Source organism: Winogradskyella sediminis, from assembly GCF_003387355.1.
Classification (GTDB): domain Bacteria; phylum Bacteroidota; class Bacteroidia; order Flavobacteriales; family Flavobacteriaceae; genus Winogradskyella; species Winogradskyella sediminis.
In genome coordinates this window covers 993,657-1,051,327 of the sequence record NZ_QUNH01000002.1, presented here as the reverse complement: position 1 = coordinate 1,051,327, position 57,671 = coordinate 993,657, and the positions used below count along the sequence as shown (strand labels likewise).

Genomic DNA, 57,671 nt, shown 5'->3' with positions numbered 1-57,671 from the left:
ATTATCCGCTTTAATCTTTTGCTTTACAGTTTCAACAGTTGGCTTTGTATCCCAAAATTTACGGTCTAAAAAGATGTTTTTTTGAGCAAACCCTTGAACAAAAATCAGTAAGGTAATTGCAACCAAATAATGCTTTAAATTTTTCATATTACTTCTTTACAAATGATTCTATAGTCTTATTTATTTCTTTTGTTTTAACCATGTCGTCAGCAAATAAATGCTTATATAATGGTTTATTCTCTACTTTAGTTTCTAATACAAGATCTTTATTTCTGCCATATACGTCATCCCATTTTGCTCTAACTGTAGCCCATTTATCTTCATTTTCTTTCCACCAGTCTCTTGCTGCTTGACATCTACTGTCATCTACTTTTACATAAGTATTATACCCTTTTTCATTGGCCAAAATTACATCTTCCTTTCCTTTTTCTCTAATTACTTTGGCATTATCCTGGTCGTGTAGCCAACCGTATTTAGTAATTTCGTGACGGTTGCCTCTTAACGTAATGTTATAGTCACTTCGCTTTGTATACTCTCTTCTTGGTAATGGAGCGGTAGTGGTGTTTTCCCAATAGTGTTTTCCATCAACATGTACCCAAGATGCAGAGCCTTCGTAACGTGGACTGTCATCTACTTGAAATACTTTTTGTGTCCACTGCCCTTTCACTTCGTCTTTAGATTTTTTCTCAAAAAGCCATTCGTTGTCCCCATTGTAGGTATATAAGTCCGTATTTTCAAACAACCAATCTTGTCTCCAGTGTTTTACAATATGTGGACTATCTGGTCTTCCGACTTGTAATAAGTGCTGAATTGAAATTTTATCATCCTCATCCTCTATCAATTGTGCCCACTCTAAGCCTTTATCAACTTTAGTTTTAGATGGTCTGTATAATGAATCTTCACTAAATGAAAAGGTCTCAGTGAAGTTAAATGTAACTTCATAACAGCCACACATAGCTTTTATGGCTTTTTGGTCTAATTCTTTTTTGTTTTGTGAATGACCTGAAAATACAAAGGCTAATATTGCCAATGATAAGACTACGAATTGTTTCATGTGTTTGGTTTAAAATTATTTTAAAATTCTTTATTCTTATTTAGATTGATTTAAAATAAGATTTTATATTTGCAGCAAATTTAATCAAGAATGAGTCTAAATAAAAATAAAATCTCAATTTATTTTTATCTTTTTTTAAGCTGCTTTATATACGCTCAAGAAAAAGAAAGTGATAGTACTAAAACTGAACATTTAAAAGAAGTTATAGTCGTTGGAGAAAGCAATGTAACTTCAGTCAGTAAGAAGTTATTTACAGTTAGTACTATTAAAAGATCAGACATTGATAATGTAGCTGGCTCTAATCTAGCAGACATTCTATTTAATAATTTAAATATTACGGTTAACCCAGATGCCTCTTCAGGAAGATCTACAGTGAGTTTATTTGGACTCGATGGTCAGTATGTAAAAATCTTAGTAGATGGTATTCCTATGGTTAGTGATAATGGCCTTGGCAATAATATAGATATTTCTCAAATCAACGTTGACGATATAGAACGTGTTGAAATTGTTGAAGGTTCTATGGGAGTTTTGTACGGAGATAATGCCGTCGCTGGTGTTATAAATGTAATTACCAAACGTGGATTAAAAGACAATGGCTGGCAATTACAAATGGCATTACAAGAAGAAACTGTTGGTAATGAATTTGAATTTTTTGATAAGGGAAGGCATATTCAAAATTTTAGAGCTACAAACCAAGTAAATGAAAAACTATCCTATACTTTTGGTGTCACTCATAACGATTTTGCAGGCTATTATAATGGTTATAAAGGTCAGGATTATGTAAAAATTGAAGATAATATTGTTGTAAATGATAGCCTTCGTGGCACAGAATGGAATCCTAAAGAACAAATAACTGCTTCGGCTAATGTCGATTTAGATTTAGGGAAACACAATGTGTTTTATAAACTACAATACTTTAATGAAGATTTAGACATCTATAATCACACTGTAAATGGAAGATATCAAAATGGGCAACTCAATCCAACCGCTTTAGATGAGAATTACAAAACTGATCGATGGGTGAATAATATCAATGTTTCAGGCCCACTGAAAGGAAATACCAAGTATAATTTTTCACTTTCTTATCAAAATCAAAAACGATATTACAAGGAACTCATTTACAACATATTTGAACAACGTGCACAATCTGTAGAAACCGATGCTTTAAGTCAATCTAGTGAAGTTTGGTATTCTAAAGCTTTTGTAAGTCACATAGTCCCTCAATCTGATGTTTTCGATGTACAATTAGGATATGAATTTACCAATCAAACAGGATTTGATGCTAACGCTTCTGGTGCATATTCTAATGAGGTGGTAGAAAATACCATTACCAACTATGAAGTATTTGGAATCACAGAATTTAAACCCACTGAGAACTTATCGCTAAACCCAGGAGCACGATTTACACACAGCTCGCAATTCAATAATCATCTTATTTGGTCCTTATCGGCAAATTATAATTTTTCTGAAAAACTAAGATTAAAAACTGTCGTAGGTTCGGCTTATAGAGCACCTAATTTTGAAGAGTTATTCTTCTATTTTGTAGATGCAAATCACAATGTACAAGGTAATCCTGATCTTCAACCTGAAGATGGTGTTTCTGTTTTTGTAAATTTAAAAGACCATTTTAAAATAGCCAACGAAGGGTATTTAAACACCAATTTTAATTTTTTCCACATTTATTTAAAAGATGCCATTAGCAGTATTACAACGGAAGATGAAGACGGAAGAACCTTATTCACACAAGATAATATAGATTATAGCTCGCGATTAGGATTTACCTTAGATAATAGTTTTACCTATAAAAACTGGACTATTGGTTTAGGTGGTACTTATCTAGGTATTAAAAATGAATTACAAACCTCTGAATCTCATAATGACGATTATTTATGGAGTTTAAATCTACAATCGTCCTTAGCATACGGTTTGCCTAAATGGAACACAACAATTTCTGCTCAATTAAAACACACCGGAGAAACCGAAGGCTTATTTAATAATGAAGATGGTGAAACATTTGTAGGGGTCACAGAATCTTTTACTTGGCTAAATGCTTCAATCCGAACGAAACTGACATCTCAACTCGAAGCCACCCTTGGAGCAAGAAATATTTTTGATGTTGTAAATATAAATTCCTCAACTTCTTCTGGAAGTCATACCGGAGCAACATCGACATCACGACTTATCGGTAACGGCCGATCTTATTTTTTAAAACTATTATATAACTTAAATTTTTAACATTAAATATTATGACTAACAAACTTTTAACATTAGTATTATTTATAGGAGTTGCTTTTTTCACAAGCTGTAGCAGTGACGATGATGGTTCCTCAACACCTGTTACTCCTCCGTCTTCTGGTGGTATTATAGACCCTGAAGTTGGAGGCTTTAATCAAGCAAACCGTGTGTATGTAGATTTAAGTACAGGGACACAAATTGCTTCGCGTCGCGACTCATGGGAAATTGCGGTTTACAATGGGGCTCAAAATAGAGTTTATCTTAACAGCGCTTTATTAGTTTCAGCTGTAGAATTAGAGGGTATCACAGATATCACTGCAGTTACGGAGTCTACAACATTAACATCTCCTATGACATTAGATGCATTAGACCAAACGTTTTCTCCAACAACCGTAACGGTTTCTACGGTTGCTGAATTAATACAAGGACTACCAGTTGGTTATTATCAATACGGAGACTTAGATGCTGGTATTTCTTTTACAGATAGTAAAGAAGGAGAACTAACAGGCACAGCCTTCAATGCTATTTCTACAACAGCAACCGATAATAATGTTTACATCGTCAACTTAGGAAACGAAATACCTACAACCAATAATGGTACCTTAAACACCACAGGAGATTCAAGAGGTTATATGAAAGTTAGAGTATTAACAAACGGTAGCAGTTATACCATTCAATACGCTACTTTAGATAATACTACCGATTACAATGAAATTACAGTCATTAAAGACAGTAGTTATAACCTAACTGCTGTAAGCTTAACCGATGGACAAGTGGTGAGTGCAGAACCAGAAGCAGAAAATTGGGATATCGATTTCGGAGGTGTATTTTCGTATTACGGTTTACAAGGAACAATTGCAGCAGGATTAACCTACTCTGATTACACGTTACACAACACTTTAAGTGGTGTAGGCTTATATGAAATTACTGTTGAAGATGATGCTACGCCAAGCTATACCAATTTTACTATTTCTGATGTTAACGAGACGAGTTTTGTATATAACGACCGTGCCGTGATTGGAAGTGGTTGGAGAAGTGTAGATTATATGACTGGTGAAACTTCTGTAAGAGAAGATCGTTATTACATCGTAAAAGATGGTGACAACAACTATTACAAGTTACGATTTACTGCCGTTGAAAGTGAAACAGGAGAAAGAGGTTATCCTCAATTTCAATATGAAATATTAGAATAATAACGTATTAATGATAGACTGAAAATATTTTAGTCGCTTCATTATAGGCACTTTCAAAGCTCATGGCACTTAAGTCGTGAGCTTTTTTTTGTGTAAAATAAGAAAACATTTTTTCAGTTGGCATATTACCTGTAAGATCATCTTTAGCCATTGGGCAACCTCCAAAACCTTGAATAGCTCCATCAAAACGACGACAACCAGCGTTGTATGCTGCTTCTACTTTTTCAAACCAAGTAGTTGGTGTGGTATGCAGATGTGCTCCAAATTCAATATTAGAATAATTAGGAATTAAATTTGAAAATAAATAGTTGATATTTTCTGGGTCAGAGCTTCCAATAGTATCACTCAGCGACAAAATCTTTACACCCATATTAGCCAAACGTTCTGTCCACTCTCCTACAATGTCAACACTCCAAGGGTCTCCGTAAGGATTACCAAAACCCATAGAAATATAAACCACAACTTGTTTTTGATTCTGGTCTGCTATTTCTAATATTTCAGAAAGGGTATTTACGGATTGCGCTATGGTTTTATGCGTATTTCGCATTTGAAAATTTTCAGATATTGAAAACGGAAACCCTAAATAATTAATCTCTTTATGAACTGATGCGTCCCGCGCTCCTCTTGTATTCGCAATTATGGCGAGCAATTTACTTGGGGTTTTACTCAAATCTAATTGTGCTAAAACTTCAGCGGTATCCACCATTTGCGGTATGGCTTTTGGAGACACAAAACTACCGAAATCAATCGTATCAAATCCGACTCTAAGTAAAGATTGAATGTATTGTACTTTCTTCTCCGTTGGAATAAAATCCTTAATGCCTTGCATGGCATCTCTAGGGCATTCTATGATTTTTACAGCGTTGTTCATTGCCTCAAATATACGGCTTAGATTTCACTAATTAAAGGCAAATATTTGAATTGAACAGCATGGCTCCAAACCCACCAAACCATAGGCCATAACCTACAATTCCACCTATTAAGCCAGATAAAATAAAAGTAAACCGATATTGAACTGGTAGTATTTTAAATATCACAAAAGCAGAAATCAGTACACCTATTATCATCGCTACGCTTGGTATTAACCATTCATTATAACCTAAGTATCTAGAAATTTTAAACTCATCTGCCATAAATTCAGATTCAGAAAAACATACAAAGTCGTACAAAGCATGTACATAATTAAAGACTTCGCGTAACCCAAATAAGGCCATCATTACAGCCAACCCATCCACAAACTGAAAAGGAATACACCAAACTTTACGCCTTAGATATAATATGAGTAAACCTATACCACTAGTTAACAAAGTTTGTATGGGGCCACCAAGGGTTATATAAAAATTATCCGTTTCACTTATTATTGGATAGTTTTCATTTAACACCATACTCAGGGATTCAACTTTTAATGTAATTTCTTCTGGCCAATCCTCATAATTATTGTAATCGTACGTCTCTACTATAGTATTAAGTTCATGCACTATAGGATCTTCTAAATACCCTTTAGGATACCAACTCATACTTCCAAAATCTAGAGTGGTATCATAGCCTAAATATTTGGCCACAGTAATATGACCTAATTCATGAGAGAGTGTTCCAATAACTGTAAAAAGGATAAAAGCAGAACATACAACAATTGAAAACTTTGGTAAAACCCTGAATCTTAAGCGCATGATGCTAAGTTAAAATAAATATTGCAATTCCGATAAAAACAATGATTTGTAACCATTTTAAAAACAATCCTGAATGGCGATGTTTTAAGGTGTAGTTTTTAATAAAACCAGCGAGCAAAGCAATACTTGAAAAAATAACAAAAGAAACCAACATAAATAAACCGCCTAAAATATAAAACTGCCAAACTGTACTCATGGTATCACTAAATAAAAATCCAGGAAAAAAAGCTAGAAAAAAAATAGTGACTTTAGGATTAAGGACATTCATAAAAAAGCCTTGTACAAAAAGTTGTTTTAAGCTTTTCTTAGGTACGTTTTCAGAATCAAAACTGAGTTTATCATCAGCTTTATAAACTTTATAAGCAAGATATATGAGGTAAAGTGCTCCTAAAAATTTTATACCAAAAAAGACATTTTCGTTGGCCGCAATTAAAGCCGACACACCAAAAGCTAACAATGTAGTATGTACAATACAACCTGTAATTAAACCACATACGGTTGCCATGCCATAGGATTTTCCATGACTGATACTTTGCACCAAAACATATATATTATCTGGTCCTGGCGCAAATGCCAAAGCCGAAGTAGCAACGGCAAATGATATAAGAATATCTACGTTCAAAATTGTGAGTTTGCGGTAAAACTGTAACTGTTATCTTACTTTAATAAAGCCTTATTAATCTGCTTTATTAAACTTGGGCCTTCATATATAAATCCAGTGTATACCTGTACCAAATCTGCTCCGGCTTCAATTTTTTCTAAAGCATCTGCTGCAGAATGAATCCCACCAACTCCAATAATAGGAAACGCCTTATGGCTATTATCAGCTAGATATTTAATAACCTTAGTTGATTTTTCTTTAATCGGTTGTCCGCTTAAGCCTCCATTTCCAATGGCTTTTAAACGCGCATCACTCGTTTTTAAACCTGATCTATCAACAGAGGTATTACTTGCAATAACTCCATCGAGACTGGTTTCTGCAATTAATTCTATAATTTCATCCAATTGCACATGGTTTAAATCTGGCGCAATTTTAAGCAGAATAGGTTTCTGTTTACGAAATGTTTTATTAGCTTTTTGAACTGCTGAAATTAATTCTAACAAATAGTCCTTATCATTTAATTTGGCATGACTCCCTACATTAGGACAACTTACATTCAACACAAAATAATCTACATAAGGGTGAAGCGCATTAAAGCAAGCTAGGTAATCTTTGGTATAATCTTCAGGCAGCGTTTGGGTGTTTTTTCCGATATTTCCTCCGATAATAAGTTGACCTTTATTCTTTTTTAATTGCGTAATGGCAGCTTCAAGTCCTTCATTATTAAATCCCATACGATTAATAATGCCTTTATCATCCTTTAACCTAAACAAGCGTTTTTTAGGATTTCCGGCTTGGGCTTTTGGTGTTACAGTGCCGATTTCAATAAACCCAAAGCCAAAATTTGCTAATTCATTATACAACACTGCATTTTTATCAAAACCTGCTGCTAATCCTACTGGGTTTTTAAATTTAAGTCCAAACAACTCGCGCTCTAACCTTTTATCTTCAACAACATACAACGCTTTAAACACCGGTTTCATTCCTGGAAATTTCGATAAGTTTCGTATTAAAGAAAACGTGAAGTAATGTATTTTCTCTGGATCAAAAGAGAATAAAACGGGTCTAATTATGGATTTATACATAGGAATAACTTAGCACTGCAAAAATAAGCATCTCTGGCGTAAAATAGAAGTTTTATTTTTATCATAAACTGTCCGATATCATAAATAATACTCTCTAATTTTGTTAACTTTGAAACACGAACCAAAATTAAAATATCATGAAAAAAATTATAGTCCCTGTCGATTTTTCTAAACATTCAGAATATGCCTTAGAAACGGCGGCTAAACTAGCAAAACAGCATAACTCAGAGTTAATTGTAATGCATATGTTAGAAATGTCTGAATCTATTTTTTCTGCTTCAAGTAGTGAAAGAGGTGAAGAAAATGCATTTATGTTAATGGTTGCCAACAAAAAATTTGAAACTTTTTTAGACCAACCGTATCTCGATGGTCTTACAGTCACTCCAATGGTAAAATACCATAAAGTTCTTAAAGAAGTTGCTGAAGTTGCTATTGATGTTAATGCCGACCTTATTGTTATGGGTTCTAGAGGACATAGTGACCACGATGGCATTTTTACCGGTTCTAACACCGAAAAAGTGGTACGTTACAGTAGTACTCCTGTGTTAGTTGTAAAATCTAAACTAGACACTATTGATTTTAATCACATCGTATTAGCTACAGATTTTTCAGAAAAAAGCGTACCTGCAGTAGAAAATGCCGTAAGCTTATTAAGTAAATTAGGTAAAAAAACAACGTTATTACACATCAATTCGCCTAATTTAAGCTTCTTAAGTACTGATGAAATTGACGAAAAGATTTCAAACTTTTTAGAGCATTCAAAACTCAACGAATCTGATCTTTCAATTGCGCGTATCTGTGATCATAATATTGAAGATGGAGTAGCTAGTTTTTCAAATAGAGAACAAGCAGATGCAATTGCCATGATTACTCACGGAAGAAAAGGGCTTAGTCACTTCTTTGGAGGTAGTATTTCTGAGGATGTGGTTAACCACACTAAACTTCCTGTGATTACTTTTAAACTATAATTTTTTAAACCTAACAACTTTATGCAACATATTATTGAGCGTTTTATTAGTTACATTACTATAGATACAGAATCGGATCCTAATTCTGAATCCACACCGAGTACAGAAAAACAATGGGATTTGGCTCGTAAATTAGTTGAAGAACTCAAAGCCATTGGGCTAAGTGATGTTACAATAGATGAGAACGCTTATATCATGGCCACCTTACCTAGTAATGTATCGCACGATGTGCCTGTTATAGGATTTGTATCTCATTTTGATACCTCTCCAGATTTTACAGGTGCAAATGTAAAACCACAAATCATCGAAGATTACGATGGTAAAGATATTGTTCTTAATGCCGAACAAAATATTGTTTTATCACCAGATTATTTCGAAGATTTACTAATGTACAAGGGTCAAACCCTAATAACTACAGATGGCACTACCCTTTTGGGAGCCGATGACAAAGCTGGTATTACAGAAATTGTAACAGCAATGGAATACCTTATTAATCATCCTGAAATTAAACATGGTGACATCAGAATTGGGTTTACTCCAGATGAAGAAATTGGTAGAGGTGCGCATAAATTTGATGTTGAAAAGTTTGGTGCAGATTGGGCTTACACCATGGATGGTAGCCAAGTTGGAGAACTAGAATACGAAAACTTTAATGCAGCAGGAGCTAAAGTTAAAGTACAAGGTAAAATAGTGCATCCTGGTTACGCCAAAGGAAAAATGATCAACTCTATGTATTATGCTTCTGAGTTTATTAATCTTTTACCACGATTAGAAACACCTGAGTGTACTGAAGGTTATGAAGGATTCTTCCATTTGCATAATATAACAGGAGATGTTGAAGAAACCACATTAGAGTATATTATTAGAGACCACGACAGAGATAAGTTTGAAGCGCGAAAAGCTTTATTAGAGAAGATTGTTTTCGATTTAAATACCAAGTATGAAAGCGAAGTATTTAAGATTGAAATAAAAGATCAATACTTTAACATGAAGGAAAAAGTAGAGCCTGTAATGCACATTGTTGATATTGCAGAAGAAGCGATGAAAGCTGTTGGTGTTACTCCACTTATTAAAGCCATACGTGGTGGAACCGATGGATCTCAACTTTCTTATATGGGTTTACCTTGTCCTAATATTTTTGCTGGTGGACATAATTTCCATGGTCGTTATGAGTATGTACCTGTAGAAAGTATGCAAAAGGCTGTAGAAGTTATTTGTAAAATAGCAGAATTAACCGCTAAAGAAAAATAGCATTAGACTAGTACACAATTCTTAATAGGCAGTAAACAACACACTATAGTTTACTGCTTATTTTTTTTTGACTAAATTTAAAACTCAAAGTTTTAGTAATATTAAAAGTAGACCAACCATGACCACAACGCCAAAACACGATGAACGCATTGCAACGATGACATTTGCTTCTGTTTATCCGCATTATGTTACTAAAGTGGAAAAGAAAGGCCGAACAAAAGCTGAATTACATCAGGTAATAAGATGGCTAACCGGTTTTGATGATGTACGACTTCAAGAGTTAATAATTGAAAACGTTACCTTTAAAACTTTTTTTGAACAAGCAACATTAAACCCAAATGCTCATCTTATAAAAGGTGTTATTTGTGGCTATCGCATTGAAGACATTGAGACACCATTAACTAAAGAAGTAAGATATCTAGATAAATTAGTAGACGAACTAGCTAAAGGCCGAAAGATGGAAAAGATCTTACGAAGTACATCATAACGACCAAATATACAAAATGCTATTAATCTAATATTTATGAAAAAAGTAACCTCAGTCGAAGCCTATATAGAAGCCCATTCGCATTTCTCAGACGCACTTACAGTGTTGCGCAATATCATTAACACAACAGCGTTAGAGGAAACCCTAAAATGGAGCATGCCTACCTACTGTTTAAATGGTAAAAATGTATTGGGAATTGGAGCCTTCAAAAATCATTTTTGTATTTGGTTCCATCAAGGTGTCTTTCTAAAAGATACAAAACAATTACTACACAATGCCCAAGAAGAAAAAACCAAAGCGATGCGCCAGATGCGTTTTAAAACCAAAGACGACATTATTAAAACGGATGTGTTAGCCTATGTAAAAGAAGCCATAGAAAATCAACGTTTAGGTAAAGAAATAAAACCAAAACGCAATATAAAACCCGTTATATTACCTGTTGAATTAAAAGAAGTATTAAATCAAAATGTAGATCTAAAGACAGCTTTCGAAACGCTTTCCCTATCAAAACAGCGTGAATATAGCGAACACATTGCAAGTGCTAAACGTGAAACGACTAAACAAACCCGTTTAGAAAAAATAATACCTCTAATATTAAAAGGCGTAGGCTTGCATGATAAGTACAGGTCGTGTTAGTTATTTATTGTTGTTAAAATTTAATATATAAAAAAAGACTGTTCTTATTGAACAGTCTTTTTTTTTAATCTTATGATGCTAACCGCTTATTTTACAACAGCTGGTGCATTTAATTTATTACTCATTTCCATTGAAATTGCAGAACGGTCAAATTTAATTTTACCAGCTAATGTTTCAATCACACAACTGTTATCCTTGTCATTTAATTCTACAATCTTTCCGTGCATGCCACTTTTAGTAACTACACGAGTGCCTCGTTTTAATTCGCTGGCAAACTTTTTTTCTTGTTTAGAGCGCTTCATTTGTGGTGCAATCATAAAGAAATACATCACTGCAAAAATCGCTATAAACGGTAAAAATGATCCTAATGCGTCCATTCAGTAAATATCAGTAATAATTAATTATTAATCGTGGTTATGTCCTTCGTGACCTGGTTGCGTAGAATACTTTCTTGGCGCAGCAGCACTATTGTCTGTAGCTAAAGGGTTAACTGTTGCAGTACCTGCTTTCTTAGCTGGTGCGTTTGGATCTTTTTCGATAAAAGCTGTAATTTTTATTGGAATTTGTCCTTTTTCAGTGTTTGTTACCATAGTTAAAGACTTTGTGGTCTTACCATTTCCTTTACCGTTAAACTTAACAGTAAACTGACCTGTTTCACCTGGCTTTACTTCTTTTGTATAGTTGGTAGGCACTGTACATCCACAAGTACTTTTAATATCACTTACTACCAACATAGAATTTCCTGTGTTCGAATATTTAAATACAGTTTCTACAGGTGTTCCGTTAGAGATAGTACCAAAATCGTGTTCTGTTTTATCTAAAGATATCACTGCAAAATCACCAGCATTAGCATCTCTATCTGCTGCTTCCGCAATATTTTCTGATTTAATTTTACTCGCAGCATCGTCTTTACATGATGTAAAAGCTACTAAGCATAATGCACTAAGTCCTAGAATTACTTTTTTCATTATTTTAATTTTTTGTTAATTATCGATTCGCGAAGTTAATAATTATTTCTACGAATTAAAATTTTTACCTGTTTCTTAACAATTTTTTGTCAGAAGTCACTTTCAAAACAAAAAGTCACATATTACATGAGACCTCTACCGGTTTTTAAATGAATATTTTCCGATTGGTATTCCTTCACAATCTTATCTAATATACCATTGATAAAGATGCTACTTTTTGGTGTAGAATATTCCTTTGCTATTTCAAGGTATTCGTTAATGGTAACCTTATGAGGTATTGATGGAAACTTCTGAAATTCGCATAGTGCCATTTTTAATAATACTCCATCTAAGCTAGCTAAACGCTCTGCATCCCAATTGGTTGTTTTTTTGCTTATTTCTTCGGCAAATCTTGAGCTATTTAAAAAGGTCTTCTTAAACAACTCTATAGCAAACGCTTTATCCTCTTCATCTTTATATAAATTTGGTAATAAAGCGGTTTCTGGTGATGTAAGTTTTAACTTTCGTAATACTTTTAACATAGCAGTATTAACCACAGGGAGATCGTCTACCCATGTTAATTTCTTATCTTCAAAAAAGTCATATAACTTTTCATTTGGTGCTATAATTTCAGTAAAAACATCAATTATAAAGCTTTTATCTTTTTTAAAGCTGGTTTCAGATGCTTCTATATAGTTTTTATGAATGTCACTTTTTAAAATAGCTTTAAAAAGAATATCAACATATTCGAAATCTAAATCCCAAAAATTCAACTTTCTATTGGCAATTGCTTCTTGCAACATCGTATTACTACTAATAAGATGTAAAAGTTGATTCTCTTGAAACTTTAAATTTAGATTCTTGTCTGCTTCAGATTTGATCAGCTTATTTTGAATCTTATGGTTGTAATCCTTACTCTTTTTATGCAGTTCTGTTAGTAAAGCTAAAAGCGATAAGTATAAATCATACATGCTATCTAAACTGTGTAACAAAAACTTTTGTTCTTTTATTAAATCATCACTTTCTGTACCTTTAAAAGCATACATAGATTGCATAACTTTAATTCTGATGTGTCTTCGGTTTAGCATGTGTAAGAACTGACTTTTAGTATTTGATTATTAAAAAGGGTGAATCCTTAAAGATTCACCCTGCAAAAATACTATTATTTAATTTTTATAACAGAAAATAATTGAGACTATTTTAAGTTTTCTCGTTTACGTGTTTCAATACGTTCTCTAGCAATATTGAGAGCCGCATTATGAGTGGTAAGATTATTTACTTTAGCATTGTCTAAAATTTCTAATGTAGTATTGTAAATGTTCTCTGTTTTACGCATTATTTCTTGTCTGTCGTAATTTTCTAACTCTGCATAAACATTAATAATTCCGCCTGCATTAATTAAAAAATCTGGTGCATAAACGATACCACGCTCTTGCAAAATATTACCGTGTTTAGCTTCTTCTGCTAATTGATTATTAGCAGCACCTGCAATTATAGACGCCTTTAATTTATAAATGGTGTCATCGTTAATGGTAGCACCTAAAGCACATGGTGCATAGATATCCATATCTTCACTATAAATATCATTACCTCCATAAATTGTAGCACCATACTTAGCTCTAATTTCTTCTAAGCGATCTTGACTAATATCTGCGATTGTTACATTAGCTCCTTCGTTTACTAAATGTTCTACAAGTGCTTCACCAACATTACCAATACCTTGTACAAAGACGTTTTTATCTTCTAAAATATCTGATCCGTACTTAAATTTAGCTGCGGCCTTCATTCCCATAAAAACACCATAAGCGGTAATAGGAGAAGGATTTCCGGCACCACCTTTGCTTTCTGATATTCCTGTAACATAAGGTGTCACTTCTCTTACTGTATCCATGTCAGCTGTTGCCATACCAACATCTTCTGCAGTGATATAACGACCACTTAGAGAGTGTACAAACTCACCAAAACGTCGCATTAATTCTGGAGTCTTTTGAGTTTTAGCATCACCAATTATAACCGCTTTACCTCCACCAAGATTTAATCCGGTAATCGCAGATTTAAATGTCATACCACGAGATAAACGCAATACATCATTTAACGCTTCCCACTCGTTAGCGTAATTCCACATTCTGGTACCACCCAAAGCTGGTCCTAAAACTGTGTTATGAATACCAATTATAGCTTTTAAACCAGTATCTTTGTCGTTGCAAAAAACAATTTGCTCATGATCATCAAAAGAATGTTGTCCGAAAACCGGATCTATTTTTTTCAATTCTTTTGAAGATATAATTTCTGAAGTCATGTTATTTTATTTTAGGGCGTTTAAAGACATTCTAAAAACAGCATGCAAAAGTAAATTATAATTAAAGGATTAGCAAAATATTAACTATTAAATACGATTATCATAATACTTTTGACCTACTAAACGCAGCATGAAGGCACTAAAACATCTCAACAAATATTTCTACAAATACAGGTATCGTATTGTTATAGGTATCTTTATCACCATAATTTCTAAAATTTTCGCACTCTTTACTCCTCGTTTGGTGGGTGCATCTATTAATGTGGTTTCCGACCGATTAGAGGGTAACATTTCTGAAGACATCTTTAGGAGCGATTTAACCTTAAACATTCTTTACCTTATAGGAGCGGCCGTTGTCGCTGGTATTTTTACGTTTTTAATGCGTCAGACTATTATTAACGTATCGCGTTATATAGAATTCGACCTTAAAAATGAAATCTATCACCATTACCAAGTATTGTCACTAAAATTTTATAAATCGAATCGCACAGGTGATTTAATGAACCGTATAAGTGAAGATGTGGGTAAAGTTAGAATGTATGTTGGTCCTGCCATTATGTATACCATAAATACAATTACGTTATTTGCAGTAGCTATTATATATATGGTAGACAGATCGCCTTCCTTAACCTTATATACTTTACTGCCATTACCTTTTCTTTCGGTAGCGATTTATAAACTAAGTCGTTTAATTAATAAACGAAGCACCATAGTACAACAATCGCTTTCCACACTATCTACCTATTCTCAAGAAACGTTTAGTGGAATTTCAGTCATTAAATCATATGGTATAGAACCAAGAACCAATGTTGAATTTGAAAATCTTTCAGCAGAAAATCGTCAAAAACAAATAGATCTTACTAAAGTACAGGCCTTGTTTTTTCCGATGATGATTTTATTAATTGGCGTCAGTAATCTTATTGTAATCTACGTTGGAGGTATGCAATATATGAATGGTGAAATTGAAAACATCGGAACCATCGCTGAGTTTATTATCTATGTCAATATGTTAACTTGGCCTGTGGCAACCGTAGGATGGGTAACATCGTTAATTCAGCAAGCGGAAGCTTCGCAAGAACGTATCAACGAATTTTTAAATACCGAACCAGACATAAAAAATACAGCAACAGAGCTTACTCCAATTAAAGGTGATATTGAATTTAAAAATGTGTCTTTTGTATATCCCGACACTAATATTGAAGCACTAAAAGACGTTAGTTTTAAACTAAAATCTGGAGAAACGCTGGTGATTCTCGGAAAAACAGGTTCTGGTAAATCTACTATTTTAGATCTTATTGGCCGTTTATATGATATTGATAAAGGTTCTATCTTAATTGATGACACCGTTATTTCCGAATTAAATTTATTTAGCCTCAGAAAAAGTATTGGCTATGTACCGCAAGATGCGTTTTTGTTTTCCGATAGCATTAAGAATAATATAAAATTTGGCAAAGAAGAAGCAACAGATGATGACGTTATAGAAGCGGCTAAAAATGCTAAAGTTCATAAAAATATTATTGGGTTTAGTAAAGGTTACGACACTATTTTAGGAGAGCGTGGTATTACCCTATCTGGTGGTCAAAAACAACGTGTATCTATTGCCAGAGCTATTATTAAAAAGCCCGATATTTTATTATTCGATGATTGTTTATCTGCCGTAGATACAGAAACAGAAGAAAAAATACTCAAAAATCTAGTAAAGCTAACTAAAGATAAAACCACAATTATTGTAAGTCATCGTGTGTCTTCTGCAAAAAATGCAGATCATATTATTGTTTTAGATGATGGAAAAGTAATTGAGTCCGGAAATCATGAAAGCCTTATAAATACAGACAGCTACTACAAGGAATTATATAAGAAACAACTCTCCGAAAAAGAAATGTAAGTATTTGTTGTTTAGATAATTTTTTTTTTAGATTTTTGGATTGAAATTTTAAAAAATAGATTGAGATATGAGCGATTATGAAATGATGGATAAAGAAGAAATATATTCTAAAGTATTGCGTGCAGGAAGAAGAACCTATTTCTTTGATGTTAGAGCGACTAAAGCTGGTGATTATTACTTAACGATTACAGAAAGTAAAAAATTCACTAATGATGATGGTTCTTTCCATTATAAAAAACATAAAATTTATCTTTATAAAGAAGACTTTAAAGAGTTTAAAGAGATTTTAGCCGAAATGACCGATTATATTATCAACGAAAAAGGTCAAGAAGTCATTAGCGAACGTCACCAAAAAGACTACAAGCGCGAAGATGATTTTGTGACTCAAGAAGCTAAAACACCACAAGACACTAAAAACATCGATAGCTTTACAGACATTAGTTTCGATGATATTTAAAAACAACATTTGTTAAATTATAAAGAACCTTGACCATAATCGTCAAGGTTTTTTTATTTTTAAACCTAACCAACGCTATAATCTATGTTTCGCTTCTTACTATTCTTAATAGTTTTTGTTACGCCATTTCAATCACAGTCACAAACAGATTTATCTTACTATATCTCTCAAAATGTCAACCTCAATCCCAATATACCTACTCCAGAAAGTGTTATTGGCCATCAGGTCGGCGAATGGCATATTACCCACGATAAGTTGGTAGAATATATGAAGGCTTTGGCAAAGTCTTCCGACAGAATTACTTTAAAAGACAGAGGCCAAACGTTTGAAAATAGACCTTTACTTCTACTCACCATAACATCACCTGAGAATCATAAAAATATAGAAGCGATACAAACCGCTCATATCGAAGCCACAGACGCTAAATCTGCCAATGCAGCACACAGACCCATTGTTGTTTACCAAGGGTTTTCTATTCATGGTAACGAACCAAGTGGAACCAATGCAGCATTGTTAGTGGCTTACTATTTGGCTGCGGCTGAAGGCAAAGCCATTAACGATCTATTAGAACATACGGTTATATTATTTGATCCTGCTTTAAATCCCGATGGTTTACAACGCTTCGCCTATTGGGCAAATACCAATAAAAACATCAATCTTAATCCAGATCCCAACGATAGAGAATACAGCGAAATTTGGCCAGGTGGACGTACCAATCACTATTGGTTTGATATGAACAGAGATTGGTTACCCGTACAGTTACCAGAATCAAGAGCACGTATAGAAACCTTTCATAATTGGATGCCCAATATTTTAACCGACCATCATGAAATGGGTACAAATGCCAGTTTCTTTTTTCAACCGGGTGTCCCTTCTCGTACCCATCCATTAACACCGCAATTAAATCAAGAATTAACTAAAAACATCGCAACATATCACGCTAAAGCTTTTGATAAAATCGGTTCATTATACTATTCAGAAGAAAGTTTTGATGATTTCTACTATGGTAAAGGTTCTACATTCCCAGACATTAATGGTGGCATTGGTATACTGTTCGAACAAGCGAGTTCACGAGGTCACATACAAGAAAGCGACAATGGATTATTAACATTTCCTTTCACCATAAAAAATCAATATACGGCAGCTTTATCTACACTAGAGGCTGCACATAGTATGCGCCAAGAGATTTTAGAATACCAACACCAATTTTATAAAAACGTAAAAGAAGAAGCGGCTAAAGAAGGCAAAAAGGCTATTGTTTTTGGTGATGAAAAAGATGCAGCAAAAACCTTTCATTTAGCCGAAATTTTAAAACGTCATCGTATCACTTTTCACGAGGTAAAATCAGATTTTTCAAAAGATGGCAAAAATTATAAAAAAGGATACAGTTACGTGGTTCCTAAAAATCAAAAGAACCCCCGACTTATCAATGCGATGTTTGAAACCCGAACCACATTTAAGGATAGTTTGTTTTACGACGTGTCTGCTTGGACATTTCCGTTAGCCTTCAATGTAGATTATACCGAAACCACAACAGCACATGCCGGAACAGTTGTTACCGATTTAAAGCACCAACAAGGAGGTGTATCTCAACAAAGTGAGTATGCCTACCTGTTTGAGTGGCACGAGTACTACGCTCCTCAACTTTTAAATTCAATTTTAAACAAAGGTCTAAGAGCTAAAGTGGCTTTAAAACGTTTTAAAGCTAACGGCAAATCTTACGATTATGGCACGATTATGGTCCCTGCAAAAAACCAAGATTTTACCCCTTCTGAGATTTACAGTTTTTTAAAAGATAAAGCTGAAGAAAGTCATATTCAAATTAATGCTGTTGCCACAGGTCTTAATGAAGGTATTGATTTGGGTAGCCGAAATTTTAGAACTTTAGAGTTACCAAAAATTGCCCTTTTAGTAGGTGATGGTATCACGTCTTACGATGCTGGTGAGATATGGCATTTATTCGATACACGTTATAATATTGTCGCAACCAAATTAGACACCAAGAACTTTAGTCGTGCTGATCTCAGTCGTTACAATACTATTATAATGGTAAATTCTAATGGTGGTTTAAGTGAAAATAACACTAAAAAACTACACTCATGGATTAGAAATGGTGGAACATTAGTCGCTTATAAAAATGCCTTAAAATGGTTGAACTCAAAAAAAATAATGACTATTGATTTTAAGAAAAATAAATTAATAGCTAAAAACATTAGTTTTGAAGCACGTAGAAATTTTAGAGGAGCACAAGTGATTGGTGGCGCCATTTTTGAAGCGGAATTAGATCGCTCCCATCCTATTAATTTTGGTTATAAAAATAACACATTAGCACTGTTTAGAAACTCCACTTTATTTATTAATGAAGATAAAAATAGTTACAACAATCCTATTCAGTATACTAAAAACCCACTATTAAGTGGTTATATTTCTGAAGAGAATTTAGATAGTATTAGCAAAACCGTACCATTTAAAATAGGAAAAATTGGTAGAGGAAAAATAATAGGCTTTACAGACAACACTAACTTTAGAGCCTTTTGGTATGGTACAAACAAGTTGCTAATGAATGCTATTTTCTTTAGAGAGGAAATGTAGTTGGCTAAATAATTATTTTGAGATCGGCAGGTCTAAGAGACTTGCATGCCATTCCTCACTTTAGTTTCAGGATGCAATAAAAAAACATCATTAGCCTTTACGGCACCAACCACTAAGCATGCGCTCATAAAATTAGCAATTTGCTTTTTAGGAAAATTAACAACCGCTACAATTTGTCGGTTTAATAATTCATCTTTTTGATAAAGTGTTGTAATTTGGGCTGAAGATTTTTTAAGTCCTAAATCCCCAAAATCAATAGTTAATTTATAAGCTGGTCGCCGTGCATTGGGAAAATCGTTAACTTCTATTATGGTCCCAATTCGCAAATCGATCTTTGTAAAGTCTTCAAATGTTATTATCTTTTCCATGCTGTAAAATTAATAAAATAAAATAGATACTAAAATAATGGCTAGAACAGAATCTAATATGTTGCCTTTAGGCACAAAAGCACCCGATTTCACGCTTATAGACACCGTAGATGAAACCCCAAAATCACTCCATCAATTAAAAGGGACAACAGCAACTTTGGTTATGTTTATATCTAACCACTGCCCTTTTGTTATCCATGTGCGTTCAGAATTATCGCAATTGGCAAAAGATTATGTGGCTAAGGGTATCAATTGTATTGCGATTTCGAGTAATGATGCTAAAAACTATCCGCAAGATCGACCAGAATTAATGCGAAAAAACGCCATTGAAAACGATTACATTTTTCCGTATTTATACGACCAAACTCAAGACGTTGCTAAAGCCTATGACGCTGCATGTACACCAGATTTTTTCTTATTTAATAGCGACTTAGAATTGGTTTACACTGGGCAATTAGACGATTCTAGACCAGGAAATGGTAAGCCTGTAACAGGAAAAGACCTTAGAGCAGCCATGGATGCTTTAATTAATAAAGCACCTATAAACCCCAACCAAAAACCTAGCATGGGTTGCAGTATAAAATGGCTAGACACTCACCATACTTCAAAATAACACTGAATTTATACTATAAACACATCCCAACAATCCATAAAGCCAGCACCATACACAAAACACAAAAATAAATTTCCGTGCATTGACATGTTTCTTATGCATTTTAGACCACTTACGGTTTACCGTAAGCGAATTAGAATAGAAGGTTTTATCTTGGCTGTTGACTGAGAAAATCTATACGTAACTTTACGTATAGTTTTTATAAGAAATTGAATTAACTTTGGGACCCATGACTTTAAATATTGAAAACATTTGCTATTACCTGACTAATTTGAGGGATATGAGTGATAAAAGTTATGATATAACGAGTTGTGTGTAATACCCAACCAAACTCAAAAACTGAAATGAAAAGACCTTATTGGATTTTATTGATTTTAATTCTTGGATTTACATCTTGCCATTTTTTGGGACCAATTGATGGAAATATTGAGACAAAAAATGTTCAAGTAAATTTAAAAGATATAATAGGAACTTGGAAAATGGACAAATTTTCTTACGAATATCTTTCTGAAATTAAAACAGACAGTATTATTTTGACATTTAAGTCTGATTATATTTTTGAAATGAATAATTCTCAAAATCTATTTGACCGAGAAATTAATAACGGAATCTCAGCTGGAACGTGGGAAATTATTGAACAGTACGACACGAAAAAAATTAAACTGAATTTCGATGACACAAAAATTACAAAGAATTTAGACGTTTATAAATTAAAAAAGGATTATCAATTATGGTATTTTTTGTCAGACCCTGATTCTGGAGAAAGAATTAGATTTCTAAAATAAAGTACTACACACAACACCGTGTATAATTAATTGCTTTTTTAGGCTTACTTGCGAAAATTCCTGCGGAATTTTCTCTGGTCCGTAAAAGTTTGCTAAATTAGCTACCCAACCACGCAACTAACCATACACAAACACGTTAGCAAAAATATGAAGAAAAGTAAATGAAAAGATATACTAAATTCTCGTCTTTAAGAGAGAATATTTTAAACTCTATTAAAGAATTTTTATTCGATGAAAATTTTAAAACTGACTCTAGATTAGAGGAAGGTATTCTTCATATTGTAAATCTAATTTCTGATTACAAAGAAGAAGGTCAAGTTCTATTTCCCGAGGTAATTGTCACTAACGATTTAGAAATCTTTAAAACTATATCTAATAAGGAAATAGTTATAAGAGAAACTGAATTATCTGTAAATGAATTTAAGAACGTAATAAAGCTCTGCGCGCCTTTAGCTCTTGGTAGTTGGGTTATTTTTATTGAGGTCAAAAATGGAAGAATGAAATATGGTCTAGTCGATGCAGAGTTAATAGAAACTAGTCCATCAATATACGAACAAACAGTAGGTTCCTTAAGAGTTGAATCAGACACGATGACTATTGCTTATATAAGAAATATTGGTTCAAAAACAGTAGAAATTACAGGCTTGAAAAAATGTTTAAATGTTTCATTGGAACTTAATGATAAAAAACAATCTGCGAACAATGAAATATTTGAAATTGCAAATGAAATAACATCAAAATGTTCAGATGAGTTTAAAATTCAAATAACAACGTTTATTGATAAGACGATTAACCAAGCTATAAAACAAGGACACGGAAACCTAATTGGAGTAATAGACAACTCTGATGATTCAATTTCCAAATTAAAGGATAAACTAAAGGATGGAGTGTATTTAGATAATCCAATTGATATTGCTGATTATGTGACTTACACTGAAAAAGAAAAAACTAATGAATCTTCTGTTACCCTAAAAGCTTATTCTGGAGTTATGATTTCTATGCTAAATCACGATGGCATTACGTTAATAAGTGATAATGGCAAAATTATTGGATACCATATGTTTATTGAGTCTATTCCTAACGAAGATGGTGAGCAACCTATTGGAGGAGCTAGAACAAGAGCATTTGAATCAATGATTAATTCAGGTCTTTTTAAAGCTTGTTTCTACAAGTCGCAAGACGGAAATTCAAAAATTTGGAAAAACAATGAGTAATAATAATGTACAATTATGGCAAGGTCCTGATGGAGTTATGATTCCTTCAGATGTTAATGATACTAATCAAATAGTTTCTTATGCCAATTCATTAACAGAAAAACAGAAAAACCAAATTGTAGCAGCTTTTCAAATAAAAGCCTATGATATGGCTGCAGAATATGCTTGGAAAAAAGCAATGGTAAAGCTTAAAGAGACTTTAGCAACGTTGGGTATGAAATTTATTGGAGAAATGCTTGGTCGAACAGATATTGATGAGTACTCAAGTATTGACACTGCCTTGACTGATTATACTACTATAGAACTAGCAGAACAATTGGGAGTAGTAAGTACAACAGCAGCTCTTAAATTGAGACAATCTAATGAACTAATAACACACTTTTTTTCAAAAGATGCTACAGAGGAAATTGACAATATATCCGCTGTACAAGTGATTAAATCAAGTATCCAATATATTCTTGGCGAATCTGATATTTCAATTGCAATAGAATTTTCAAACTTTAGAGATAGACTCTTAAGTGAAACTTTACAACTAAAAGACCCTCAAGTTGACCAAGTAATTAATTCACCTTTATTTTATATAAGGACTGTAACATCAATACTTTTATCATCAATTAAAAATGATAAGGGTGCCCGATTAGAGCATTCTCTTGCTAATTTAAACTTATTAATTAAGAGTATTTGGGATAATCTAGGTGAAAATGATAAATGGAATATTGGTACAGCTTATCGAGATGTTACTGCTGCTGGCAACACAATTGCTTCCGCAGGGCTTAAAAATGCTTTACTAAAGGTTGGTGGATTTGACTTCGTCCCAGAAAATCTACGTTCAGTTACTTTCAAGAAAGCTGCAAAAGAACTTCTAGAAACTCATTTTGAAATGAATAATTTTTATAATGAACCCCTTGCTATAAAGAAATTGGCAAATCTTGGAAGTACAATACCAGCACCTGCTTTAATTGATTGTATACAAGCATATATGGTAGTTTTTCTAGGTAACAGCTATGGCGTATCACGTGCTGCGTATCCAATAGCAGTAGAAAAACTTTCTGAAATAAGTAGGGAAAGATGGTTCTATTATTTTGAGAAAGTTATTACTACTGACTCTGTAGTTCTTGGAAAATTAATGTCAAGTAATAAAGTATCAAAGTTTAGCGATTTTTTAAATAGTTATTCTTTCAATGACTTTACTGGATTACCAAAAGACAATCAGCAGTTATATGACGCAGTTATTAATAACAAAACCCAAAAAGCTGTTGCGATTAGTAAAACTTTATATAACAGAATTAAGGAATAAAATACTTTTGCTAACAATGGCTATAAGTAATTGCTTGTTCTCGCCTACTTCTGAAAATCCTATCGGATTTTCAGTTTGGTGCGTACTTGCAAAGTTAAGTGCTAAACCACGCAACTACTCATAGCCGTAGACGTTGGCAACAATTATGAAAAACAGAATCCTATTATACTTTTTAGTTTCAATTTCTATATTTAGTTGTAAAAAAGATATAGCTGAATTTAAACCTACCAATCCTTTTGAAAATACTCTAGTTATAGAAAAACAATTTTTTGATTTAGATACCCTAACCAACCAAATAATCACAGGAGAAAAAGGGACAAAAATATACTTCAATCGAGAAGATTTTGACATTAACAAAAATGATAAAGTAACTTTAGAATTAAAAGAATATTACAATCGATTAGAGCTGATTTCTGATAATTTAAATACAATTACCAACAAAAATGAACTGTTAGAATCCAACGGTGTGATATATCTCAACCTAAAAGTTGGAGATAAAAAAATCAATTTAAAAAAAGATAAAAAATTGAGAATCGAATTTGCGCAAAAATTCAGAAAAGGAGACAGAATTTATAACGGTGTTTTGGATTCATTAAATCAAATTACTTGGATTGATGATAAAGAGACATATATATCATTCCCTGTATTTGATTTTGAATCAACAAGACAATTTGGTGGAGTTGAGACTTATATGAATAAAATTATATCAATCGATTCTTTAGATTATTATTCTCAGCTAAATATTGATATGCTATCTGATGCAACAAGTGAACTTTATGTTATAAACTGGTGGGATTACCCTTCTATTTTGATTAGTAATTTAGGTTGGATAAATGTTGACAAAATTATAGAACCTGATGCAATTATCTCTTACGAACTAAACTTGAACCAATCAGAATTAGATAATGTATCCACATTTTTGATTTATCAAGATTTAAACTCTTTTATTTCGGATTATCGACAACCGAATAATTTAAAATTTACAGAAATACCTATAAAGAATAAAACATCTTTAGTCGTAATAGCTAAAAAAAGAACAGAAATTTATGCAAACAGAATACTGTTGAATAAAAACACAATCGGCAACCTTGAAATCGAATTAAAAAAAACTGATTCTACTGAATTAGAAAAATTATTAAAAAAATAACTGTGTACAATAACGTGTATAATTCATTTCTAGTTCAAGCCTACTTACGAAAGTCCTCGCGGACTTTCTATCTGTGATTTATTTGCTAACCTTAGTGCTTAAACACATAACTACAAAACCGTTTGGCATAATTAAAAACACACATTGAGAAAGAAAATAATATTTATAGGAATTAAAGTTTTTTGGAATATATCTTTTCTTTAAATTATTAGGAACTTTTCTTTTTAAAACCAATAAAAACAAACCACAGAATTAGTCGAATTTAAACCTGCTGATAACCTCACAATTTATTGACAGTACTGTAAATGAGATAAAAAATACACGTCCTATTCAAGATCATATTTTAGATAACAACAATGCCTTTTGAGAATCTGAAACAGGTAGAACTCCTTCTTTTCAAGAGTTTCCGAATGGGAGTTTGCATAATTGTTAATTCCGCTTTATGGAGAGAAAGTGGTACAAGAAATTCGTGATACCATTAATTATTTATATGCTTGCTGAAAAACGTGCACAAACAGATGCTTTAGAGCTTACCTAATCATAATCTCTAACAGCCTATACACATTTCAATACCGTAATTCCAACACTATCGTTTGCATTTAAAACATACAAAGCTCCATCCACCGCTTGGTAAAACCGCACACCAAGCACACATAGCGCAGTGCCAATACCATTGGGTAAAGTAACAGGTTCTAAAACTAAAGTAGAACTGGCATAAGCACGATCCAAAACCATAGAAGGAGCCAAATGCAAGGCATAATTCAAATGCTCAAAATCAAAATCCAAAACACCATAAGTCAGCTCCATATGGGTAGCACCTTCCGCAAAGCCCACCTGCTGAATATCAAAATCACTTATGGTTAACGTAAAATCAGTATCAGAAATATGAAACTCAAAAGGCAAAATTCGCCTCACATTACAAGCTGGCGTATAACTAAACTGTTGCAACAGTTGAAGACCTTGTTCCTGCCCTATCCCTTCAAAAACGCAGCGTTTACCACGTTTATGCGTCGTATCTAAGGCCTTTATACGCGTAAACAAGCCCATCAATCGACTATGAAAATGTGTAAACTTATGCCCCTTATAAAACGGAAATAGCGCAGATCTAAACGCTTTATTCACCTCCGAGCAATGGCCAAACTCATTGGCATTCTCGCGCACACGTTGCATACTTGCCTTACTTTTTATTGCTTTTCTATTAAACCCACCACCCGCTTTGCGTGCAATCGGCTTGCCATTCAAATAATAAAAATTAATACCATTTAACGTCCCTACTAAAGGAATTATACCGCTCTGTTGTGCCATAAGATTCATTTTTTAGTTAAACACCTAATCTACAGCAATATACAAAATTTTACAATACAGGTTATAGCGTGGTTATAGTATGCTTATAATAAGGTTATAATAACCTTATAGCGTATTATATTTAACTAACAATTCGAATAAACATCTCGAAAACACTAATAAAGCCCACGCCCGACTTCAATCACAAAAAAAACTGAGTTCAAAAAAAGCCATAACAAGCTAATTCTTAAACTCAGTTTATAATTTATGAAAATCTATCTATTAATTTAAAAGCCCAATAAGTTCGGTAAATTTCTTCTCTTTAGCATAATCTAATGCGGTTTTACCTTCATTATCCGTAATGCTTTTATCAGCTTGGTGCTCTAACAGCAATTTTACAATAGCAACGTTATTGTATTGTGTGGCAAAAATTAATGCTGAGACTCCGAGATTATTTACGGCATTGAGATCTGCACCTCGTTCTACTAAAGTGGTTGCAAGCGCAAGATTACCTTTAAAACTCACACCTATTAAAGCCGTATTTCCAGAGGCATCTTTACCATTAAGGTCTGCATTATTTTCAATGAGTAATTGGGTAGCTACCTCATTATCAAAATAGGTTGCTAAAATGAGTGGTGTAAATCCACGTGCATCTTTAGCACTCACTAAATTAGGGTTTATATTTATTAAGGCTTCAAGTCTATCTTTATCGCCAGATCTAATGGCCTCAAAAAACACATCTATATCTTTCATTTTATTTATTTTTTTAAACTTAAAAGGAATGTCTTATAAAGCTCATTCCTTTTTAAGTTTTACATCGTTAAACATCTTATTTGATATCAAAACGACCTAAGTTCATCACTTTTGTCCATGCAGCAACGAAATCGTTAACAAATTTGGCTTTGCTATCGTCTTGTGCATACAATTCTGAATACGCACGTAAAATAGAATTAGATCCAAAAACTAAATCTACACGTGTTGCAGTATATTTCACTTCTCCTGTATGACGGTTGGTGATTTGGTACGTTCCATCGTCTTGTGATTTCCATTCGTAAATCATATCCGTAAGGTTAACAAAGAAATCATTGGTAAGAGCTCCTTCATTTTCAGTAAATACTCCGTGCTTTGTACCGCCATAATTAGTCCCTAAAACACGCATACCGCCTATAAGAACAGTCATTTCTGCAGCTGTTAAACCTAACAATTGGGTTTTGTCTAATAATAGCTCTTCAGGACTCACTACATAGTCTTTTTTCTGATAGTTTCTATAACCATCTGCAAGTGGTTCTAAAGATTCAAAAGATTCCACATCGGTCATCTCTTGCGATGCATCACCTCTTCCTGGTGCAAAAGGGACATTGACCTCCATGCCTGCATTTTTTATAGCTTTTTCCACACCAACATTACCAGCTAAAACTATAGTATCTGCAACACTAATATTAAATTCTGATGCAATAGGTTCTAATACCGCTAATACATTTTGTAATTGTTCTGGTTCATTGGCTTCCCATGTATTTTGAGGTTCTAATCGAATACGTGCTCCGTTGGCTCCTCCTCTCATATCAGATCCTCTAAAGGTTCTTGCACTATCCCAAGCTGTAGAGACTAATTCTGAAATTGTTAAATCCGTACTAGCTATTTTAGCTTTAACCGCTGCAACATTATAATTGTAATTTCCTTTAGGAATTGGATCTTGCCAAATTAAATCTTCTTGAGGTACATCTGGTCCAAACCAACGGTCTTTTGGTCCCATGTCTCTATGTGTTAATTTAAACCAAGCACGTGCAAAAGTGTCTGAGAAATACTCAAAATCATTCATAAATTTTAATGAAATCTCTCTATAAATAGGATCCATTTTCATGGCCATATCTGCGTCCGTCATCATAGGATTGTGCCTTGTTGTTAAATCCTCAACATCTACAGGCTTATCTTCTTCCTTAATACTTACAGGTTCCCATTGATCGGCTCCAGCAGGACTTTTTACAGATTCCCACTCGTGGTTAAATAACATTTCGAAAAAACCATTATCCCATTTGGTTGGATGCGTTGTCCATGCTCCTTCCAATCCACTAGTTACCGTGTATCTTCCTTTTCCAGATTTGGTAGGATTTGCCCAACCTAAACCTTGCGCATCAACATCTGCACTTTCTGGATCTGGTCCTAAAATACTTGCATCACCATTACCATGGGTTTTTCCCACGGTATGTCCACCAGCAGTCAGCGCTACCGTTTCTTCATCATTCATGGCCATACGCTTAAAGGTTTCACGTACCTGCTGCGCTGTTTTTAACGGATCTTGCTTACCATTAACCCCTTCTGGGTTTACATAAATTAATCCCATTTGTACCGCAGCTAATGGGTTTTCCATGGTTTCAGGACTGTCAACATTGGTATAACGCTCATCACTTGGCGCTAACCATTCTTTTTCAGCTCCCCAATACACATCTTTTTCTGGGTGCCAAATATCTTCACGTCCAAAAGCAAAACCATAGGTTTTTAATCCCATACTTTCATAAGCAATGGTTCCGGCAAGAATAATTAAATCTGCCCAACTCACTTTATTGCCATATTTTTTCTTGATAGGCCATAATAAACGTCTCGCTTTATCTAAACTTACATTATCTGGCCAAGAATTTAATGGTGCAAATCGTTGATTTCCGGTGCCTCCACCTCCACGTCCATCTGCCAACCTGTACGATCCTGCCGCATGCCACGCCATTCGTATCATTAAACCTCCATAGTGTCCCCAATCTGCAGGCCACCAATCTTGGGAATCGGTCATAAAATCGTGAAGGTCCTTTTTAAGAGCATCCACATCTAATTTTTTAAGCTCTTCCTGATAATTAAAATCGGCTCCTAATGGATTGGTTTTAGTATCATGTTGATGCAAAATATCGAGATTAAGCGTATTTGGCCACCAATCGGTTACTGATTTTTCAGTGGTTGTGATAGCACCTTGCATAAAAGGACATTTGCCTGTAACTGATCCACCGTGTGGATTTAATTCTTCATTTTCTGCATGTATTGGATCCGCAGAATCGTGGGTTGATTTTTCCATATATAACAATATTTACTGAGTTTCTTCGATAAAATTATAAAATAATCATTTTACATGAGATATTTTTATATTTTATTATCAAATATTTCAATAACCAAAAACTATCATTACATAAACAACTATAGTTATAGGTAATAATTTTGTGAATTATTTAGGATTTTTATTTCAAATTAATTTCGTAACTTTTCTAAAATATTTCAACCTAATTATTATGAGCACTACAGAATATACAAAAGTTTACTACGGAAATTTTATTTTAGTTACAAGAGTGAAAGATGAATTGGAAGCCGCTGGCATTGTTCCAATCATAAAAGATGAAGGTGAATCGCAACGTTTAGCGGGTTATGCTTCAATGAATCAAGGATTTCAAGAAGTGTATGTCCATAACGATGAATTAGAGAAGGCTATGGTGATTATTAATAAAACAAAAGCCGAAATGGAAGCGTCTTAATTAATAAAGGGCACTAGTGGTTTTGCATTAATTCATTACAGTTAGCCTTTATATAGTTTATAATAGGACTGATTGACTTGAGATAAAAACAAAAAAATGCTGATATGTTTTATTATATCAGCATTTTTAATTTAATCTTATGCAACATACTTTAAGCCGTTACATTATACATTTTTTCGCGTTGTTCTTTAATCTTCTTATCATTCATGTATTCATCAAATGTCATGTAACGATCAATAACACCGTTTGGAGTTAACTCTATTATTCTGTTACCCACCGTTTGCGCAAACTCATGATCGTGCGTCGTTAATAAGATGGTGCCTTTAAAGTTTTTTAACGAATTATTGAATGCTGTAATACTCTCTAAATCTAAGTGGTTTGTAGGTTCATCTAACATTAATACGTTAGCTCTGGTCATCATCATACGACTTAACATACAACGTACTTTTTCACCTCCAGACAATACATCTGCAGTTTTTAGAGCTTCTTCTCCACTAAAAATCATTTTTCCAAGAAATCCTCTAATGTGAACTTCTTCGCGCTCTTCTTCAGTGGTTGCCCATTGACGTAACCAATCTACTAGGGTTAACTTGTTATTAAAAAACTCGCTATTATCTAATGGTAAATACGATTGTGTAGTTGTAACACCCCAAGCATATTTTCCTGAATCGGCCTCTTCTTTTCCATTTAATATTTGATAGAAAGCAGTGGTTGCTCTAGAGTCTTTAGAGTACACAACGACCTTATCTCCTTTATTTAAATTAATATCGATATTCTTAAATAAAGTTTCACCTTCAATACTTGCAGATAACCCTTGTACGTTTAATATCTGATCTCCAGCTTCGCGATCGCGTTCAAAAATAATAGCAGGATAACGACGGCTAGATCGCTTAATTTCTGATATATTTAATTTATCAATCATTTTCTTTCTACTTGTGGCTTGCTTAGATTTAGCAACGTTAGCAGAAAAACGACGGATAAAATCTTCTAATTCTTTTTTCTTTTCTTCAGCTTTTTTATTCTGTTGTGCATGCTGTCTTGCCGCTAATTGAGACGACTCGTACCAAAATGTATAGTTCCCTGAGAAATGGTTAATTTTTCCGAAATCGATATCAGATATATGTGTACATACAGAATCTAAAAAGTGTCTATCGTGAGAGACCACAATAACGCAGTTTTCATAATTGGCTAAGAAGTTTTCTAACCAAGAAATAGTTTCGTAATCCAAATCATTGGTAGGCTCATCCATAATTAACAAATCTGGATTACCAAATAAAGCCTGTGCCAACAATACACGTACCTTTTGCTTACCATCCAAATCTTTCATTAAGGTGTAGTGAAACTCTTCCTTAATCCCTAAATTAGAGAGCATGGCAGCGGCATCACTATCAGCATTCCATCCATTCATTTCTTCAAACTGAACTTGAAGTTCACCAATTTTTTCAGCATTTTCATCAGTGTAATCCGCATAAAGGGCATCTATTTCAGTCTTTAATTTATAAAGCGGCTTATTCCCTTTTAAAATGGTTTCTAAAACAGTGTCTTCATCGTACAAGTTATGATTCTGTTCTAAAACAGACATGCGTTTGCCTGGTTCTAAATGGACACTTCCAGAAGTTGGGTCCATTTTACCGGCAATAATTTTTAAAAATGTAGATTTACCAGCACCATTGGCACCAATAATTCCATAACAATTACCATTGTTAAACGTTGTGCTTACTTCATCGAAAAGTACGCGTTTTCCAAATTGAACTGAAAGATTAGAAACTGATAACATGTTTTATAATTTTAATCTATTAACCTCAATACAAATCAAGGTGAATTTTTGAGAGTGCAAAAGTAGAAAATTAAACACAAATTATGCTATGATACAGCCTTAGGAATCTTAAAAAAGCCTTAAAAATTGAATTTCTACGCGCTTTTAAAATCGTATATCACTGTTTGTTTACCAAAATCAGGATTTAGCAGCGTAAATTCAGCAAACTCAAACATACCACAACACTAAAATCTATCCCTGTGATTAAATATATTTTGCACATCTACAACATTTAACGAGGTATTAACAACAGTTACCATAAGCATCTTTTATTTTTGTTTACTAACTTTTGAAATAAAATCCTATGCTAACACGTCGTATTGTTCTCACTCTTACTTTGTTGTCTACAATTTTCGGATGTCAATTCAAAGGAGCAAATACGTCTGATTACGCTTATATTGGAGGTGAAATCATAAATCCTAAAAATAACAGTGTTGTACTTTATAATACTCAAGGACAAATTTTAGATTCTATTACCTTAGATCTTAACAATCGGTTTGTTTACAAAATAGATAATCTAAATGCTGGCTTGTATTCTTTAACCCATGGAGGTGAATATCAAATGGTGTTCTTAGAACCTAATGACAGTATTATGTTTAGACTAAATACTTATGATTTTGATGAATCGTTAGTATTTACTGGTCCTGGCGCCAGAAAAAACAATTACCTCCTTAAAACGTATTTATCTAACGAAAAAGAAGCCAAACAGTTAGTTAAATACTCTAAAATGGAACCTGAAGCATTTAATACTTTTGTTGAAAAGCGACGTCAGAAACAGTTAAATGCATTTCATAAATTTTTAAGTCATAATGAAGAGTCTGAGCTCTTTAAATCTATTATAGAAGCCAATATCAATTACAATGCTTATGCTGATAAAGAGATTTATCCATTTGCGTATTTTGGGAATAATAAATTAATTCATATTAAGGATTTACCAGAAGGCTTTTTTGCACATAGAAAACATATTGATTATAATGCTACCCATTTAAGTCGATTTTTTGCTTACAATCGATTCTTATTTTCTCATATTGATAATTTGGCCATTAATGATTATTATAAGAATAATGCCTATCACAGTAAATTTAATAGGCATGCTATGGCTTACAACAAGTCTAAATTAGATTTAATAGACAGTATTGTCTCGGACCCTATTATTAAAAATAATTTATTAAAATATAAGGCTCGCGAATATATTAGCTACAATCATACGGAAGATGAAGCCAATGAATTATTGGACTATTACTTACAAAAAAGCACTAATGAAGAGGATAAAATGTATATGACGGATTTAGTGAATTCCCTAAAATTATTGCGTCAAGGGAATCCGTTGCCTAATATTTCTATTGTAAATTATAACGATACAGAACACTTTATAAATTCTATCATAACCAAGCCTACCATTATTTATTTCTGGTCTTCAAATTCTAAATCGCAATATCGAAATAGTCATTATATGGTAGATAAATTGAAATTAAATTTTCCTCAAACCGATTTTATTTCCATTAATGTAAATGACAATAATGATAAATACTGGAAAAAAATTATAGACAACTATAACTTTCCTACTATTAATGAATTTAAGTTTAAGAACTCTAAAGAAGCCCGAAAAACATTAGCTGTAAACTATTTAAACAAGTGTATTGTAGTAGATGAAAATGGCATCATTTTACATCCTAACGCTAATATCTTTAATTCTAATTTTAAAGAAACCCTTGAGGACTTATTACAACAAAAGCATCTTATTGTAAAACAAGATGCTCTTTAAATTATAAATTCAGTGCTTACTTCAGCACTATGTATGTCTTAATTTCCTTTATTATAGTCGGCTAAGAATTTTTCTAAACCTATATCTGTTAAAGGGTGTTTTAATAATCCTGTTATAGAACTTAAAGGACCTGTCATAACATCTGCTCCTAATTTAGCACAGTCAATAACATGCATTGTATGACGTACGGATGCGGCTAAAATTTCTGTATCAAAGGCATAGTTATCAAATATATGACGGATTTCTGCGATAAGATTTAAACCATCTGTAGAAATATCATCTAAACGACCAATAAATGGAGAAACATACGTAGCACCTGCTTTAGCTGCTAATAGAGCCTGACCAGGTGAAAATACTAAAGTAACATTCGTTTTAATACCTCTATCAGAAAAATACTTACACGCTTTAATACCGTCTTTAATCATTGGTAATTTCACCACAATCTGATCGTGTAATTCTGCTAACGCCTCACCTTCTCTAACCATACCTTCAAAATCTGTAGAAATAACTTCTGCAGACACATCTCCATCTACAATATTACAAATTGAAACATAATGTTTCATTATATTATCTACTCCCGTAATGCCTTCTTTAGCCATTAATGATGGATTTGTAGTTACACCATCTAAAATACCCATATCTTGAGCATCTTTAATCTGCTCTAGGTTTGCTGTATCGATAAAAAATTTCATAAAAACTTGTTTTGAATTGTTGTGTTTTTGATTGTCGCGAATTTACGACTTTAGAAGGCATGTCGAGTAATGATTTTTCATAATATATTAACAATACCAGCTAATTAACAATTATGCTTCCTGTCTCAACATTGCACATGTCATTAGGTTTAAATTAAAAAATAAACCTCCACACTTACAGCTTATAGTGATTCATTAATAATTTCTCATAAACCGCATCTGGAAGAATACGTTTTAAAACAATAGAGAATTTCTGCATAAAAGCCCCAACCTTATAATGAATTTTAGGGTTTTTAGTTTGAATAATACTATAAATAGCTTCTGCCATTTGTTTTGGATCACCACCTGCATCGACATGTTCATCCATCATTTGTAAGGTTTTACCATACGTATCCTTATATGGCGAATATTCTAAAGCGGGCGCATGATAACGACCAGCAGCAATATTAGTCGCAAAATCTCCAGGCGCAACATTAGTCATATTAATATTAAATCCCTTTAATTCCATTCTAAAAGCCTCTGTAATTAATTCTAAAGCTCCTTTACTAGCGCTATAAACACCTCTATAAGGTAAGCCCATATAACCTGCGATGGAAGTTACATTAATAATTAAACCCGAATGCTGTTGTCGCATTACTGGTAAAACAGCCTTAATGACATTAATGGGTCCAAATAAATTAGTTTCAAAATTGCGTTTTATTTCTTCATCTGGTATTTCTTCAATAGGCCCAGTAATACCTGCACCTGCGTTGTTTATTAACACATCAATTTTAGAAGCTTTGCTTAAAACGTCAGCAATACATTGCGAAATTGTTTCAGTTTTAGTAACATCGAGCGCTACAATTGGAAATTTAGATTCCGGATACCGTTCTGGGTTTCTGCTTGTACCATATACTTTAAACCCTTTAGCTTGAAGAAATTCACCAACAGATTTTCCTATTCCTGAAGAACCTCCTGTTATTAATACAACTTTAGACATACTATTTTATAAATTATAATATCGAAAATACAAATTCTGAAGTTAGTAGCACTTTACATATCCTAGCACCCTAAATAAGATAGGCTATAAACTAAAAAAATCTCGATTAGCCATAGCTTTCAAGATTTGAGTTTTGGGTACAAAAAAAGGCAAGCTACCTACATCACACCGCTACGACCGCTTACCTTTGCTGCGTTCCCGCCCTGGAGGATTCAGCAGGAGCTGGTTGTGTAGGACTTGCCGGCTGCAAAGATACAATCTTTTAATACTTTCGCAATAATTATACACAGATTTTTAAACTGAATTTTATTTAATAACTTGCTCAAAAATTAAAAAGCCATTATGCAGATTTCTAAATATTTCATTCTCTTAGCGTTAAGCTTAATTTTATCAAATTGTGGTGATACAAATACTTCAAAAAATTCTAGCTTATCAATAAATACCTCAGAAAAATCATTAATGCTCGGTGATACCTTAAAACTTTTCATCAACAACCCCAAACAGCTTGAAATCACTGATGTTAAGTACCAATTAGACCAGCAACCTATAGAAGATATTAGTATTTTAGATGCCATTACTTTAGGTAAAAAAGAAATTACAGCCACGGTTAAATTGGGAGATGAAATGATAAATTTATCTAAATCGGTTCAAATTTATAATAACATCATTCCTTCTATTTACAAATATGAGGTTTTAAACACCTATCCACACGATATTACATCGTACACGCAAGGACTTGAATTTTTCAATGGCGAATTATACGAAAGTACTGGGCAACGTGGTGAATCGAAACTTAGAAAAGTTAATTTTGAAACTGGCGAGGTTTTAAAAAACATCAATTTAAAAAATCAGTATTTTGGTGAAGGTCTCACCATATTAAACAATAAAATTTACCAGCTCACATGGCAAGCCCAACTTGGATTTATTTATGACGTTAATACTTTTGAAGAACTAGATACTTTTAAATACGGTACAAGTAAAGAAGGTTGGGGAATTTGTAATGACGGAACCACCCTTTACAAATCGGATGGCACAGAAAAAATTTATTTTTTAAATCCTGATAACCTAAACGAAAAAGGCCATATTGAAGTGTATACAGAAAAAGGAAAGATTCCAAATCTAAATGAAATGGAATGGATTGATGGTAAAATCTTTGCCAATATATACCAACGTAACGGTGTAGTTATCATTGACCCTAAAACAGGAGGTGTTGAAGGTGTTATTAATTTTAAACCATTAAAACAACTAGTCACCCAACACCCTGAATTAGATGTATTAAATGGTATTGCTTACCACCCAGAACGAAAAACTATTTTTGTAACCGGAAAAAATTGGGACAAGATATTTGAAGTTAAAATAATGAAGCAATAACCGCTGTATGAAGGTATTTGAAAAAACTATAACGGTTGTTGAAGGTGATATTGATGATCTCAATCATGTAAACAATGTGCGCTATGTGCAATGGGTACAAGATATTGCGAAAGAGCATTGGCAAACCTACGCTACAAAAGCCATTTTAGACAGCTATGCTTGGTTTTTAGTCAATCATTATATTGAATATAAAAGTCCAGCATTATTAGGCGACCAACTTTTACTTAAAACTTACGTTTCTAAAGTGACAGGCGTAAGTAGTATTAGACATGTTGAAATCACAAATCTAAATACTAAAAAGCGTATTGTAAATTCTAAAGCCAAGTGGTGTTTTATGGACGCTAAAACACAGCGCCCTACACGGATAACTACCGAAGTCTCTGAGATTTTTAATTAACATTACTTTAGGTTAAAGTTTTTTTAAAGCACCATTTTATATCAACTTAATCACCTTACTTTAACGCATCAATCAAATCGAACATGCGTAACATTACCATTCTCATCTTTTTTTTTTGTCTTCCGTCTATAAATAGTGCCCAAACCCTAAATGGAAAAGTCTACGATGCCAAAGGCACTGTTAAAGACATAAAAATTTTTAATGAAACACAACAACGCATTACCTTAAGTGATAGTGATGGAAATTTTAGTATTGATGCTAAAGTAAATGACACCATTTCTTTTCAATCCTTATTTTATCATCCTAAAGCCGTTGCTTTAAAAGCTTTTCATTTTGAAGGCACAGCAGTCTTTGAACTTAAAGAAATTCTTAACGAACTTGATGAAGTGGAAATCAATGCCACACCAGAGCAACCTATTTTTGTTGAGGAAAGATACAATACCGACCTCAGAAATATGATTCAGGAAGACATCAAAAATCATCCAGAAAAATACCAACCTGAAGCTACCACCTATGGTCCGGATATCTTTGCTATTATAGGACTAGTGGCTAAGCTTTTCAGAAATAAAGACAAATATATTCCACCAAGCTATCAACCTATAACGTATACACAAATGGACTCCTTATTTAATAATAGTTCCTTTTTTAATACGCGCTTAATAACGGATAATCTTAATATCCCTGAAGATAAAAAATACCTCTTTTTTGATTTTTGCGATGCCAAAATGATGAGTTCAGAACTGCTAAAGGAAGAAAATAAAATGGAATTCTTAGAAGAGCTCGTTGTCAGTAGTCAACTTTTCTTAATTCTATTGGAAGAATACGGCGAAAAAAGTGTTCAACAAAAAAAAGATTAATAAGCGTTTCAATATTAAAAAGTAGACCTTTACAATGAGTCGAAATTATTTTTAGTTTTCTTAGCCATTACAATCTTCATATATTTCTAGGTAACTATAATAAATACTAACTTCAAAAGTTATATTTTTAAGCCTTAATTATATTTATCATTTATGAAGCGATTGCTATCATTCTTACTTTGTTTTGGAATCTTATTATTTTGGAGTTCTTGTCGTAATGATTTTGAATTTACACCAAGCAAAGGAAATCTTGAGTTTACCCAAGATACCATTTACTTAGATACTGTTTTTACCAACATTGGCTCTAGCACGTACAATCTTAAAGTATATAACCGGAGTGATGACGATATTGTGATTCCGACCATACAATTTGAAAATGGTGTGAATTCACTTTATCGAATGAATATTGATGGCAACACAGGATTAGAAGACGCTCAAGAAGGTAAATTCTTTGAAGATGTAGAATTATTGGCCAACGACAGTTTGTTTATTTTTATTGAAACCACTATTGATATTTCAACTTTAGGAGCTTTAGAGAATCAGTTTTTATATACGGACAAAATCCTATTCGACTCTGGAAATAATCAACAAGACATTGATGTAGTTACCTTAGTTAAAGACGCTGTTTTTATCTACCCTAGTAAAGATGACACCACAGGTATTGTTGAAACCCTAAGTTTTGATGTTGATGGTGATGGAACACCAGACGAAACCACACTAGAAGGTCGTTTTCTCACTGATGACGAATTGACATTTACCAACGAAAAACCCTATGTTATTTATGGTTATGCAGGTGTAGGATCTGGTAAAACCTTAACTATGGAAGCTGGTGCACGTGTACATTTTCATGCAGATTCTGGAATAATTGTTACCGATAACGCCTCATTACAAATCAATGGAGCCCTAAGTACAGACCAAGAAACCTTAGAAAATGAGGTAATTTTAGAAGGTGATCGTTTAGAGCCGCTTTATGAAGATATTCCCGGACAATGGGGAACCATTTGGTTGTACAACGGAAGCGAAAATAATACGATTAATTACGCAACCATTAAAAATGCAACGATTGGTGTATTATCTGAAGGAAACCAAAATGCACCAACTGATAAATTGACTATTACTAATACTCAAATCTACAATGTAAGTAGTTTTGGAATATTAGGACGAGCAACGTCTATACGAGCAGAAAATTTAGTTATAAATAATGCTGGTCAATCCTCATTTGCTGGAACGTATGGAGGAAAATACAACGTGACCCATTCAACCATTGCTAATTACTGGAATAGTAGTTTTAGAGAATACCCTGCCCTACTCATAAATGATTATATTCTTGATGAAAACAACACCATTTTTACAAACGATTTAACTGAAGCTAATTTTAATAATTGTATTATTTACGGTAATGATAATCCTGAGTTTATATTAGAAAATGAAGGAGACGTATTTAATTATAAATTTTCAAATTGCTTATTACGTTTCAACGATAACAACTTACAAGGCAATGGAAATTATAATTTTGACGACACCGCTTTTTATATTGATAATGTGTTTAATGAAAATCCAGATTTTGAAGATCCTTATGAAAGTCTCATGAAGATTGGTGAAGATTCTAGTGCTAAAGGAATTGGAAGTGCAACGTATTCAAATTTAGTACTTAACGATATTCTTGGTGCCTCAAGAATAGATTCAGGTTCCTTTGATGCTGGTGCTTATAATTTTTCTACTTTCGAAGATTAAATCGCTTTATTAACATAGTGAATAATAAAAAAGCCTTTCAAACTAAATTGAAAGGCTTTTTAAATATTAATTTAACCTAAACGGTTTTTAATTTTTAAGCATTAAATAACGGTTTTCCTCCCATTAGTGTATTTACTTTTTCAGCAACACCTGCTAAAACCGTTTCATTGTCATGATTTTTAAGAACTTCATCCACTAAATCTACAATGTATGGCATATCATTCTCTTTTAAACCTCTAGTAGTCACTGCAGCAGTTCCAATTCTAATTCCAGAAGTTACAAAAGGAGATTCGGTATCAAATGGTACCATATTTTTGTTCACCGTAATATCTGCTTTTACTAAAGCATTTTCAGCGTCTTTACCTGTAATATTTTTATTTCTAAGATCAATTAACATCATGTGGTTATCAGTACCACCAGAAATTAAGTTATAATCTTTAGCAACAAAAGCTTTTGCCATAGCAGCTGCATTATGTTTTACTTGTAACATATAATGCATAAAATCATCTGTCAAAGCTTCACCAAAAGCAATCGCTTTAGCAGCAATAATATGCTCTAATGGTCCACCTTGATTTCCTGGGAATACAGCAGAATCTAATAAACCAGACATTTTGCGCAGTTTACCATTTTTTAGAGTAATACCAAATGGATTATCAATATTTTCACCCATCATAATCATACCACCTCTCGGTCCTCTTAAAGTTTTATGAGTTGTTGTCGTTACCACATGGCAATGCGGCATTGGATCATTTAAAATCCCTTTAGCAATTAATCCTGCCGGATGTGAAATATCCGCTAATAATACTGCACCTACACTATCAGCCACTTCTCTAAATTTAGCAAAATCGATATCTCTAGAGTATGCTGAAGCACCTGCTATAATCAATTTTGGTTTTTCCTTTTGTGCTTGGTCTGCCAACATATCGTAATCAATATAGCCTGTATCTTTCTTTACTCCATAAAAAGTAGGACGGTATAATTTACCAGAAAAATTCACAGAAGAACCATGAGTTAAATGTCCACCATGAGACAAATCAAATCCTAAAATTGTATCACCTGGTTTTAAACACGCATGGTATGCTGCTGTGTTGGCTTGACTTCCAGAATGCGGTTGAACATTAACATATGCCGCTCCGAATAAGGTTTTAGCACGATCAATTGCAATTTGTTCTACTTCATCGACCACTTCACAACCACCATAATAGCGTTTTCCTGGATAGCCTTCAGCATATTTATTAGTCAGTACAGAACCTGCAGCTTCCATTACCTGGTCGCTAACAAAATTTTCTGATGCTATTAATTCTATACCATCAATTTGGCGTTCTTTTTCGGCTTTAATAAGTTCAAATATTTGTTCGTCGCGTTGCATAAATAATGTGTTTGTTAAATCGATACAAAAATAGTGAATACATTAGTTTAAATATCAAAAATTATGTAGGTTTGAATGAATTTAATGAACATTTAATCAACAATAACTATATGCCATTATCCGCTAACAATCCAGATCGTACCTCATGGTTACATGTCGGTAAAAACTCAGATTTCCCAATACAAAATATTCCATTTGGTGTTTTCTTAACGAGAGACGATATCATTACCATTGGAACCAGAATTGGAGATACGGCCATTGATCTTGGTGCTTTACACCAATTAGGATATTTTAAAGGAATTCCTTTAACGGACGATATATTTCTTCAAGATACCTTAAATGATTTTATTGCAGACGGTAGAAAAACTTGGCGTTTGGTTAGAAATAGAATCGCTGAGATATTTGATGCTGAAAATGATACGCTAAAGAATAATATTCCACATAAAGAAACCATCTTATTTCGTTTAGATGAAATTGAAATGCAGTTACCTATTCAAGTTGGTGATTATACGGATTTTTATGCCAGTAAAGAACACGCTACTAATGTAGGTACGATGTTTAGAGGCGAAGAAAATGCCTTAATGCCAAACTGGTTACACTTACCTGTTGGCTACCATGGTAGAAGTTCTTCTATTATTCCATCTGGAATTCCGATTCATCGTCCACAAGGACAAACATTGCCTGCTGGTTCTGATACTCCTGTTTTTGGACCTAGTAAATTGGTGGATTTTGAATTAGAAATGGCTTTTATTACTACGGATGCTAATGATTTAGGTGAACCTATTCCTATTGAAGAAGCAGAAGAGTACATTTTTGGATTGGTACTGTTAAATGATTGGTCTGCTCGCGATATACAGAAATGGGAATATGTACCATTAGGTCCATTTTTAGCTAAAAACTTTGCATCCTCTATTTCTCCTTGGATTGTTACCCTAGATGCTTTAGAACCATTTAGAGTAGAGAGTCCAAAACCAGTTAAGCCACAGTTACCTTATTTACAATACAAAGGAAAAAAGAGCTACGATATTAATTTGGAAATGGCTATTCAACCTAAAGGCTCTAAAGAAACTACGGTTTGTAAATCTAACTTTAAATATATGTACTGGAACATGGCACAGCAATTAGCACATCATACAGTTAATGGTTGTCCTGTAAATTCTGGAGATATGATGGGTAGTGGTACCATTTCGGGACCAACACCAGATTCTTACGGTTCTATGTTAGAACTGACTTGGAGAGGTGAAAAACCATTAAAAATGAAAGACGGTTCTGAACGTAAGTTTATAAACGACCACGATACTGTAATTATGAGAGGTTATTGTGAAAACGATGATATTAGAATTGGTTTTGGTTCTGTAAAAACAGAATTATTACCTGTATTTGATTCTAAGAAAAAGAAATAGTTTCTTAACTTAAATAAATAATAAAAACGGAAGACTAAAGGCACTGTGCCTTTAGTCTTCCGTTTTATTTTATATAAATAAGCTTCACAATAACAATAACACATTAGTGCTTACCACCAATAAAAAAACCAGAGAACTTACGCTCTCTGGTTACATTTATAAATATTAATCGTGGCTATCTTAGCACAATCATCACAGTTCTTATTTAGCCTTTTAGCCAAGCTTCCCTTACAGCCTTTTGTTCTGCTGTGGCATTTTCATCTTCAATTATAGTTTCGGCAAGAGCATGAGGTTGAGTTAAGGTTGTTTTTATCATTACAGGCTTTCCATCACGCTCTAACTCCATAGTGATTTCTTGTCCTTCTCTCCAAGTAAACATGCCACTTATAACATTATTTGCATTAAATAATGATAATTCTTCACCATTCACCTTTTTTATAACATCGCCAGCAACAATACCTTGTGCTTTCCAAAAAGAATTTTTCAAGGCCATTGGCGAAAAGAAAATTTCTCCTTTTTCTTGGTCGGCATCAAAAATAATATTTTGTCCACCTGCAAAAATGTAATTGGTTTCGCTCTCTCGCTCTCCAAAAGTTAAACCAACCATTGTTAAAAACTCATTATAATTGATTGGTAAATCTCCTTGAACATGGGTTCTTAAAAATTCTCCAACACTAGGGTACGTCATGGCTGTTATTTCTGTAATCAGCTTATCGTCTTCAAAAGGTTTATCTTTTCCATATTTAGTAGATAATTCTTTCATTAAGGATAACATACTTCTGTTGCCTTCACTTTCCTTTCTCATTAAAATATCTATACACATGCCTATTAAAGCACCTTTATAGTAAACATTAAGATAATTATCAGCATAAGGATCATCTAATACGTTTTCACTCATAATAGTAAAACTCATAGCATCATCCCATCGCTTTGATAGATTAATTTTAGAATATATACTATTATAAAACTCATTATTATCTACTAGACCTTCATATACTTGAAAATGCTGAGCAAAATATTCAGTTACGCCTTCATACATCCATAAATGTTTAGAAAATGTAGGTTTATTGTAGTCAAAATAATGTACATCTTCAGAATGCACGGATAAGGGAGTTATAATATGAAAAAACTCGTGAGAAATTACTTCAACCAAAGCATCCTTTAAACTCTCAGGACTTTCATTTTCATTAAACACAGCTACTGTTGAAGTGTGGTGTTCTAGCGCTCCAAACCCTTTAGGATCATTTTCGCCTCCTCTAGATAAATACAAATAGATATCATAACGAGGAGTACTATTAATATCACCCAAATATCTTTTTTGCGCCTCCATCATTTTAAAAATAGTTTCCTTAAGATTTTCCGCTGTGTGTTTTTGATTAGGTGAATAAACGCTTAATACTATTTTTATATCACCAACCATAAATTCTTGAACATCTAATTTTCCATACATCATTGGGTTGTCTGTGATATCAAAATAACGCTGACCAAAATAACTAGAGGTCATCGTTTTACCATCCGCACTAACTTTTGTGCCTTTCTCTTCTAATGCAGAAGTTCTAACAAAATCTGCAGGTGCTGTAACATCAACAGCGTATTGCGCATTCTTTAAAGAATCGAAATAACCAATAAAACCATGTAGATTCAATACAAAATTATCTGTTTCTATATTAGTTCCAGCTGGCGAAAATGGCTCTTCACCACCTATACCTCCAACGGACTCCACATCGAAAGTATCATTTACATAATATTGCAGTTTATCTAATTTTGAAGCGTTAGCAATTGTCCATGAATTATCATCAATCTTAGTAGTCACTAATTCGTTACCGTCGTAATCAATAGCCTTAAAATCGTCTACATATTTACCAAAATCACTAACCGAATAATTGCCCTGAACAACTCTAGGTAATCTGTATGTTACGGTTTCCTCGGTGAAACGTCCTGGATTAATAGTTACTGGTACTCTATCCTTATTTACTGCGGTTAAATCTAATGCGGTTTCAATAGGATTACTAACTGCTAAATCATCTGCTGTTGGTTTTGCAGATCCACAACCCACCAAAAGGATGCTTAGGCCAAGAATGGCAACATAATTCTTCATGTATAAATATTATTTTTTTTAATAGACGCACAAATCTACAATCTGTTACTATTAAAAACCTAAAGGTTTTGTTAAATTCGCAACATGTCACAAGCCTTAGTCAGTATCGTAATCCCTTTTAAAAACACAGAACTATTTATTGCTGAATGCCTAACGTCTATTACAAATCAAACCTACACAAATTGGGAAGCCATTTTTATTAATGATCATTCGGAAGATAAGGCTCACAAAACTGTTGAAAAATTCGCAAGTACAGACACTAGAATTAAACTCTATAAAAATAATGGCAATGGAATTATAGAAGCTTTAAAAACAGCTTATAAATATAGTAGCGGACGGTATATTACAAGAATGGATAGTGATGATATTATGGCACCAATCCGACTAGAAAAAATGGTTGAAAATCTAGAAATGTATGGAAAAAAACACTTAGCAGTCGGACAAGTAAAATACTTTAGAGCCGATGGAGTTAGCGATGGTTTTGCTCGTTATGAGCAATGGTTAAACTCTTTAACGGTTGACGGTAAAAACTATTCTGAAATTTATAAAGAATGTGTTATTCCATCTCCGTGTTGGATGTTACATCGCGATGATTTTGAGGCCTGTGGAGGTTTTAATTCTGAAGTGTATCCTGAAGATTACGAATTAGCCTTTAGGTTTTATAAAGCCAACTATACTTGTATCCCTTGCAATGACATCTTACTCTACTGGAGAGATTACAGTACACGAACATCGCGAACGCATAAACATTATGCAGAAAATTCATTTTTAGATCTTAAAGTGCATTATTTTATAGAGTTGAATTACGATGCGAGTAGACCTCTTGCCATATGGGGAGCAGGACATAAAGGCAAAACGTTAGCCAAAATACTGATACAAAATAACATTCCATTTTACTGGATTTGTGATAACCCAAAGAAAATAGGAAAACATATATACGACCAAGAATTATATAATTTTGATTATTTATCTCAACTAAAGCAACCTCAAAGTATCGTTACGGTTGCCAATACAAAAGCTCAACTAGAAATTACCCAATATTTTGAGACTCAAAATATGCAAGCGATGATAGATTATTTCTTTTTCTGTTAAATTTCTCAAAAGCGAAACGAGGTAATCAGTAAGCATTCTATATATTTGAAGTGTACAAAAAAAACTGACAAAACAACTAAATGGTATATTCAGCGTAGAGGAAATACATCAAACTAAAATTTCATTATTTTCTACTACCTTCAAATTAATAATAACATATCATTATAAATTAGCAAACACAACGACCAACGCATGCAGTTTAAAAACCCAGAAATACTTTATGCCTTATTTTTATTGGTTATTCCTATTCTTATACACTTATTTCAACTGCGACGTTTTCAAAAAGTAGAATTCACTAACGTTAAGTTTTTAAAATCGGTAAAACTTCAAACACGAAAAAGTTCTCAACTAAAAAAATGGATAACTCTGATAACACGTATGCTGCTTTTAGCTTGTGTTATTATTGCATTTGCTCAACCTTTTATTCCCAATACGGAAGATTTTAATGACACCCATGAAACGGTTATTTATTTAGATAATTCCTTTAGCATGCAAGCCAATGGTCAAAATGGTACCTTGCTAAATGAAGCCATACAAGACCTTATAAACACCTTACCAGAAAATGAAACTATCAGTTTATTCACTAATGATGCTACTTATAGACATACAACGCTTAAGGCTTTAAAAAAAGATTTAATTGAATTATCGCATTCACCTTCACAACTGAATTATGAGGCTATTTATTTAAAAGGGAAACAATTGTTTTCTAATAAAAATTCTGCTACACGTCATTTAGTTTTAGTATCAGATTTTCAGCAAAACACAACTCCTTTAAGTTTTGAACCTGATAGTACCATTCAACTCAAATTGGTGCAACCAAAATCCACATTAGTCACTAATATAAGTATCGACAGTCTTTATATTTCTAACACGACTGCTGAAACTATAGATCTACGTGTAAAATTATCTAGCGCAACAAACGCTATAGATAATATATCGGTATCCTTATTTAATAATGATGTCTTACTAACTAAAAGTGCTGTAGATATTGAAAAGAAAGCTGAAACAACATTTACCATTCCCAATAACACTATTATCAATGGAAAATTAGTAATCGATGATGTGGGTTTATCTTACGACAATACATTTTACTTTAATATTAACTCGAAACCTAAAATTAAAGTATTAGGAATAAATGAAACTGCAGACGACACGTTCTTAAAGCGAATTTATACAGAAGATGAATTCAACTATAAAAGTTACCGCATAAATGCGCTCAACTTTAATCTAATTCCTGAGCAAAATCTCATCATTTTAAACGAACTAAACTCCATTACCTCTGCTTTACAAACAGCATTGCAGGCCTTTAAAAATGATGGCGGCAAAATAGTTATCATCCCTTCAAACGACATAGACTTAAAAACTTACAATGAGACTTTTAGAGTTTTAGATATTAGTCCATTCAAAAATCAAAATTCCATTTCTAAACAAATCACAAACATCAATTATGATCATCCTCTTTTAGCAAATGCGTTTTATTCTAAAGTTACAAATTTTCAATACCCTAAAGTAGAACAGTCTTATCGTTTTACTTCAAGCTCTAATACAGTTTTATCTTATGAAGATGGCTCTCCTTTTTTAATAGGACAAAACAGTGCTTATGCGTTTTCTGCCGCACTACATTCAGAAAACTCTAATTTTAAAAACTCTCAATTAATCGTGCCTGTATTATATAATATGGGATTACAGAGTTTAAAACTGTCTAAGTTATATTATACCATTGGACAACCAAACACCATAGCAATTAAGACGTCTCTTGGACAAGATGATATTTTAACCTTAGATTCTGGTGAGACTACCGTGATTCCGCTTCAAAAAACATATAGTAAGTCGGTTGTATTAGAAACGGAAGACTTTCCTAATACAGCAGGAATTCTCAATGTAAAAAACAAGGATACAACGCTTCAGAATTTAAGTTTTAATTACAATAGAGCGGAAAGCAACCTAAGCTACTACGATTTAAGCACTTTAAATAATGTGGCTATAGATTACAGCTTAGAAACAACCATTGATAGCATAAAAAGTAGCACAAATGTTAATGCGCTATGGAAATGGTTTGTTATTTTTGCAATAGCATTTTTAATAATAGAAATGTTACTTCTAAAATATCTTAAATGAACGCACTCATAAAATCTGCAACCATCGTTGATTCTAAAAGTGATTTTCACAATGAAACGGTTGATATTTTAATTGAAAAAGGTCGTATTTCCAAGATCGCTAAACACATAACCAATCCCAAAAATTACCAAGAAATAAAACGAGACCACTTGCATGTATCGCAAGGTTGGTTTGATAGTAGTGTATCTTTTGGAGAACCGGGTTATGAAGAACGCGAAACCATTTCTAATGGTTTAAAAACTGCAGCATACGCTGGTTTTACAGCAGTAGCTCTTAATGCAAATTCAAACCCTGTAATTGACAGCTACGCAGACATTACTTTTGTAAAATCTAAAGCTCAAAATAATGCTGTAAGTCTCTATCCCATAGGAGCTCTTACACAAAGAAGTAAAGGAGAAGATTTAGCAGAGTTATATGATATGACGAATGCAGGAGCTGTAGCTTTTTATGATTATCAGCATCCAATTTCCGATCCTAACCTTATGAAAATTGCATTGCAATATGCCAGCAATTTTAATGGCTTGATTTGTTCTTTTCCTCAAGAATCTAGAATTTCTGGTCTTGGTGTGGTTAATGAGCATATTAACAGTACCAAGTTAGGGTTAAAAGGAAATCCGGCTTTAGCAGAAGAATTGCAAGTGGCTAGAGATTTATTTTTATTAGAATATACCGAAGCAAAACTTCATATCCCAACGATTTCAACGGCTAAATCTGTAGAATTAATTAGAGCAGCAAAAGCTAAAAACTTAGATGTCACTTGTAGTGTTGCCATTCATAATCTGATGCTTTCAGATGTGGTTTTAGAAGATTTTGATACCAACTATAAAGTGCTTCCTCCGTTGAGAACATCAAAAGATTGTGATGCCTTAATAGAAGGGCTTAAAGACGGTACTATAGATATGGTGACTACAGATCATAATCCTATAGACATAGAACATAAAAAGATTGAATTCGATTATGCTAAATACGGTACAGTTGGTTTAGAGTCTGCTTTTGGTGCTTTACAAACATTATTTACCACAAAAAAAACAATAAGCCTTCTTACACAAGGAAAATCTAGGTTTAAAATTAAATCTACGACCATTAATGAAGGTGAAATTGCAGATTTAACATTGTTTAATCCAAATACATCTTACGAATTTAGTACAGAACACATCACATCGCGCTCTAAGAATAGTGCCTTTTTAGGAACCACACTTAAAGGGAAAACGTATGGAATTATCGCTAACGATTTAATTGCTTTAAAATAATGGATGAGAATATAATAAATGAAGGTAAAACATTAGGTTTAGTCGCTTACTTAACTCTACTTGGCACGCTTATAGCCTATTTTATGAATCAAGATAAACGCAATCCGTTTACAGCTTTTCATATTAGACAAGGTTTAGGATTGGGCATAACTTACATCCTTATCGCGTTTGTAATTAGCAGTTTTGATAGTATGATGATTAGCATGTCCTTTTGGCTGTTCTTTTCTGTACTGTACCTCTATGGAATTTATGGAGCTGTTACTGGCAAACGCAGTAAAATACCATTACTTGGTGATTTCTTTCAAAAAGTATTTAATACTATAGGATAAAAATTATGTCGAAACTACAATATATCACAAGACCTTCTTCTTTAAAAGATAATGCACCACTATTAATTATGTGTCACGGTTACGGTAGCGATGAAAATGACTTGTTCTCATTTGCTACAGAACTACCTGAGGAATTAATGATTATTTCATTACGTGCACCTTATGCCATGCAACCTTATGGAAACGCATGGTATGCTATAAATTTTGATGCAGATAAAGGTAAATGGAGTGATAATGAACAAGCTAAAGCATCAGTTAAACTAATAGCTGATTTTATTGATTATGCTTGTGGTACTTATGCTGTAGATTCAAATAATGTTACACTTTTAGGCTTTAGCCAAGGTACTATTTTAAGCTATGCTGTAGCATTAACGTACCCTGAAAAAGTAAAAAATGTTATAGCGTTAAGTGGTTACGTTAATGAAGATATTATACCAAAAGCTATTAATAAAGAAGATGTATCGCATCTTAATTTCTTCTGTTCTCACGGATCTGTGGACCAAGTCATTCCGGTGGATTGGGCACAAAAAGCACCTGTGTTTTTGAAGGCTTTAGATATTAATCACGTCTATTCAGAATATCCCGTTGGGCATGGTGTTGCTCCTCAAAATTTTTATGATTTAAAGGCTTGGCTTCAAAAATATATTTAGTTGAGTTTTGGGTATAGAAAATACTCTACCAGTTTGTAACTAAGGTTACTGTTTTCATCAATAGAATAGGTTAGAAAAACTTCTCCCCATAACGCTCCATCAGTAAAGTTAGCGACAATCCACTTATGATTCATCACTCGCACATTATTGATTAACATTTTAGAATCGGTAGTAGATACGTAAGGTACAATTGGGTGTTCATCACCTTCGTAATCATTCATATCATAAAGGCCTTCTATAATAGCAGGAATAAGCTCTTCTGTATTATAACCTAATGCTTCAAAATAACTGTAAGCATCTTCGTTTCTATCAATACTAAAATAACTTAACTCAAAATTCTGTTCTTCTAGTTGTTTTATTGTTGCTTCATGTTCAGAAACCTTCGCTTTAACTTTTACAATATCTGCATCGTATTTATCAATGATATTTTTAGAATTAACATATTGAAAAATTAGTAATAGAACGGCAAAAATGAATAAGTAGGTTAAAATTTTATTCTTCATGTTTAAATGGTAATTTGTAAATTATCGTAAGCTAAAAAAACGTTTTCTGGTAATAATTGTTGTACTTCATCATGAAAACCCAATAAATGGCTAATATGTGTTAAATAGGTACGTTTAGGGTTGACACGCGCAATAAAATCTAAAGCTTCTTCTAGATTAAAATGAGAAATATGTGGTTCTATTCGCAGTGCATTTACAACTAAAACCTCTAAGTTTTGAAGCTTTTCTATTTCAGAATCTGCGACTGTTTTCATATCCGTGAGGTAGGCAAAATTATGAAACCTGTAACCAAAAACAGGAAGTTTATAATGTAGACCTTCAATAGGAATCACATTGAGGTTGCCTGCCAAAAAGGGTTCATTTTTCACTTCAATTTTAGTGACGTTAGGAACACCAGGATATTTATTTTCCGTAGTAAAAATATAATCAAAACGTTTTTCTAAGGATTTAAACACGCGTTGATGTGCGTACAAATCTATATCACCTTGCCTGAAAAAAAACGGCCTAATATCATCTAATCCCATAGTATGGTCAGCATGCTCGTGTGTAAAAATAATACCATCAATTTTAGAAACTTTAGCCGTGAGCATTTGCTGTCTAAAATCTGGTCCACAGTCTATCACAAACGTAAAATTATCCCATTCTACAAGCACCGATACACGCAAGCGTTTGTCTTTAGGGTTGTTACTTAAACACACAGGGTGATCGCTTCCTATAATCGGAATACCTTGTGATGTGCCAGTACCTAAAAATGTAATTTTCAAAACAATTAATTTCTAAAATGCGTCTAAATTGTAAAACTCTCAAAAATGCGACTTAATTTTAGTCGTATTTCTTTAATTAGAAAAAAAACGCATTGGCTTTTATTATATTTTCAATTCGAAACTGAGATGACAAAAATAAACTTATTTTTTTGTTTGCAATAGTAAAACTGTACCTTTGCAAAAACGACGCAAACCCAATATCCATGAAGGACATAACGTATACAGGTGATTCTGATTTTGAAAATATTCCATCTCTAGCAGATAAAGCATTACGAATAAATCTCAACTCTGATATCTATGGTACTTTTTCAGAAATTGGTGCCGGACAAGAAACAGTACGTCAATTTTTTAGAGCAGGAGGCGCTTCTGGGACCATTGCCAAAGCCATGTCTGCTTATGATAAAGACTTTAGTGACGCTATCTATGGAATTGAAGATGATAAACGCTATGTCACTGAGGCTAGACTTCGAAAGATGCTAAATCACGAAGTAAATTTAATGGAAAAACGTATTACGAGAGATAAGCATCCTAATAAAATATTTTTCTCTTATGCCAATACCGTTGCAACTATCGATTTTGCGAAAAAATTTAAAGGTCATGGCTGGGTAGGAATTAAGTATCAGGTTGCTCCAGACCAGCCCTATAACGATATTATAATTCACGTTAGGTTTAAAGAAACAGACGCTAGATTACAACAAGAAACCTTAGGGAAATTGGGGACTAATTTAATTTACGGAGCGTTTTATAAATACAACCAACCACGTAAATTATTACGCTACTTATACGATCATTTAGATAAAGATCAATTGGAAATTGACACTATAAATTTCTCAGGTCCTGTGTTTGAAAATGTCGATAACCGCTTAATGAGTTTACAACTTGTTAAAAACGGTATGACGGATGCTGTAATGTTTGCACCAGATGGTAATAATGTTTTACCTGCACGTGTATTATACAAGAAAAACATTTTAGCACTAAGAGGTAGCTTTAGACCAGTAACCAAGGTAAATATGGACATGTTTGAGAAATCTTACGAAATGTTCGTTAAAGAGAATAAGGTTGCCAAAGAGAAAACTCAAGTGATATTTGAAATCACTTTATCTAACCTTCGTGCTGAAGGTGAAATTGATGAGCAAGATTTTATGGACAGAGCAAAACTCTTATGTTCATTAGGCCAAACGGTATTGATTTCTAACTTTCAAGAATATTATAAATTGGTAGAATACTTCTCTCAATATTCTAGAGCTAGAATGGGCTTAGCTATGGGTGTTAACAATCTCGTTGATATTTTTGATGAAAAATATTACCGCCATTTAAGTGGAGGAATTTTAGAAGCCTTTGGTAAGCTCTTTTACAAAGATTTAAGAGTCTATTTATATCCTATGGAAAATAAAGATGGAACTGTAACTACGAGCGAAAATCTTAAAGTACATCCACGAATGAAAGAATTATATAAATTCTTTAAATACAATGGAAAAGTGGTAGACATTACGGATTACAACGCCTCTAACCTCAGGGTATTTTCTAGAATTGTACTTAAAATGATTTCAGAGAATAAAGAAGGATGGGAAAAAATGTTACCAGAAGGAGTCTCTAAACTCATTAAAGAAAAAAGCTTGTTTGGCTGTGAATCTGAAGAGGTGATGCACAAAAACTAAACACAATAAATCGAATAAAAAAGCGACCATTATCTTAATGTAATAATGGTCGCTTTTTTATTCATATTGGTTATTCTCCTAAAATTTGCGCAGCATGTGCTTTAGTTTTTACCTTTGAAATGATATCTGTAATAATGCCGTTTTCGTCAATAACAAATGTGGTTCTATGAATACCATCATATTCTCTACCCATAAATTTCTTTGGTCCCCAAACACCAAATGCTTCAATGACGGCTTTATTTTCGTCGGCTAACAATGGATACTGAAAACTATATTTCGTTTTAAAATTGGTTTGACGTTTTGCGCTATCGGCACTAACTCCTAAAATCTCGTAACCTTCAGCTTTAAATCGCTCATAATTATCATTTAGATTACATGCTTCTGCGGTACAACCTGGAGTACTCGCCTTTGGATAAAAGAAAACCACAAGTTTCTTTCCCTTATAGTCTGATAATGATATTGTTTGACCTTGTTCATCCTTTGCTGAAAAATCTGGTGCTTTATCTCCTATATTTAAGTGTGTCATATTGTGTAAATTTGTATTTTATGTCTAATCGTAAAAATACAAAATGACAAAGCAAGAAAAAGTTAATTTCGTTATAAATACCTTATATAAATTATATCCTGAAATTCCGATTCCATTAGATCATAAAGATCCCTATACCCTTTTAATAGCCGTTTTAATGTCTGCACAAAGCACTGATGTCCGTGTTAATAAAATAACTCCCTTGTTATTTGAACATGCCGACAATCCTTACGACATGGTAAAATTAAGCGTTGAAGAAATTAGAGACATTATAAAACCTGTTGGTTTATCGCCCATGAAGAGTAAAGGGATACATGGCTTATCTCAAATATTAATTAATAAGTATAATGGTGAAGTTCCTAAAACATACGAAGCCTTAGAAGCACTACCAGCTGTGGGTCATAAAACGGCCGCTGTTGTACTATCGCAAGCATTTGGAATTCCGGCATTTCCAGTAGATACTCATATTCATCGTTTAATGTATCGTTGGAATTTAAGTAATGGTAAAAATGTAGTACAAACCGAAAAAGATGCTAAACGTCTCTTTCCGGAAGAACTTTGGAATGACTTACACCTACAAATTATTTGGTATGGTAGAGAATATTCACCTGCTCGTGGTTGGGATTTAGACAGAGATATCATAACGAAAACAATTGGAAGGAAGTCGGTATTGGATGCTTATTATAAAAAGAAAAAATAAAAACTATTGGAACAATTGTTGATGCCATTTTAGAAATCTTCAATCCATGAAAAAACTTACCATCTTAGTTTTAATTCTTACTACATTATCTTGTATTCCGGTAAAAATAGCACCTAGATTTAAAAATGAAGATTACAAAATAATGAATGCAAAGAAGTTTCAAAAACAAATGCCAAGAGAAACAGCATTTATTTTTAAAGACTCTAAAGACGCTGGCGAATTCTATAACTATATTAATAAAAAGTATACCTTAAATAATATTGATGTTGGTATCAATGTCCCTTTCCATCTCAATAATCAAACCCTTTATTTATCATATTATGAGGCAGAACGCACAGATGAGAATGTAAACCTTCCTCTCGCATTAATCGATGCAAAAAGAGAAAGTAACGGCAACTCACGATTATTTGAAGATCATTATTCCAATAAAACAGGTCATTGGTATATTATCATAACTATCTATGATGAAAACATAACCAACTGCTTAAGAGATAAGCATCCATTAAAAGAAAAGACCATTCAATATTTAAAAGGTTTAAAACAAGAATACCTTACCACTCAAAATTATGAAGAGCTGTTATTTACAAAAAAATCCTGATACATACATATCAGGACTTTTTCTTAAATACAATTAATTTAGAAGTGCTTCAAACTTCAACTTATTATAATTAATAACACTTAAAGCCTTGGAATAATTCAAAAGGAAACTAATCGTTTCATCTTTTGGATTTAGGTTACATTGTTTTGGGGAAGCATTAGAGTAAATTTTTGCCATTTTAACAATTTATGAGTTTATATATAGCAAAAACGCAACTCTATATGTTTTATTGTATTAATTAGTTAAAACAATATTATTCTGTTCAATCACCTTACGCATATTAATTAGTGCGTAACGCATTCGACCTAAAGCCGTATTAATACTTACACCTGTGCGTTCCGAAATTTCCTTAAAGCTCATATCTTGGTACATTCTCATTAAAAGCACTTGTTTTTGATCTTCAGGTAATTCTTCAATGATACGTCTTACATCAGATTCTACTTGGTCTTTTATCAGCACCTTTTCGGCATTTAACGTAGAATCACTTAATACAGAAAAAATGCTAAACTCGCCCGTATTATCAAATTTTGGCATACGGCTATTCTTTCTAAAGTGATCAATCACAAGGTTGTGTGCTATACGCATAACCCAAGGTAAAAATTTACCTTCTTCATTGTATTTTCCGCGCTTTAGCGTTTTTATGACTTTAATAAAGGTGTCTTGAAAAACATCTTCTGTAACATCTCTATCATACACTTTTGAATAAATAAAACTGTAAATTTTCTGCTTATGCCTTTCTATTAAAATTGAAAGTGCATTTTCATTACCTCTAATGTAGTTGCTAACCAACTCGGCGTCTTGGATAAGTTCTTTTCTCATAATAATTACTTTAGTCCCTAGTAATTGCTTACTAAGTTTGGGGTTACTAGCTGTTTTCTAAGAGTAATATTATGCTATACGCAGATGGTTTTTAAATTATGAATAAGTTCCAAATATAACAACAATCATTCCAATTAAACAAAAAAATCCACTAAAATTTAACATTTTATCGGATAAAGCGCGCCTTTAATAGATAAATCTTAATCAAAATAAGACGTTTATCGCTCATATTTATTGACCTTAAGGAAATATAGCTGTTATATTAATCTTTATTTGGTATTATAGTATCTTTGCAAACTTAGATAATAAACTTACCTATGAATACTACTATTTTAGACGTTAGCCCAAAGGAAAACATCATTATCAAGGGAGCCAAGTTGCATAACCTTAAGAATATTGATGTCGTTATCCCAAGAAATAAATTAGTGGTTATTACCGGATTATCAGGTTCTGGGAAATCGAGTTTAGCATTCGATACGTTGTACGCTGAAGGTCAAAGACGTTATGTTGAAAGTTTAAGTAGTTACGCTCGGCAGTTTTTAGGTCGACTCAATAAACCTAAAGTAGATTACATTAAAGGCATTGCTCCTGCTATTGCTATTGAACAAAAAGTGAATTCTACAAACCCACGATCTACAGTGGGTACTACCACGGAAATTTACGATTATCTAAAATTATTGTTTGCAAGAATCGGAAAAACCTACTCACCTATTTCTGGTGAGCAAGTAAAAAAACACACCGTTTCTGATGTGATTAATTTTATTTCTCAGTTTGAAGAACGCTCTAAATTATTACTCTTAGCTCCTATTATTTTAGAGGAAGGACGAACTATTGAAAACAAACTTCAAACTTTACAGCAACAAGGTTATGCACGTATAAAAGTACAAGATGAAGTGGTACGAATAGATGACGCTTTAAAACAAACCATATCATCTGATAAAGACCTATTTTTAGTTGTAGATAGAATTGTATTTAAAAATGACGAAGACTTCCTTAACCGATTAGCAGATGCGGTTGGTACTGCATTTTACGAAGGAGTGGGCACCTGTATTATAGAATCGCTAGCCGATAAAAAACAAACCGTATTTAATAATAAGTTTGAATTAGACGGCATGTCGTTTTTAGAACCAAATTCGCATTTATTCAGTTTTAATAATCCTTATGGAGCTTGTCCTAAATGTGAAGGCTACGGTGATGTAATTGGTATTGATAATGATTTGGTAATCCCTAATACCGCGTTATCAGTTTTTGAAAATGCCATTTTTCCTTGGCGTGGAGAAAGCATGAGCTGGTATCGAGATCAATTGGTTAACAATTCTCATAAATTCGATTTTCCTATTCATAAACCCTATTTTCAATTAAGTGACCAACATAAAGCACTCATTTGGAAGGGTAACAAATACTTTGAAGGTCTCGATAGTTTCTTCGCAGACCTTGAATCGAAAGCCTACAAAATTCAAAATCGAGTAATGTTATCACGTTATCGTGGTAAAACAAAATGTAATGTTTGTAATGGAAAACGCTTACGTGTAGAAGCGAGTTACGTTAAAATAAATGATGCCACCATCACTGATTTAGTCGATCTGCCAATAGATGAACTTGCGGTATTTTTCAAAAATTTAAAACTTAGTGAAAGTGACGCTAAAATAGCGAAACGTCTTTTAACCGAAATTAATACACGTCTCGGTTTTCTGTCTAACGTAGGTTTAAATTATTTAACTTTAAATAGAAAGTCGAATACACTGTCTGGTGGTGAAAGTCAACGTATTAATTTAGCCACCTCCTTAGGGAGTAGTCTTGTCGGTTCTATGTATATTTTAGATGAACCAAGTATTGGCTTACACCCCAAAGATACCGAACGATTAATTGAAGTGTTAAAATCATTACGAGATTTAGGCAACACGGTCATTGTTGTTGAACACGATGAAGATATTATGAAAGCAGCAGATAGCATCATTGATATCGGACCAGAAGCCGGAACCTTGGGTGGAGACGTTGTAGCAGTTGGTGATTTTAAAGACATTTTAGCGGCAGAGACCTTAACAGCAAAATATTTAAATGGAGACCTAGAAATTGAAGTTCCTAAAAAACGAAGAACCTCCAAGTATAGTATTGAAATTGTTGGTGCTCGTGAAAACAACTTAAAAAATGTAGATGTTACGTTTCCATTAGAAATGCTCACCGTTATAACGGGAGTTTCTGGAAGTGGAAAAAGTACTTTAGTAAAAAAGATATTATTTCCAGCCATACAAAAAAAACTTACGGGCTTTAGTGATAAAATTGGTCAGGTTTCAGAAATAAAAGGCAATCATAGCAATATTCAGCATGTAGAATTTGTAGATCAGAATCCCATTGGAAGGTCTTCGCGTTCTAATCCTGTAACCTATATCAAGGCTTATGACGACATTCGGGCTTTATTTGCTGCACAAAAGCTAAGTAAAATTAGAAATTATGCAGCCAAGCACTTTAGTTTTAATGTTGATGGTGGGCGTTGTGAAACCTGTAAAGGAGAAGGAGAAGTAACCATAGAAATGCAGTTTATGGCAGACGTGCATTTAACTTGTGATACTTGTAATGGCAAACGCTTTAAAAAAGAAGTATTAGAA

General features: G+C 33.2%; 54 protein-coding genes and 1 other RNA gene (2 of these 55 cut by a window edge). 30 read left to right on the top strand and 25 right to left on the bottom strand.

All coding sequences use genetic code 11. The features are described 5' to 3' along the window. Both C8N41_RS12025 and C8N41_RS12020 read right to left on the bottom strand, forming a co-directional pair. Positions 1 to 147, bottom strand: partial view of an ankyrin repeat domain-containing protein gene (locus C8N41_RS12025; protein ID WP_115839423.1) — the 5' portion only. It extends 1,332 nt beyond the left edge of the window; only the first 147 of its 1,479 coding nucleotides appear in the window; it begins with the start codon at positions 145 to 147; the stop codon falls past the left edge of the window. A 1-nt stretch (position 148) separates the two neighbouring features. Then, positions 149 to 1,054, bottom strand: a complete 906-nt coding sequence (locus C8N41_RS12020) for a DUF6607 family protein (RefSeq protein ID WP_115839422.1) — start codon at positions 1,052 to 1,054, stop codon at positions 149 to 151. Between the two features lie 90 nt (positions 1,055 to 1,144). On the opposite strand from C8N41_RS12020, the gene C8N41_RS12015 reads away from it, so the two are divergent. Together C8N41_RS12015 and C8N41_RS12010 are read left to right on the top strand one after the other, a co-directional pair. Next, on the top strand, positions 1,145 to 3,289 hold the full coding sequence (locus C8N41_RS12015; RefSeq protein ID WP_115839421.1) for a TonB-dependent receptor plug domain-containing protein: 2,145 nt from the start codon (positions 1,145 to 1,147) through the stop codon (positions 3,287 to 3,289). Between the two features lie 11 nt (positions 3,290 to 3,300). Continuing rightward, complete coding sequence (locus C8N41_RS12010) at positions 3,301 to 4,482, top strand: HmuY family protein (RefSeq protein ID WP_115839420.1); 1,182 nt, start codon at positions 3,301 to 3,303, stop codon at positions 4,480 to 4,482. A gap of 7 nt (positions 4,483 to 4,489) precedes the next feature. On the opposite strand, the gene C8N41_RS12005 is transcribed toward C8N41_RS12010, so the two are convergent. Genes C8N41_RS12005 through C8N41_RS11990 form a run of 4 tightly spaced genes read right to left on the bottom strand, consistent with a single transcriptional unit; the run spans position 4,490 to position 7,838 of the window. After that, positions 4,490 to 5,353, bottom strand: a complete 864-nt coding sequence (locus C8N41_RS12005; protein ID WP_115839419.1) for a hydroxymethylglutaryl-CoA lyase — start codon at positions 5,351 to 5,353, stop codon at positions 4,490 to 4,492. A gap of 31 nt (positions 5,354 to 5,384) precedes the next feature. Continuing rightward, positions 5,385 to 6,152: a hypothetical protein gene (locus C8N41_RS12000; RefSeq protein WP_115839418.1), complete on the bottom strand. Its 768-nt coding sequence runs from the start codon at positions 6,150 to 6,152 to the stop codon at positions 5,385 to 5,387. 4 nt (positions 6,153 to 6,156) lie between these two features. Then, a complete protein-coding gene (locus C8N41_RS11995) occupies positions 6,157 to 6,774 on the bottom strand; it encodes a LysE family translocator (RefSeq protein ID WP_115839417.1) in 618 nt (205 codons plus the stop codon). Positions 6,775 to 6,809: 35 nt separating this feature from the next. Next, entirely contained in the window at positions 6,810 to 7,838 is a 1,029-nt protein-coding gene (locus tag C8N41_RS11990; RefSeq protein WP_092447397.1) for a quinone-dependent dihydroorotate dehydrogenase, read from the bottom strand. A 137-nt stretch (positions 7,839 to 7,975) separates the two neighbouring features. On the opposite strand from C8N41_RS11990, the gene C8N41_RS11985 reads away from it, so the two are divergent. The 4 genes from C8N41_RS11985 (at position 7,976) to C8N41_RS11970 (ending at position 11,180) form a co-directional block, all read left to right on the top strand. Beyond that, entirely contained in the window at positions 7,976 to 8,806 is an 831-nt protein-coding gene (locus C8N41_RS11985) for a universal stress protein (protein ID WP_115839416.1), read from the top strand. Between the two features lie 21 nt (positions 8,807 to 8,827). Further along, positions 8,828 to 10,057: a peptidase T gene (gene pepT / locus C8N41_RS11980; RefSeq protein ID WP_092447395.1), complete on the top strand. Its 1,230-nt coding sequence runs from the start codon at positions 8,828 to 8,830 to the stop codon at positions 10,055 to 10,057. 118 nt (positions 10,058 to 10,175) lie between these two features. Continuing rightward, complete coding sequence (locus C8N41_RS11975; RefSeq protein WP_115839546.1) at positions 10,176 to 10,544, top strand: DUF2200 domain-containing protein; 369 nt, start codon at positions 10,176 to 10,178, stop codon at positions 10,542 to 10,544. Between the two features lie 36 nt (positions 10,545 to 10,580). After that, positions 10,581 to 11,180, top strand: a complete 600-nt coding sequence (locus C8N41_RS11970; RefSeq protein WP_115839415.1) for a YdeI/OmpD-associated family protein — start codon at positions 10,581 to 10,583, stop codon at positions 11,178 to 11,180. Positions 11,181 to 11,266: 86 nt separating this feature from the next. On the opposite strand, the gene yajC is transcribed toward C8N41_RS11970, so the two are convergent. The 4 genes from yajC to C8N41_RS11950 all read right to left on the bottom strand — a co-directional run bounded on the left by yajC (position 11,267) and on the right by C8N41_RS11950 (position 14,426). Further along, entirely contained in the window at positions 11,267 to 11,557 is a 291-nt protein-coding gene (yajC, locus tag C8N41_RS11965; protein ID WP_092447393.1) for a preprotein translocase subunit YajC, read from the bottom strand. Between the two features lie 27 nt (positions 11,558 to 11,584). Next, complete coding sequence (locus tag C8N41_RS11960) at positions 11,585 to 12,148, bottom strand: DUF1573 domain-containing protein (protein ID WP_115839414.1); 564 nt, start codon at positions 12,146 to 12,148, stop codon at positions 11,585 to 11,587. Positions 12,149 to 12,270: 122 nt separating this feature from the next. After that, positions 12,271 to 13,215, bottom strand: coding sequence for a transcription antitermination factor NusB (gene nusB / locus C8N41_RS11955; protein ID WP_244266681.1), 945 nt, complete (start codon positions 13,213 to 13,215; stop codon positions 12,271 to 12,273). 107 nt (positions 13,216 to 13,322) lie between these two features. Next, on the bottom strand, positions 13,323 to 14,426 hold the full coding sequence (locus C8N41_RS11950; RefSeq protein ID WP_092447391.1) for a Glu/Leu/Phe/Val family dehydrogenase: 1,104 nt from the start codon (positions 14,424 to 14,426) through the stop codon (positions 13,323 to 13,325). Positions 14,427 to 14,556: 130 nt separating this feature from the next. On the opposite strand from C8N41_RS11950, the gene C8N41_RS11945 reads away from it, so the two are divergent. The 3 genes from C8N41_RS11945 to C8N41_RS11935 all read left to right on the top strand — a co-directional run bounded on the left by C8N41_RS11945 (position 14,557) and on the right by C8N41_RS11935 (position 19,360). Continuing rightward, positions 14,557 to 16,311, top strand: coding sequence for an ABC transporter ATP-binding protein (locus C8N41_RS11945; RefSeq protein WP_092447390.1), 1,755 nt, complete (start codon positions 14,557 to 14,559; stop codon positions 16,309 to 16,311). A 67-nt stretch (positions 16,312 to 16,378) separates the two neighbouring features. Further along, positions 16,379 to 16,768, top strand: coding sequence for a PUR family DNA/RNA-binding protein (locus C8N41_RS11940; RefSeq protein ID WP_092447389.1), 390 nt, complete (start codon positions 16,379 to 16,381; stop codon positions 16,766 to 16,768). Between the two features lie 84 nt (positions 16,769 to 16,852). Continuing rightward, entirely contained in the window at positions 16,853 to 19,360 is a 2,508-nt protein-coding gene (locus C8N41_RS11935) for a M14 metallopeptidase family protein (protein ID WP_115839413.1), read from the top strand. A gap of 32 nt (positions 19,361 to 19,392) precedes the next feature. Here the strand turns inward: C8N41_RS11935 and C8N41_RS11930 are convergent, their stop codons facing one another. Then, positions 19,393 to 19,728, bottom strand: a complete 336-nt coding sequence (locus tag C8N41_RS11930; protein WP_115839412.1) for a tRNA-binding protein — start codon at positions 19,726 to 19,728, stop codon at positions 19,393 to 19,395. Positions 19,729 to 19,765: 37 nt separating this feature from the next. Between C8N41_RS11930 and C8N41_RS11925 the strand changes: the two genes are divergently transcribed. The 5 genes from C8N41_RS11925 to C8N41_RS11905 all read left to right on the top strand — a co-directional run bounded on the left by C8N41_RS11925 (position 19,766) and on the right by C8N41_RS11905 (position 24,784). Next, a complete protein-coding gene (locus tag C8N41_RS11925) occupies positions 19,766 to 20,341 on the top strand; it encodes a thioredoxin family protein (RefSeq protein ID WP_115839411.1) in 576 nt (191 codons plus the stop codon). Between the two features lie 344 nt (positions 20,342 to 20,685). Next, positions 20,686 to 21,126: a hypothetical protein gene (locus C8N41_RS11920; protein ID WP_115839410.1), complete on the top strand. Its 441-nt coding sequence runs from the start codon at positions 20,686 to 20,688 to the stop codon at positions 21,124 to 21,126. 161 nt (positions 21,127 to 21,287) lie between these two features. Next, positions 21,288 to 22,340: a hypothetical protein gene (locus C8N41_RS11915; RefSeq protein ID WP_115839409.1), complete on the top strand. Its 1,053-nt coding sequence runs from the start codon at positions 21,288 to 21,290 to the stop codon at positions 22,338 to 22,340. Next, on the top strand, positions 22,333 to 23,637 hold the full coding sequence (locus tag C8N41_RS11910; RefSeq protein ID WP_115839408.1) for a hypothetical protein: 1,305 nt from the start codon (positions 22,333 to 22,335) through the stop codon (positions 23,635 to 23,637). Before C8N41_RS11915 ends, C8N41_RS11910 begins: the two co-directional genes overlap by 8 nt. 145 nt (positions 23,638 to 23,782) lie before the next feature. Continuing rightward, positions 23,783 to 24,784, top strand: coding sequence for a hypothetical protein (locus C8N41_RS11905; RefSeq protein ID WP_115839407.1), 1,002 nt, complete (start codon positions 23,783 to 23,785; stop codon positions 24,782 to 24,784). 555 nt (positions 24,785 to 25,339) lie between these two features. Here C8N41_RS11905 and C8N41_RS11900 read toward each other — a convergent pair. The 3 genes from C8N41_RS11900 to katG all read right to left on the bottom strand — a co-directional run bounded on the left by C8N41_RS11900 (position 25,340) and on the right by katG (position 29,126). Beyond that, on the bottom strand, positions 25,340 to 26,089 hold the full coding sequence (locus C8N41_RS11900; protein WP_147298961.1) for a hypothetical protein: 750 nt from the start codon (positions 26,087 to 26,089) through the stop codon (positions 25,340 to 25,342). 261 nt (positions 26,090 to 26,350) lie between these two features. Continuing rightward, a complete protein-coding gene (locus C8N41_RS11895; protein WP_092447372.1) occupies positions 26,351 to 26,821 on the bottom strand; it encodes an ankyrin repeat domain-containing protein in 471 nt (156 codons plus the stop codon). A 76-nt stretch (positions 26,822 to 26,897) separates the two neighbouring features. Beyond that, complete coding sequence (gene katG, locus C8N41_RS11890) at positions 26,898 to 29,126, bottom strand: catalase/peroxidase HPI (protein ID WP_115839405.1); 2,229 nt, start codon at positions 29,124 to 29,126, stop codon at positions 26,898 to 26,900. Positions 29,127 to 29,337: 211 nt separating this feature from the next. Between katG and C8N41_RS11885 the strand changes: the two genes are divergently transcribed. Then, positions 29,338 to 29,577 (top strand): putative signal transducing protein, encoded by a 240-nt coding sequence (locus tag C8N41_RS11885; protein ID WP_115839404.1) that lies wholly within the window; start codon positions 29,338 to 29,340, stop codon positions 29,575 to 29,577. 151 nt (positions 29,578 to 29,728) lie between these two features. Here C8N41_RS11885 and C8N41_RS11880 read toward each other — a convergent pair whose 3' ends face one another. After that, complete coding sequence (locus tag C8N41_RS11880) at positions 29,729 to 31,354, bottom strand: ABC-F family ATP-binding cassette domain-containing protein (protein WP_115839403.1); 1,626 nt, start codon at positions 31,352 to 31,354, stop codon at positions 29,729 to 29,731. A gap of 343 nt (positions 31,355 to 31,697) precedes the next feature. Between C8N41_RS11880 and C8N41_RS11875 the strand changes: the two genes are divergently transcribed. Further along, positions 31,698 to 33,158 carry a TlpA family protein disulfide reductase gene (locus C8N41_RS11875; RefSeq protein ID WP_115839402.1) on the top strand — a complete coding sequence of 487 codons (1,461 nt, stop codon included), beginning with the start codon at positions 31,698 to 31,700 and terminating at the stop codon, positions 33,156 to 33,158. 38 nt (positions 33,159 to 33,196) lie between these two features. On the opposite strand, the gene fsa is transcribed toward C8N41_RS11875, so the two are convergent. The 3 genes from fsa to ffs all read right to left on the bottom strand — a co-directional run bounded on the left by fsa (position 33,197) and on the right by ffs (position 35,072). Beyond that, a complete protein-coding gene (fsa, locus tag C8N41_RS11870) occupies positions 33,197 to 33,850 on the bottom strand; it encodes a fructose-6-phosphate aldolase (RefSeq protein ID WP_092447367.1) in 654 nt (217 codons plus the stop codon). A 175-nt stretch (positions 33,851 to 34,025) separates the two neighbouring features. Then, a complete protein-coding gene (locus tag C8N41_RS11865) occupies positions 34,026 to 34,829 on the bottom strand; it encodes an SDR family oxidoreductase (protein WP_115839401.1) in 804 nt (267 codons plus the stop codon). A gap of 144 nt (positions 34,830 to 34,973) precedes the next feature. After that, positions 34,974 to 35,072: signal recognition particle sRNA small type (ffs, locus tag C8N41_RS11860), an RNA gene on the bottom strand. 99 nt (positions 35,073 to 35,171) lie between these two features. Here ffs and C8N41_RS11855 point away from each other — a divergent pair. The 4 genes from C8N41_RS11855 to C8N41_RS11840 all read left to right on the top strand — a co-directional run bounded on the left by C8N41_RS11855 (position 35,172) and on the right by C8N41_RS11840 (position 39,188). After that, complete coding sequence (locus C8N41_RS11855; protein WP_115839400.1) at positions 35,172 to 36,200, top strand: glutaminyl-peptide cyclotransferase; 1,029 nt, start codon at positions 35,172 to 35,174, stop codon at positions 36,198 to 36,200. A 7-nt stretch (positions 36,201 to 36,207) separates the two neighbouring features. Continuing rightward, entirely contained in the window at positions 36,208 to 36,597 is a 390-nt protein-coding gene (locus tag C8N41_RS11850) for an acyl-CoA thioesterase (protein ID WP_115839399.1), read from the top strand. An 83-nt stretch (positions 36,598 to 36,680) separates the two neighbouring features. Further along, positions 36,681 to 37,454, top strand: a complete 774-nt coding sequence (locus C8N41_RS11845; RefSeq protein WP_115839398.1) for a hypothetical protein — start codon at positions 36,681 to 36,683, stop codon at positions 37,452 to 37,454. A gap of 153 nt (positions 37,455 to 37,607) precedes the next feature. Beyond that, complete coding sequence (locus C8N41_RS11840) at positions 37,608 to 39,188, top strand: hypothetical protein (protein ID WP_115839397.1); 1,581 nt, start codon at positions 37,608 to 37,610, stop codon at positions 39,186 to 39,188. Positions 39,189 to 39,282: 94 nt separating this feature from the next. Here the strand turns inward: C8N41_RS11840 and glyA are convergent, their stop codons facing one another. Beyond that, entirely contained in the window at positions 39,283 to 40,557 is a 1,275-nt protein-coding gene (glyA, locus tag C8N41_RS11835; RefSeq protein ID WP_115839396.1) for a serine hydroxymethyltransferase, read from the bottom strand. A 110-nt stretch (positions 40,558 to 40,667) separates the two neighbouring features. Here glyA and fahA point away from each other — a divergent pair, with 110 nt between their 5' ends. Continuing rightward, positions 40,668 to 41,960 carry a fumarylacetoacetase gene (gene fahA, locus C8N41_RS11830; protein ID WP_092447836.1) on the top strand — a complete coding sequence of 431 codons (1,293 nt, stop codon included), beginning with the start codon at positions 40,668 to 40,670 and terminating at the stop codon, positions 41,958 to 41,960. A gap of 205 nt (positions 41,961 to 42,165) precedes the next feature. Here the strand turns inward: fahA and C8N41_RS11825 are convergent, their stop codons facing one another. Next, a complete protein-coding gene (locus C8N41_RS11825) occupies positions 42,166 to 44,058 on the bottom strand; it encodes a M61 family metallopeptidase (RefSeq protein WP_115839395.1) in 1,893 nt (630 codons plus the stop codon). A gap of 84 nt (positions 44,059 to 44,142) precedes the next feature. On the opposite strand from C8N41_RS11825, the gene C8N41_RS11820 reads away from it, so the two are divergent. From C8N41_RS11820 to C8N41_RS11800, 5 genes are all read left to right on the top strand, one after another. Next, complete coding sequence (locus C8N41_RS11820; RefSeq protein ID WP_115839394.1) at positions 44,143 to 45,150, top strand: glycosyltransferase family 2 protein; 1,008 nt, start codon at positions 44,143 to 44,145, stop codon at positions 45,148 to 45,150. Positions 45,151 to 45,342: 192 nt separating this feature from the next. Then, positions 45,343 to 47,268, top strand: coding sequence for a BatA domain-containing protein (locus C8N41_RS11815; protein WP_115839393.1), 1,926 nt, complete (start codon positions 45,343 to 45,345; stop codon positions 47,266 to 47,268). Further along, a complete protein-coding gene (locus C8N41_RS11810; RefSeq protein WP_115839392.1) occupies positions 47,265 to 48,518 on the top strand; it encodes a dihydroorotase in 1,254 nt (417 codons plus the stop codon). The genes C8N41_RS11815 and C8N41_RS11810 overlap by 4 nt, the downstream gene beginning before the upstream one ends. After that, a complete protein-coding gene (locus C8N41_RS11805) occupies positions 48,518 to 48,847 on the top strand; it encodes a DUF4870 domain-containing protein (RefSeq protein WP_092447356.1) in 330 nt (109 codons plus the stop codon). The genes C8N41_RS11810 and C8N41_RS11805 overlap by 1 nt, the downstream gene beginning before the upstream one ends. Before the next feature lie 5 nt (positions 48,848 to 48,852). Next, entirely contained in the window at positions 48,853 to 49,497 is a 645-nt protein-coding gene (locus C8N41_RS11800) for an alpha/beta hydrolase (RefSeq protein ID WP_092447355.1), read from the top strand. Here the strand turns inward: C8N41_RS11800 and C8N41_RS11795 are convergent. Beyond that, positions 49,494 to 50,000: a hydrolase gene (locus C8N41_RS11795; protein ID WP_092447354.1), complete on the bottom strand. Its 507-nt coding sequence runs from the start codon at positions 49,998 to 50,000 to the stop codon at positions 49,494 to 49,496. The genes C8N41_RS11800 and C8N41_RS11795 overlap by 4 nt on opposite strands. A gap of 2 nt (positions 50,001 to 50,002) precedes the next feature. Further along, positions 50,003 to 50,764: an MBL fold metallo-hydrolase gene (locus C8N41_RS11790; RefSeq protein ID WP_115839391.1), complete on the bottom strand. Its 762-nt coding sequence runs from the start codon at positions 50,762 to 50,764 to the stop codon at positions 50,003 to 50,005. Between the two features lie 203 nt (positions 50,765 to 50,967). Here C8N41_RS11790 and C8N41_RS11785 point away from each other — a divergent pair, with 203 nt between their 5' ends. Next, positions 50,968 to 52,422, top strand: coding sequence for a TonB-dependent receptor (locus C8N41_RS11785; RefSeq protein WP_115839390.1), 1,455 nt, complete (start codon positions 50,968 to 50,970; stop codon positions 52,420 to 52,422). Positions 52,423 to 52,492: 70 nt separating this feature from the next. Here C8N41_RS11785 and bcp read toward each other — a convergent pair whose 3' ends face one another. Further along, positions 52,493 to 52,948: a thioredoxin-dependent thiol peroxidase gene (gene bcp, locus C8N41_RS11780; protein WP_115839389.1), complete on the bottom strand. Its 456-nt coding sequence runs from the start codon at positions 52,946 to 52,948 to the stop codon at positions 52,493 to 52,495. 43 nt (positions 52,949 to 52,991) lie between these two features. Between bcp and C8N41_RS11775 the strand changes: the two genes are divergently transcribed. Then, positions 52,992 to 53,648, top strand: a complete 657-nt coding sequence (locus C8N41_RS11775; protein WP_115839388.1) for an endonuclease III domain-containing protein — start codon at positions 52,992 to 52,994, stop codon at positions 53,646 to 53,648. A 46-nt stretch (positions 53,649 to 53,694) separates the two neighbouring features. Further along, entirely contained in the window at positions 53,695 to 54,246 is a 552-nt protein-coding gene (locus C8N41_RS11770; protein WP_115839387.1) for a hypothetical protein, read from the top strand. Between the two features lie 33 nt (positions 54,247 to 54,279). Here the strand turns inward: C8N41_RS11770 and C8N41_RS16990 are convergent, their stop codons facing one another. Both C8N41_RS16990 and C8N41_RS11765 read right to left on the bottom strand, forming a co-directional pair. Next, a complete protein-coding gene (locus C8N41_RS16990) occupies positions 54,280 to 54,423 on the bottom strand; it encodes a hypothetical protein (RefSeq protein ID WP_170137121.1) in 144 nt (47 codons plus the stop codon). Between the two features lie 57 nt (positions 54,424 to 54,480). Next, complete coding sequence (locus C8N41_RS11765; protein WP_092447348.1) at positions 54,481 to 55,065, bottom strand: RNA polymerase sigma factor; 585 nt, start codon at positions 55,063 to 55,065, stop codon at positions 54,481 to 54,483. A gap of 317 nt (positions 55,066 to 55,382) precedes the next feature. On the opposite strand from C8N41_RS11765, the gene uvrA reads away from it, so the two are divergent. After that, positions 55,383 to 57,671: the 5' portion of an excinuclease ABC subunit UvrA gene (gene uvrA / locus C8N41_RS11760; RefSeq protein ID WP_115839386.1), read on the top strand. It continues 501 nt past the right edge of the window; the window shows 2,289 of its 2,790 coding nt (coding positions 1-2,289); it begins with the start codon at positions 55,383 to 55,385; the stop codon falls past the right edge of the window.

What these genes read in the sequence shown, in the direction of transcription:
- C8N41_RS11940 (WP_092447389.1), top strand. Translation starts at nt 16,379, where the DNA reads ATGAGCGATTATGAAATGATGGATAAAGAAGAAATATATTCTAAAGTA.
- C8N41_RS11895 (WP_092447372.1), bottom strand. Translation starts at nt 26,821, where the DNA reads ATGAAAGATATAGATGTGTTTTTTGAGGCCATTAGATCTGGCGATAAA.
- bcp (WP_115839389.1), bottom strand. Translation starts at nt 52,948, where the DNA reads ATGACACACTTAAATATAGGAGATAAAGCACCAGATTTTTCAGCAAAG.
- C8N41_RS11885 (WP_115839404.1), top strand. Translation starts at nt 29,338, where the DNA reads ATGAGCACTACAGAATATACAAAAGTTTACTACGGAAATTTTATTTTA.
- C8N41_RS11765 (WP_092447348.1), bottom strand. Translation starts at nt 55,065, where the DNA reads ATGAGAAAAGAACTTATCCAAGACGCCGAGTTGGTTAGCAACTACATT.
- nusB (WP_244266681.1), bottom strand. Translation starts at nt 13,215, where the DNA reads ATGCTAAACCGAAGACACATCAGAATTAAAGTTATGCAATCTATGTAT.
- C8N41_RS11795 (WP_092447354.1), bottom strand. Translation starts at nt 50,000, where the DNA reads ATGAAGAATAAAATTTTAACCTACTTATTCATTTTTGCCGTTCTATTA.
- C8N41_RS11825 (WP_115839395.1), bottom strand. Translation starts at nt 44,058, where the DNA reads ATGAAGAATTATGTTGCCATTCTTGGCCTAAGCATCCTTTTGGTGGGT.
- C8N41_RS11775 (WP_115839388.1), top strand. Translation starts at nt 52,992, where the DNA reads ATGACAAAGCAAGAAAAAGTTAATTTCGTTATAAATACCTTATATAAA.
- C8N41_RS12000 (WP_115839418.1), bottom strand. Translation starts at nt 6,152, where the DNA reads ATGCGCTTAAGATTCAGGGTTTTACCAAAGTTTTCAATTGTTGTATGT.
- C8N41_RS11910 (WP_115839408.1), top strand. Translation starts at nt 22,333, where the DNA reads ATGAGTAATAATAATGTACAATTATGGCAAGGTCCTGATGGAGTTATG.
- C8N41_RS11905 (WP_115839407.1), top strand. Translation starts at nt 23,783, where the DNA reads ATGAAAAACAGAATCCTATTATACTTTTTAGTTTCAATTTCTATATTT.
- C8N41_RS11770 (WP_115839387.1), top strand. Translation starts at nt 53,695, where the DNA reads ATGAAAAAACTTACCATCTTAGTTTTAATTCTTACTACATTATCTTGT.
- glyA (WP_115839396.1), bottom strand. Translation starts at nt 40,557, where the DNA reads ATGCAACGCGACGAACAAATATTTGAACTTATTAAAGCCGAAAAAGAA.
- C8N41_RS11810 (WP_115839392.1), top strand. Translation starts at nt 47,265, where the DNA reads ATGAACGCACTCATAAAATCTGCAACCATCGTTGATTCTAAAAGTGAT.
- C8N41_RS12020 (WP_115839422.1), bottom strand. Translation starts at nt 1,054, where the DNA reads ATGAAACAATTCGTAGTCTTATCATTGGCAATATTAGCCTTTGTATTT.
- katG (WP_115839405.1), bottom strand. Translation starts at nt 29,126, where the DNA reads ATGGAAAAATCAACCCACGATTCTGCGGATCCAATACATGCAGAAAAT.
- C8N41_RS12010 (WP_115839420.1), top strand. Translation starts at nt 3,301, where the DNA reads ATGACTAACAAACTTTTAACATTAGTATTATTTATAGGAGTTGCTTTT.
- fahA (WP_092447836.1), top strand. Translation starts at nt 40,668, where the DNA reads ATGCCATTATCCGCTAACAATCCAGATCGTACCTCATGGTTACATGTC.
- C8N41_RS11915 (WP_115839409.1), top strand. Translation starts at nt 21,288, where the DNA reads ATGAAAAGATATACTAAATTCTCGTCTTTAAGAGAGAATATTTTAAAC.
- C8N41_RS16990 (WP_170137121.1), bottom strand. Translation starts at nt 54,423, where the DNA reads ATGGCAAAAATTTACTCTAATGCTTCCCCAAAACAATGTAACCTAAAT.
- pepT (WP_092447395.1), top strand. Translation starts at nt 8,828, where the DNA reads ATGCAACATATTATTGAGCGTTTTATTAGTTACATTACTATAGATACA.
- C8N41_RS11960 (WP_115839414.1), bottom strand. Translation starts at nt 12,148, where the DNA reads ATGAAAAAAGTAATTCTAGGACTTAGTGCATTATGCTTAGTAGCTTTT.
- C8N41_RS11935 (WP_115839413.1), top strand. Translation starts at nt 16,853, where the DNA reads ATGTTTCGCTTCTTACTATTCTTAATAGTTTTTGTTACGCCATTTCAA.
- C8N41_RS11850 (WP_115839399.1), top strand. Translation starts at nt 36,208, where the DNA reads ATGAAGGTATTTGAAAAAACTATAACGGTTGTTGAAGGTGATATTGAT.
- C8N41_RS12015 (WP_115839421.1), top strand. Translation starts at nt 1,145, where the DNA reads ATGAGTCTAAATAAAAATAAAATCTCAATTTATTTTTATCTTTTTTTA.
- C8N41_RS11970 (WP_115839415.1), top strand. Translation starts at nt 10,581, where the DNA reads ATGAAAAAAGTAACCTCAGTCGAAGCCTATATAGAAGCCCATTCGCAT.
- C8N41_RS11920 (WP_115839410.1), top strand. Translation starts at nt 20,686, where the DNA reads ATGAAAAGACCTTATTGGATTTTATTGATTTTAATTCTTGGATTTACA.
- C8N41_RS11815 (WP_115839393.1), top strand. Translation starts at nt 45,343, where the DNA reads ATGCAGTTTAAAAACCCAGAAATACTTTATGCCTTATTTTTATTGGTT.
- C8N41_RS11900 (WP_147298961.1), bottom strand. Translation starts at nt 26,089, where the DNA reads ATGGCACAACAGAGCGGTATAATTCCTTTAGTAGGGACGTTAAATGGT.
- C8N41_RS11925 (WP_115839411.1), top strand. Translation starts at nt 19,766, where the DNA reads ATGGCTAGAACAGAATCTAATATGTTGCCTTTAGGCACAAAAGCACCC.
- C8N41_RS11820 (WP_115839394.1), top strand. Translation starts at nt 44,143, where the DNA reads ATGTCACAAGCCTTAGTCAGTATCGTAATCCCTTTTAAAAACACAGAA.
- C8N41_RS11840 (WP_115839397.1), top strand. Translation starts at nt 37,608, where the DNA reads ATGAAGCGATTGCTATCATTCTTACTTTGTTTTGGAATCTTATTATTT.
- C8N41_RS11800 (WP_092447355.1), top strand. Translation starts at nt 48,853, where the DNA reads ATGTCGAAACTACAATATATCACAAGACCTTCTTCTTTAAAAGATAAT.
- C8N41_RS11975 (WP_115839546.1), top strand. Translation starts at nt 10,176, where the DNA reads ATGACCACAACGCCAAAACACGATGAACGCATTGCAACGATGACATTT.
- C8N41_RS11875 (WP_115839402.1), top strand. Translation starts at nt 31,698, where the DNA reads ATGCTAACACGTCGTATTGTTCTCACTCTTACTTTGTTGTCTACAATT.
- C8N41_RS11880 (WP_115839403.1), bottom strand. Translation starts at nt 31,354, where the DNA reads ATGTTATCAGTTTCTAATCTTTCAGTTCAATTTGGAAAACGCGTACTT.
- C8N41_RS11805 (WP_092447356.1), top strand. Translation starts at nt 48,518, where the DNA reads ATGGATGAGAATATAATAAATGAAGGTAAAACATTAGGTTTAGTCGCT.
- C8N41_RS11845 (WP_115839398.1), top strand. Translation starts at nt 36,681, where the DNA reads ATGCGTAACATTACCATTCTCATCTTTTTTTTTTGTCTTCCGTCTATA.
- C8N41_RS11985 (WP_115839416.1), top strand. Translation starts at nt 7,976, where the DNA reads ATGAAAAAAATTATAGTCCCTGTCGATTTTTCTAAACATTCAGAATAT.
- C8N41_RS11855 (WP_115839400.1), top strand. Translation starts at nt 35,172, where the DNA reads ATGCAGATTTCTAAATATTTCATTCTCTTAGCGTTAAGCTTAATTTTA.
- C8N41_RS11785 (WP_115839390.1), top strand. Translation starts at nt 50,968, where the DNA reads ATGAAGGACATAACGTATACAGGTGATTCTGATTTTGAAAATATTCCA.
- C8N41_RS11865 (WP_115839401.1), bottom strand. Translation starts at nt 34,829, where the DNA reads ATGTCTAAAGTTGTATTAATAACAGGAGGTTCTTCAGGAATAGGAAAA.
- C8N41_RS11945 (WP_092447390.1), top strand. Translation starts at nt 14,557, where the DNA reads ATGAAGGCACTAAAACATCTCAACAAATATTTCTACAAATACAGGTAT.
- C8N41_RS11990 (WP_092447397.1), bottom strand. Translation starts at nt 7,838, where the DNA reads ATGTATAAATCCATAATTAGACCCGTTTTATTCTCTTTTGATCCAGAG.
- C8N41_RS11930 (WP_115839412.1), bottom strand. Translation starts at nt 19,728, where the DNA reads ATGGAAAAGATAATAACATTTGAAGACTTTACAAAGATCGATTTGCGA.
- C8N41_RS11950 (WP_092447391.1), bottom strand. Translation starts at nt 14,426, where the DNA reads ATGACTTCAGAAATTATATCTTCAAAAGAATTGAAAAAAATAGATCCG.
- yajC (WP_092447393.1), bottom strand. Translation starts at nt 11,557, where the DNA reads ATGGACGCATTAGGATCATTTTTACCGTTTATAGCGATTTTTGCAGTG.
- fsa (WP_092447367.1), bottom strand. Translation starts at nt 33,850, where the DNA reads ATGAAATTTTTTATCGATACAGCAAACCTAGAGCAGATTAAAGATGCT.
- C8N41_RS12005 (WP_115839419.1), bottom strand. Translation starts at nt 5,353, where the DNA reads ATGAACAACGCTGTAAAAATCATAGAATGCCCTAGAGATGCCATGCAA.